Source organism: Micromonospora sp. NPDC005707 (assembly GCF_040631005.1).
In the GTDB taxonomy this organism is placed as follows: domain Bacteria; phylum Actinomycetota; class Actinomycetes; order Mycobacteriales; family Micromonosporaceae; genus Micromonospora.
Window position 1 is genome coordinate 112,860 of record NZ_JBEXYR010000013.1, and the last position, 54,173, is coordinate 167,032.

56 protein-coding genes (2 of these 56 cut by a window edge) are annotated in these 54,173 nt (G+C 73.9%); 24 read left to right on the plus strand and 32 right to left on the minus strand.

The window, feature by feature from the left end; all coding sequences use genetic code 11:
* Both ABZ452_RS24405 and ABZ452_RS24410 read left to right on the plus strand, forming a co-directional pair.
* Positions 1–335, plus strand: the 3' end of a protein-coding gene (locus ABZ452_RS24405) for an MFS transporter (RefSeq protein WP_357947071.1). Its footprint begins 1,036 nt before the window's first position; 335 of the gene's 1,371 nt are visible here — the last part of the coding sequence; its start codon lies off the left edge, out of view; it ends in the stop codon at positions 333–335.
* Between the two features lie 98 nt (positions 336–433).
* Complete coding sequence (locus ABZ452_RS24410; RefSeq protein ID WP_357947307.1) at positions 434–2,287, plus strand: transketolase; 1,854 nt, start codon at positions 434–436, stop codon at positions 2,285–2,287.
* 56 nt (positions 2,288–2,343) lie between these two features.
* Here ABZ452_RS24410 and ABZ452_RS24415 read toward each other — a convergent pair whose 3' ends face one another.
* Entirely contained in the window at positions 2,344–2,772 is a 429-nt protein-coding gene (locus tag ABZ452_RS24415; protein WP_357947074.1) for a helix-turn-helix domain-containing protein, read from the minus strand.
* 113 nt (positions 2,773–2,885) lie between these two features.
* Here ABZ452_RS24415 and ABZ452_RS24420 point away from each other — a divergent pair, with 113 nt between their 5' ends.
* The 4 genes from ABZ452_RS24420 to ABZ452_RS24435 all read left to right on the plus strand — a co-directional run bounded on the left by ABZ452_RS24420 (position 2,886) and on the right by ABZ452_RS24435 (position 5,211).
* The gene (locus ABZ452_RS24420; RefSeq protein WP_357947077.1) at positions 2,886–3,479 is read left to right on the plus strand and encodes a dihydrofolate reductase family protein; all 594 of its coding nucleotides are present in this window, start codon (positions 2,886–2,888) and stop codon (positions 3,477–3,479) included.
* A 36-nt stretch (positions 3,480–3,515) separates the two neighbouring features.
* On the plus strand, positions 3,516–3,899 hold the full coding sequence (locus ABZ452_RS24425; protein ID WP_357947080.1) for a PPOX class F420-dependent oxidoreductase: 384 nt from the start codon (positions 3,516–3,518) through the stop codon (positions 3,897–3,899).
* A 55-nt stretch (positions 3,900–3,954) separates the two neighbouring features.
* Positions 3,955–4,344, plus strand: coding sequence for a DUF2267 domain-containing protein (locus ABZ452_RS24430; protein ID WP_357947082.1), 390 nt, complete (start codon positions 3,955–3,957; stop codon positions 4,342–4,344).
* A gap of 72 nt (positions 4,345–4,416) precedes the next feature.
* Positions 4,417–5,211 carry a maleylpyruvate isomerase family mycothiol-dependent enzyme gene (locus ABZ452_RS24435; RefSeq protein ID WP_357947085.1) on the plus strand — a complete coding sequence of 265 codons (795 nt, stop codon included), beginning with the start codon at positions 4,417–4,419 and terminating at the stop codon, positions 5,209–5,211.
* Between the two features lie 43 nt (positions 5,212–5,254).
* Here the strand turns inward: ABZ452_RS24435 and ABZ452_RS24440 are convergent, their stop codons facing one another.
* The 3 genes from ABZ452_RS24440 to ABZ452_RS24450 form a co-directional block, all read right to left on the minus strand.
* Entirely contained in the window at positions 5,255–5,641 is a 387-nt protein-coding gene (locus tag ABZ452_RS24440; protein WP_357947087.1) for a VOC family protein, read from the minus strand.
* Positions 5,638–6,339, minus strand: a complete 702-nt coding sequence (locus ABZ452_RS24445) for a hypothetical protein (protein ID WP_357947090.1) — start codon at positions 6,337–6,339, stop codon at positions 5,638–5,640. Before ABZ452_RS24445 ends, ABZ452_RS24440 begins: the two co-directional genes overlap by 4 nt.
* Positions 6,340–6,566: 227 nt before the next feature.
* Entirely contained in the window at positions 6,567–7,301 is a 735-nt protein-coding gene (locus ABZ452_RS24450; RefSeq protein WP_357947093.1) for a FadR/GntR family transcriptional regulator, read from the minus strand.
* A gap of 173 nt (positions 7,302–7,474) precedes the next feature.
* Here ABZ452_RS24450 and ABZ452_RS24455 point away from each other — a divergent pair, with 173 nt between their 5' ends.
* From ABZ452_RS24455 to ABZ452_RS24490, 8 genes are all read left to right on the plus strand, one after another.
* On the plus strand, positions 7,475–8,728 hold the full coding sequence (locus ABZ452_RS24455; protein ID WP_357947096.1) for a sugar ABC transporter substrate-binding protein: 1,254 nt from the start codon (positions 7,475–7,477) through the stop codon (positions 8,726–8,728).
* A 74-nt stretch (positions 8,729–8,802) separates the two neighbouring features.
* Positions 8,803–9,750 (plus strand): sugar ABC transporter permease, encoded by a 948-nt coding sequence (locus tag ABZ452_RS24460; protein ID WP_239543525.1) that lies wholly within the window; start codon positions 8,803–8,805, stop codon positions 9,748–9,750.
* Positions 9,747–10,562 (plus strand): carbohydrate ABC transporter permease, encoded by an 816-nt coding sequence (locus tag ABZ452_RS24465; RefSeq protein WP_357947099.1) that lies wholly within the window; start codon positions 9,747–9,749, stop codon positions 10,560–10,562. The genes ABZ452_RS24460 and ABZ452_RS24465 overlap by 4 nt, the downstream gene beginning before the upstream one ends.
* A 5-nt stretch (positions 10,563–10,567) precedes the next feature.
* A complete protein-coding gene (gene dgoD / locus ABZ452_RS24470) occupies positions 10,568–11,716 on the plus strand; it encodes a galactonate dehydratase (protein ID WP_357947102.1) in 1,149 nt (382 codons plus the stop codon).
* 2 nt (positions 11,717–11,718) lie between these two features.
* Positions 11,719–12,342: a bifunctional 4-hydroxy-2-oxoglutarate aldolase/2-dehydro-3-deoxy-phosphogluconate aldolase gene (locus ABZ452_RS24475; protein ID WP_357947105.1), complete on the plus strand. Its 624-nt coding sequence runs from the start codon at positions 11,719–11,721 to the stop codon at positions 12,340–12,342.
* Positions 12,339–13,292: a sugar kinase gene (locus tag ABZ452_RS24480; protein ID WP_357947107.1), complete on the plus strand. Its 954-nt coding sequence runs from the start codon at positions 12,339–12,341 to the stop codon at positions 13,290–13,292. The genes ABZ452_RS24475 and ABZ452_RS24480 overlap by 4 nt, the downstream gene beginning before the upstream one ends.
* Before the next feature lie 38 nt (positions 13,293–13,330).
* Positions 13,331–14,560 (plus strand): D-mannonate dehydratase ManD, encoded by a 1,230-nt coding sequence (gene manD / locus ABZ452_RS24485; protein WP_357947110.1) that lies wholly within the window; start codon positions 13,331–13,333, stop codon positions 14,558–14,560.
* Positions 14,550–15,095 carry a gluconokinase gene (locus tag ABZ452_RS24490; protein ID WP_357947113.1) on the plus strand — a complete coding sequence of 182 codons (546 nt, stop codon included), beginning with the start codon at positions 14,550–14,552 and terminating at the stop codon, positions 15,093–15,095. Before manD ends, ABZ452_RS24490 begins: the two co-directional genes overlap by 11 nt.
* Before the next feature lie 35 nt (positions 15,096–15,130).
* Here the strand turns inward: ABZ452_RS24490 and ABZ452_RS24495 are convergent, their stop codons facing one another.
* Entirely contained in the window at positions 15,131–15,550 is a 420-nt protein-coding gene (locus tag ABZ452_RS24495; protein ID WP_357947116.1) for a YchJ family metal-binding protein, read from the minus strand.
* Positions 15,551–15,571: 21 nt separating this feature from the next.
* Positions 15,572–16,216: a histone gene (locus ABZ452_RS24500; RefSeq protein WP_357947118.1), complete on the minus strand. Its 645-nt coding sequence runs from the start codon at positions 16,214–16,216 to the stop codon at positions 15,572–15,574.
* A gap of 216 nt (positions 16,217–16,432) precedes the next feature.
* Here ABZ452_RS24500 and ABZ452_RS24505 point away from each other — a divergent pair, with 216 nt between their 5' ends.
* Both ABZ452_RS24505 and ABZ452_RS24510 read left to right on the plus strand, forming a co-directional pair.
* Positions 16,433–17,050 (plus strand): DsbA family protein, encoded by a 618-nt coding sequence (locus ABZ452_RS24505; protein WP_357947120.1) that lies wholly within the window; start codon positions 16,433–16,435, stop codon positions 17,048–17,050.
* Between the two features lie 2 nt (positions 17,051–17,052).
* Positions 17,053–18,276 carry an MFS transporter gene (locus ABZ452_RS24510; protein WP_357947123.1) on the plus strand — a complete coding sequence of 408 codons (1,224 nt, stop codon included), beginning with the start codon at positions 17,053–17,055 and terminating at the stop codon, positions 18,274–18,276.
* An 8-nt stretch (positions 18,277–18,284) separates the two neighbouring features.
* Here ABZ452_RS24510 and ABZ452_RS24515 read toward each other — a convergent pair whose 3' ends face one another.
* Positions 18,285–19,061 (minus strand): SGNH/GDSL hydrolase family protein, encoded by a 777-nt coding sequence (locus tag ABZ452_RS24515; protein WP_357947126.1) that lies wholly within the window; start codon positions 19,059–19,061, stop codon positions 18,285–18,287.
* An 80-nt stretch (positions 19,062–19,141) separates the two neighbouring features.
* On the opposite strand from ABZ452_RS24515, the gene ABZ452_RS24520 reads away from it, so the two are divergent.
* Positions 19,142–20,188 (plus strand): aminoglycoside phosphotransferase family protein, encoded by a 1,047-nt coding sequence (locus ABZ452_RS24520; RefSeq protein WP_357947128.1) that lies wholly within the window; start codon positions 19,142–19,144, stop codon positions 20,186–20,188.
* On the opposite strand, the gene ABZ452_RS24525 is transcribed toward ABZ452_RS24520, so the two are convergent.
* The 5 genes from ABZ452_RS24525 to ABZ452_RS24545 form a co-directional block, all read right to left on the minus strand.
* Positions 20,148–21,260, minus strand: a complete 1,113-nt coding sequence (locus ABZ452_RS24525; RefSeq protein WP_357947131.1) for a magnesium and cobalt transport protein CorA — start codon at positions 21,258–21,260, stop codon at positions 20,148–20,150. The genes ABZ452_RS24520 and ABZ452_RS24525 overlap by 41 nt on opposite strands.
* A 73-nt stretch (positions 21,261–21,333) precedes the next feature.
* The gene (locus ABZ452_RS24530) at positions 21,334–21,984 is read right to left on the minus strand and encodes a class F sortase (protein WP_357947310.1); all 651 of its coding nucleotides are present in this window, start codon (positions 21,982–21,984) and stop codon (positions 21,334–21,336) included.
* Between the two features lie 85 nt (positions 21,985–22,069).
* Complete coding sequence (locus ABZ452_RS24535; protein ID WP_357947134.1) at positions 22,070–22,558, minus strand: hypothetical protein; 489 nt, start codon at positions 22,556–22,558, stop codon at positions 22,070–22,072.
* Positions 22,559–22,862: 304 nt separating this feature from the next.
* Positions 22,863–23,534: a response regulator transcription factor gene (locus tag ABZ452_RS24540; RefSeq protein ID WP_357947137.1), complete on the minus strand. Its 672-nt coding sequence runs from the start codon at positions 23,532–23,534 to the stop codon at positions 22,863–22,865.
* The gene (locus ABZ452_RS24545; RefSeq protein WP_357947140.1) at positions 23,531–24,634 is read right to left on the minus strand and encodes a histidine kinase; all 1,104 of its coding nucleotides are present in this window, start codon (positions 24,632–24,634) and stop codon (positions 23,531–23,533) included. The genes ABZ452_RS24540 and ABZ452_RS24545 overlap by 4 nt, the downstream gene beginning before the upstream one ends.
* Positions 24,635–24,808: 174 nt before the next feature.
* Here ABZ452_RS24545 and ABZ452_RS24550 point away from each other — a divergent pair, with 174 nt between their 5' ends.
* Positions 24,809–25,231 (plus strand): DUF6069 family protein, encoded by a 423-nt coding sequence (locus ABZ452_RS24550; RefSeq protein WP_357947142.1) that lies wholly within the window; start codon positions 24,809–24,811, stop codon positions 25,229–25,231.
* Between the two features lie 113 nt (positions 25,232–25,344).
* On the opposite strand, the gene ABZ452_RS24555 is transcribed toward ABZ452_RS24550, so the two are convergent.
* The 4 genes from ABZ452_RS24555 to ABZ452_RS24570 all read right to left on the minus strand — a co-directional run bounded on the left by ABZ452_RS24555 (position 25,345) and on the right by ABZ452_RS24570 (position 28,486).
* Positions 25,345–26,169 (minus strand): metalloregulator ArsR/SmtB family transcription factor, encoded by an 825-nt coding sequence (locus ABZ452_RS24555; protein WP_357947145.1) that lies wholly within the window; start codon positions 26,167–26,169, stop codon positions 25,345–25,347.
* Positions 26,170–26,353: 184 nt separating this feature from the next.
* Positions 26,354–27,199 carry an ABC transporter permease gene (locus ABZ452_RS24560; protein ID WP_357947148.1) on the minus strand — a complete coding sequence of 282 codons (846 nt, stop codon included), beginning with the start codon at positions 27,197–27,199 and terminating at the stop codon, positions 26,354–26,356.
* Complete coding sequence (locus ABZ452_RS24565) at positions 27,196–28,206, minus strand: ATP-binding cassette domain-containing protein (RefSeq protein ID WP_357947151.1); 1,011 nt, start codon at positions 28,204–28,206, stop codon at positions 27,196–27,198. The genes ABZ452_RS24560 and ABZ452_RS24565 overlap by 4 nt, the downstream gene beginning before the upstream one ends.
* Positions 28,196–28,486, minus strand: coding sequence for an antibiotic biosynthesis monooxygenase (locus tag ABZ452_RS24570; RefSeq protein WP_357947154.1), 291 nt, complete (start codon positions 28,484–28,486; stop codon positions 28,196–28,198). The genes ABZ452_RS24565 and ABZ452_RS24570 overlap by 11 nt, the downstream gene beginning before the upstream one ends.
* Before the next feature lie 60 nt (positions 28,487–28,546).
* On the opposite strand from ABZ452_RS24570, the gene ABZ452_RS24575 reads away from it, so the two are divergent.
* Positions 28,547–29,179 (plus strand): helix-turn-helix domain-containing protein, encoded by a 633-nt coding sequence (locus ABZ452_RS24575; RefSeq protein ID WP_357947157.1) that lies wholly within the window; start codon positions 28,547–28,549, stop codon positions 29,177–29,179.
* 20 nt (positions 29,180–29,199) lie between these two features.
* Here ABZ452_RS24575 and ABZ452_RS24580 read toward each other — a convergent pair whose 3' ends face one another.
* Both ABZ452_RS24580 and ABZ452_RS24585 read right to left on the minus strand, forming a co-directional pair.
* Positions 29,200–30,537, minus strand: a complete 1,338-nt coding sequence (locus tag ABZ452_RS24580) for a nicotinate phosphoribosyltransferase (protein ID WP_357947159.1) — start codon at positions 30,535–30,537, stop codon at positions 29,200–29,202.
* 101 nt (positions 30,538–30,638) lie between these two features.
* A complete protein-coding gene (locus ABZ452_RS24585; RefSeq protein WP_357947161.1) occupies positions 30,639–31,160 on the minus strand; it encodes a pyridoxamine 5'-phosphate oxidase family protein in 522 nt (173 codons plus the stop codon).
* A gap of 78 nt (positions 31,161–31,238) precedes the next feature.
* Between ABZ452_RS24585 and ABZ452_RS24590 the strand changes: the two genes are divergently transcribed.
* On the plus strand, positions 31,239–32,504 hold the full coding sequence (locus ABZ452_RS24590) for an MFS transporter (RefSeq protein ID WP_357947164.1): 1,266 nt from the start codon (positions 31,239–31,241) through the stop codon (positions 32,502–32,504).
* A gap of 14 nt (positions 32,505–32,518) precedes the next feature.
* On the opposite strand, the gene ABZ452_RS24595 is transcribed toward ABZ452_RS24590, so the two are convergent.
* Positions 32,519–33,583 carry a Gfo/Idh/MocA family oxidoreductase gene (locus ABZ452_RS24595; protein WP_357947167.1) on the minus strand — a complete coding sequence of 355 codons (1,065 nt, stop codon included), beginning with the start codon at positions 33,581–33,583 and terminating at the stop codon, positions 32,519–32,521.
* Positions 33,584–33,671: 88 nt separating this feature from the next.
* Between ABZ452_RS24595 and ABZ452_RS24600 the strand changes: the two genes are divergently transcribed.
* Positions 33,672–34,931 carry a lycopene cyclase family protein gene (locus ABZ452_RS24600; RefSeq protein ID WP_357947313.1) on the plus strand — a complete coding sequence of 420 codons (1,260 nt, stop codon included), beginning with the start codon at positions 33,672–33,674 and terminating at the stop codon, positions 34,929–34,931.
* On the opposite strand, the gene ABZ452_RS24605 is transcribed toward ABZ452_RS24600, so the two are convergent.
* The 7 genes from ABZ452_RS24605 to ABZ452_RS24635 form a co-directional block, all read right to left on the minus strand.
* A complete protein-coding gene (locus ABZ452_RS24605) occupies positions 34,916–35,497 on the minus strand; it encodes a dihydrofolate reductase family protein (protein WP_357947170.1) in 582 nt (193 codons plus the stop codon). The genes ABZ452_RS24600 and ABZ452_RS24605 overlap by 16 nt on opposite strands.
* A gap of 79 nt (positions 35,498–35,576) precedes the next feature.
* Positions 35,577–36,689, minus strand: a complete 1,113-nt coding sequence (locus ABZ452_RS24610; RefSeq protein WP_357947173.1) for a serine hydrolase domain-containing protein — start codon at positions 36,687–36,689, stop codon at positions 35,577–35,579.
* A gap of 136 nt (positions 36,690–36,825) precedes the next feature.
* A complete protein-coding gene (locus ABZ452_RS24615; RefSeq protein WP_357947176.1) occupies positions 36,826–39,663 on the minus strand; it encodes a DNRLRE domain-containing protein in 2,838 nt (945 codons plus the stop codon).
* Positions 39,664–39,836: 173 nt separating this feature from the next.
* Entirely contained in the window at positions 39,837–42,104 is a 2,268-nt protein-coding gene (locus tag ABZ452_RS24620) for a hypothetical protein (protein ID WP_357947179.1), read from the minus strand.
* Complete coding sequence (locus ABZ452_RS24625) at positions 42,101–43,471, minus strand: alkaline phosphatase family protein (protein ID WP_357947181.1); 1,371 nt, start codon at positions 43,469–43,471, stop codon at positions 42,101–42,103. The genes ABZ452_RS24620 and ABZ452_RS24625 overlap by 4 nt, the downstream gene beginning before the upstream one ends.
* Positions 43,468–45,123, minus strand: a complete 1,656-nt coding sequence (locus ABZ452_RS24630) for a glycosyltransferase family 39 protein (RefSeq protein WP_357947182.1) — start codon at positions 45,121–45,123, stop codon at positions 43,468–43,470. Before ABZ452_RS24630 ends, ABZ452_RS24625 begins: the two co-directional genes overlap by 4 nt.
* Positions 45,120–47,630: a glycosyltransferase family 2 protein gene (locus tag ABZ452_RS24635; protein WP_357947185.1), complete on the minus strand. Its 2,511-nt coding sequence runs from the start codon at positions 47,628–47,630 to the stop codon at positions 45,120–45,122. The genes ABZ452_RS24630 and ABZ452_RS24635 overlap by 4 nt, the downstream gene beginning before the upstream one ends.
* A gap of 812 nt (positions 47,631–48,442) precedes the next feature.
* Here ABZ452_RS24635 and rnhA point away from each other — a divergent pair.
* Positions 48,443–48,919 (plus strand): ribonuclease HI, encoded by a 477-nt coding sequence (gene rnhA / locus ABZ452_RS24640; protein ID WP_357947188.1) that lies wholly within the window; start codon positions 48,443–48,445, stop codon positions 48,917–48,919.
* Between the two features lie 20 nt (positions 48,920–48,939).
* Here rnhA and ABZ452_RS24645 read toward each other — a convergent pair whose 3' ends face one another.
* The 5 genes from ABZ452_RS24645 to ABZ452_RS24665 all read right to left on the minus strand — a co-directional run bounded on the left by ABZ452_RS24645 (position 48,940) and on the right by ABZ452_RS24665 (position 52,041).
* Complete coding sequence (locus ABZ452_RS24645) at positions 48,940–49,200, minus strand: hypothetical protein (protein WP_357947191.1); 261 nt, start codon at positions 49,198–49,200, stop codon at positions 48,940–48,942.
* Between the two features lie 36 nt (positions 49,201–49,236).
* Positions 49,237–49,473: a preprotein translocase YidC gene (locus ABZ452_RS24650; RefSeq protein ID WP_357947194.1), complete on the minus strand. Its 237-nt coding sequence runs from the start codon at positions 49,471–49,473 to the stop codon at positions 49,237–49,239.
* Between the two features lie 109 nt (positions 49,474–49,582).
* Positions 49,583–50,491: a pentapeptide repeat-containing protein gene (locus tag ABZ452_RS24655; protein WP_357947316.1), complete on the minus strand. Its 909-nt coding sequence runs from the start codon at positions 50,489–50,491 to the stop codon at positions 49,583–49,585.
* Positions 50,492–50,664: 173 nt separating this feature from the next.
* Positions 50,665–51,075: an SSI family serine proteinase inhibitor gene (locus ABZ452_RS24660; protein WP_357947197.1), complete on the minus strand. Its 411-nt coding sequence runs from the start codon at positions 51,073–51,075 to the stop codon at positions 50,665–50,667.
* Positions 51,076–51,234: 159 nt separating this feature from the next.
* Complete coding sequence (locus ABZ452_RS24665; RefSeq protein ID WP_357947200.1) at positions 51,235–52,041, minus strand: SDR family oxidoreductase; 807 nt, start codon at positions 52,039–52,041, stop codon at positions 51,235–51,237.
* 75 nt (positions 52,042–52,116) lie between these two features.
* Between ABZ452_RS24665 and ABZ452_RS24670 the strand changes: the two genes are divergently transcribed.
* Positions 52,117–53,535 carry an RtcB family protein gene (locus ABZ452_RS24670; RefSeq protein ID WP_357947203.1) on the plus strand — a complete coding sequence of 473 codons (1,419 nt, stop codon included), beginning with the start codon at positions 52,117–52,119 and terminating at the stop codon, positions 53,533–53,535.
* 55 nt (positions 53,536–53,590) lie between these two features.
* Here ABZ452_RS24670 and ABZ452_RS24675 read toward each other — a convergent pair whose 3' ends face one another.
* A complete protein-coding gene (locus tag ABZ452_RS24675) occupies positions 53,591–54,016 on the minus strand; it encodes an archease (RefSeq protein WP_357947206.1) in 426 nt (141 codons plus the stop codon).
* A gap of 69 nt (positions 54,017–54,085) precedes the next feature.
* Here ABZ452_RS24675 and ABZ452_RS24680 point away from each other — a divergent pair, with 69 nt between their 5' ends.
* Positions 54,086–54,173, plus strand: the beginning of a protein-coding gene (locus ABZ452_RS24680; RefSeq protein ID WP_357947209.1) for a hypothetical protein. It continues 305 nt past the right edge of the window; only the first 88 of its 393 coding nucleotides appear in the window; it begins with the start codon at positions 54,086–54,088; its stop codon lies off the right edge, out of view.

The window sequence follows — 54,173 nt, forward strand, 5'->3', positions numbered from 1 at the left end:
GCGCCCTGGTCCGCCACCCGGCCGGGTTCGTCCTGGTGGGCGTCGCGTTCGCGGCGTTCCAGCTCGCCACTGTGCTGGCTGACGTCCGGCTCCAGGCCCGGATCAGCGGACCGGACCGGGCGACGGTCACCTCGCTGGCGGGGATGGCCACCGACCTGGCGATCGTCGGGGTCTACGCCGGGTACGGCGTCGTGGCGGGCGCCGCCGGCCACGCGGTCGCGTTCGCGGTGGCCGTGCTGCCGTACCTGCTGCTGGCCGGCCGGCTGGGCGCCCGCCGTCCCGCCCGCCGGGTTCGGTCGAATCGGTCGTTGCCCGAAAATACCGGTGTTTCCTGATTACGGTATGGGCGGAAGTGGCCGGCGCCGGTCGTTCCCGGGGCGGCTCGGGCGGACCGGCGGTGGCTGGCCGGGAACGGAGGCGACGCGGCGTGACGATGGAAGCAGAGCGCACCCTGCGCGACGAGGAGCTGGCCGGGCTGGCGGACCTCGCCGCGCAGCTCCGGGTCGACTCGATCCGGTGCAGCACCCGGGCCGGCTCCGGCCACCCCACGTCGAGCCTCTCCGCGGCCGACCTGCTCGCCGTGCTGGTCGCCCGCCACCTGCGCTACGACTGGTCCTACCCGGGCAACCGCGCCAACGACCACCTCATCTTCTCCAAGGGGCACGCCTCCCCGCTGCTGTACTCGGTCTTCCGGGCGACCGGCGCGATCAGCGAGCAGGAGCTGCTGGAGTGCTACCGGCAGTCGGGCTCCCGCCTCCAGGGCCACCCCACCCCGGTGCTGCCCTGGGTGGACGTCGCGACCGGCTCGCTCGGCCAGGGTCTGCCGGTCGGCGTCGGCATCGCCCTGGCCGGGCAGTACCTGGACAAGCTGCCGTTCCACGTCTGGGTGCTCTGCGGCGACAGTGAGACGGCCGAGGGCTCGATCTGGGAGGCCCTGGACAAGGCCGGCCACTTCGGGCTGCGCAACCTCACCGCCATCGTGGACGTGAACCGGTTCGGCCAGCGGGGGCCGACCGAGCTGGAGTGGGACCTGGACACCTACCGCCGGCGGGTCGAGGCGTTCGGCTGCCACCCGATCGTCGTCGACGGCCACGACCTGGCCGCGATCGACGAGGCGTTCGGGCAGGCCCGGCAGGCGACCGGCCCGACGGTGGTGCTCGCCCGGACGGTCAAGGGCAAGGGCGTGCCGGAGATCGAGAACCGGCCGGACTGGCACGGCAAGGCGCTCGAACCGGAGCAGGCCGAACGGGCCGTCCAGGCGCTCGGCGGCGCGCGGCAGATCCGGGTCGCCGGGCCGCGGCCGGCCGCCGCGCCGCCGGCACCGGCCCCCGCCGGGCCGCCACCGGAGCTGCCCCGCTACGACAAGGGGGCGAAGGTGGCCACCCGCAACGCGTACGGGGACGCGCTGCGCGCGCTGGGCGTCCGGCCGGACGTGGTGGCCCTCGACGGCGAGGTCAGCGACTCGACGCGGGCGGACAAGTTCGGCGAGGCGTACCCGGACCGGTTCTTCGAGATGTTCATCGCCGAGCAGCAACTGGTCGCCGCCGCGGTGGGCCTGCGGGTCCGTGGCTACCGGCCGTTCGCGGCCACGTTCGCCGCGTTCCTCTCCCGCGCGTACGACTTCATCCGGATGGCCGGCATCTCGCGGGCCGACATCGCCCTCGCCGGCTCGCACGCCGGCGTCGAGATCGGCCCGGACGGCCCCTCCCAGATGGGGCTGGAGGATCTCGCCGCCCTGCGCGCCGTGCACGGGTCGACCGTGCTCTACCCGAGCGACGCCGTCTCCTGCGCGGCCCTGGTCGCCGCCATGGCCGACCGGCAGGGCGTCAGCTACCTGCGCACCACCCGGGGCAAGTACCCGGTGCTCTACGACAACGGCGAGGACTTCCCGGTCGGCGGCAGCAAGGTGGTCCGCGACGGGACCGACGTGGCGCTCATCGGCGCCGGGGTGACCGTGCACAACTGCCTCGCGGCCGCCGACGAGCTGGCCCGCGAGGGGATCGACGCCCGGGTGATCGACCTCTACTCGGTCAAGCCGGTCGACCGGCAGCGGGTGCTCGACGCCGTGCGGGACACCGGCGGCCGGCTGGTGGTGGTCGAGGACCACTACCCGCAGGGCGGGCTGGGGTCCGCCGTGCTGGAGGAGCTGGCCGACCTGGCCGAGCCGGTGCGGGTCAGCCACCTGGCGGTACGTGGGCTGCCCGGCTCCGGGACCCCGGCCCAGCAGATGGACCGGGCCGGCATCGGCGCCCACGCGATCGTCAGCGCGGCGCGCGCCCTGGCCTGACGCTCGCCCGGCCGGGCCGGACCCGGCGGCGGGCGCGGGTCACCGGCGCGGCGGTGTCAGCTCGCCGCGCCCGGTCCGGGAAGCAGATCGACATCGCCGGCGTGCATCGGTTCGCCGCAGTGCGCGCAGCTCAGGTCGACCCGGCTCACCTCCCCGCACGCGTGATGGCGGTACAGCACCGGCGCGCCGGCCTGACCGGCGAGCCAGGTGTCGCCCCAGCGGACCATCACCATGAGCAGGTCGACGAGCTCGGTGCCCTTCTCGGTCAGGACGTACTCGTACCGGGGTCGCCGGTCGTAGGGCCGGCGCTCGAGGACCCCCTGTTCGACGAGGTGGTTCAGCCGCTCGGTCAGCACCTTGCGCGAGATGCCGAGGTCAGCCTGGATCTGCTCGAACCGGGTGAAGCCCGCATAGACGTCACGCAGGACCAGCGGCGACCAGGGCTCGCCGATCACGTCGAGCGTGCGCGCGATCGAGCAGGCCATGTCGCCGAAGTTTGTCCGCTGCATGACGCCAGTCTAGCAATCAGGGTTCCCTGAAGGAACTTTGACTGCTACGGTCGCGGAGTCTCTTGAAGGAACTCCGGAAGGTCACGGACATGAGCGTGGTGCTGGTCGCCCTGTCGGTCTCGGTGGACGGATACATCACCGGCCGGGATCCCGGCGCCGGGCGCGGGCTCGGCGACGCGACCATGCTCTTCGACTGGTACTTCGACGGCGACACCCCCAGCCAGGTCTTCGACGGGTTCCGGCTGAGTGAGCCCAGTGCCCGGGTGTTCGACGCCCTCGCCGGTCGCGTCGGCGCCAGCCTGGTCGGCCGCAACACCTACGACGACTCGGGGTGGGTCCACGGCGGGGCGCCGCACCCGACGGCGCCGCTGTTCGTGCTCAGCCATCGGCCGGTGCCGGGTATGAGCGACGGTCAGACGCTGGTCACCACCGGGATCGAGGACGCGGTCGCGGCGGCCCGGGAGGCCGCCGGCGACAAGGACGTCGCCCTCATGGGCGGCGGCGTCGCGACCGCGGCGCTGGCGGCGGGCCTCGTCGACGAGGTGATCCTGCACCAGGTCCCGATCCTGCTCGGCGGCGGCCGGCCCTTCTTCCAGTCGCTCCCCGGGCACGTGCGGCTCCGTGCCGTCGAGGTCGTCCCGGCACCCGGCGTGACCCACCTCCACTACGAGGTCCTCCGATGACGCTCGCTGCCAACCCCGCTGAGAAGGAGCACCCGCATGCTTGACCCCGACGTCCGCCGCGTACTCGACGGCACCTCCATCGCCCACCTCGCCACCGTCTTGCCGGACGGCTCGCCCCACGCCGTTCCCCTGTGGATCGGCACCCTCGGCGACCGGATCGTCGTCTTCACCGGTCCTGGCTCGCGCAAGGCCCGCAACCTGCGCCGTGACCCCCGGGTGGCGCTGTCCATCGCGCCCGTCGACAACCCGTTCGAACCCGTCGTGATCCGCGGGCACGTCGTCGAATGGATCGAGGGCGATGCGGCGTGGCCGATCATCGACGAGCTGGCCACGAAGTACACCGGCGGGCCCTACCCCCGTGGGCAGGCACGCGTCGTGGCCGTGATCGAGCCCCGGCGTCAGACCGTGGGGGTCGGATGAGTACCCGCAGCCTAAACGGGTAGCCACGCGGTCTCCGGGACGGAAGGACCGAGCGATGGCGGAGCTGGAGTTCGTGGCGAAGGTGGCCACGCGGGCCGGCGTACCGGCGGAGACCGCACGATCCCTGACCGAGGCCACCCTGCGCACCCTGGCCGAGCGGATCAGCGGCGGCGAGGCGGCGGACCTGGCCGACCACGTGGCGCACGAGCTGCGCCCGTTGCTGGCCCGGGCCCGTCCGGAGGAGCCGGAGGCGTTCGGGTACGACGAGTTCCTGCGCCGGGTGGCCGACCGCGCCGGGACGGCGCCGGATCTCGCGGAGCGGGGCGCGCGGGCCGTGCTGCAGACCCTGCACCGGGTGGTCGGGCACGTCGAGTTCGAGCAGGCCATGTCGGAGCTGCCGCGGGAGATCGGCGCGCTGGCCCAACCGGTGCCCCGGACCCCCTGACCGCACGGGGCGGGACGAAACGCCCACCGACGGCTCCCCCCGGTGCGGCCGGCCGGCCGTTACGGTGGGCTGATGGCCGCCCTCAGCTTCGAGCGTCACCGCGCGGAGATCGTCGCGCAGAGCGACCTGCTCCGCACCCATCTCGACGGCGCCGACCTCACCACGCCCGTCCCCTCCTGTCCGGGGTGGAACGTCGGCCAGCTGGCCCGGCACCTCGGCGGCGGTCAGCGCTGGGCGGCCGAGGTGGTGCGCACCCGGGCCGAGCGGCCGCCGTCGGACACCCACTTCCGCGACCTGTCCCCGTACGCCCGGGAGGAGCCTGCGGTGGTCGGGCCCTGGCTGGTGGAGAGCGCCGCCGCCCTGGCCGACGCGCTCGGGGCGGCCGGGCCCGACGTGGCCACCTGGACGCCGCTGGCGGTGCCGGCGGCCGGAGTGTTCTGGGCGCGCCGGTTCGCCAACGAGACGCTGCTGCACCGCGCGGACGCCGCGCTCGCCCTCGGGGTCGACTTCGCCGTCGACCCGGCCGTGGCGATCGACGCGCTGGACGAGTGGATGGAGCTGGGCTCGCTGCCGCAGATGCTGGACTTCCACCCGCACCAGCGCGAGCTGCTCGGCCCGGACCGCACGCTGCACCTCCACGCCACGGACGTGCCCGCCGAGCTGGGCGCGGAGTGGCTCGTGGACCTCACCGGCGACACCCTGGCCTGGCGGCGGGCGCACGAGAAGGCGACCGTGGCGGTGCGCGGCCCGGTGACCGAGCTGCTGCTGATGGTCTACCGGCGGCGCCCGGTCGACACCGCGGTCGTCGAGGTCCTCGGCGACGGCAAGCTGCTGGACTTCTGGCTGGAGCGGGTCGCGTTCGGTTGACGGTGGTGCCGACGGCCGGGCGGCCGCCGGCACCGTCACCCGTTCAGCCGGGCAGGTGCAGGAACGACCACTGGTGGCCGTCGAGGTCCCGGAACCCGCGCATGTACATGAACCCGAGGTCCTGACCGGGGCCGAGCGCGGCGCCGCCCGCGCGGACCGCCACGTCGACCAGCGCGTCGACCCGGTCCCGCCGGTCGACGGCGAGGCCGACGATCACCTCCCGGCTGGTGGCGGTGTCGCACACCTCGGCGCCGGCGAACGCGGCGAAGGCCGCCGGGTCGTGCAGGATCAGGTGGGTGTCGCCGAGGGTGAGCTGGGCGCTGCCCGCGTCGGCCTGCCGGGGCCGGGCCGTGAAGCCCAGGGCGGTGAAGAACTCGACCGCCCGGTCGAGATCGGCCACCGGCAGGTTGATGAACGTCGCGGCGCTCATCGGGTGGCCTCCGGCTGCTCCAGGAGCTGCTTCAGAGCGGCGAGGCGGTCCCGCCAGTACGCCTTGAGCCGGCCGGCTTCCTCGGCGCCGGTGAGCTTCTCGTGCTGCACGGCCACCCGGGCCTTGCTCTCGCTCACCGGGGTGAAGCCGGCGACGATCCGGCTGGGCCCGCCGGCCCAGTCCGCGCGGAAGCTCTTCGGTGCGGTGGCCGTGCGGACCCGGACGGCCACGTCGGGCAGCCACCGCCGGCGTACCGCCTCGTCGGCGAACGCCTCGTACAGCACCGTCACCGGCACCGCGACGGTGCGGCTTCCGGTGGCCTCGAAGCCGCCGCCGCGGCGCTGGCCGGGTGCCCGGAGGCCGCGCGCCTGCTCGTAGCCGACGGTCACGGTCTGCGCCCACCAGCCCGGCACCTCGTGCTCGGTGACCAGCCAGCGGGCGATCTCGGTGTGGGTCCGGCCGGCGGCGCCCCACGCGTCGAGCCGGACGAACCATTCGTCCCAGTCGCGGCCGGTCCGTTCGCGCAGCAGCGCAGCGGAGATCCGGTCCTGCTGGCCGCGGCCCGCGTCCACGGTGGGCGCCGGGGCGGGGGCGGCTGTGGCCCGGGTGAGCAACTGCCGGCGGGCCGTCGTGTAGCTCTCGCCGGTGCGGGCCATCCGGGCGCGTACCCGGGACTTGAACGACCTCTGACTCGTCATCTCATGCTCCCTGTCGACGGCGCGGTCGCAGGGACTCACGCTCCCGGTCGACCTCGCCGTGGGCAGGTGGCGCATGTCGGGTGGGCCGGACGGCACCGCGCCCCGAGGGCTCGGGGCCCCCTTTGCCTCCGCGGAGCCGGTGGCGTGAGCACCGGGCTGGAGGTGAGGCGCGGGACTGCGCCGAGCCCAGCGTACGCCGCCGAGAGCGGGAGGGGGAGCGGGTCAGCTCACCGGACGGGCTCGGTGGTCTGCTCCCACATCGACTTCATCTCGTCGAACGCCTGCTCCATGATCTGCACCATGGCGCGGCGGGCGGCGTCGCCGTCGCGGCGCTGCAGCGCGGAGGCCACGTCGGCGTGCAGCTGCAACGCCTGCTGATCCGGGTGGTGCGGCATCAGGTGGTAGTGGTGCCGGCCGGTGAGCACCTCGGCGACCAGTTCCCGGAGCTTGCCGAACATCTCGTTGCCGGAGGCGGCGAGGACCCGCCGGTGGAACTCGATGTCCAGGCGCAGGAAGCGGTCCTCGTCCCCGGCCTGCCCGGCGGCCCACATCTTCGCCGCGATCCCGACCAGGTCGCTCGCGTCGTCGGGGGTGATGCGGCGGGCGGCCAGCCAGGCGGCGTGCGGCTCGACCGCGGTCCGCAGCTCGGTGATCGAGCGGAGCTGCGCCATCCGGCCGGCGGAGGCGAGCCGCCAGCGGATCACCTGCGGGTCGAAGACGTTCCACGCCTCGGCGGGGCGGATCAGGACGCCGACCCGGCGGCGCGTCTCGATCAGGCCCATGGACGCGAGCACCCGGAGGACCTCGCGGATCACCGACCGGGAGACCGCGTGCCGCTCGACCAGCTCGTCGATGTTGAGCACCGAGCCGGCGGCCAGTTCGCCGCCGCAGACGGCCGTGCCGAGTTCGTCGAGCACGCGGGCGTGCAGCCCGGTCTCGCCCCCGGAGGAGGAATGATCCACGCGTCGGAGCATATCAGTTAGGGGGCACCCCTTGAATAAGTCAGCTTTTTCGGCCTAGCATCCCGTGGTTAAGCGGACGTTACAGCGTTGTGGCGCTCTTCCCCCGGGGCGGCGACCACGAGAAAAGGAGAGATGACGTGCGACGTCGATCGATATTCGGTACGTCTCTGGCCGTGGTCGCAGCCATGGGCCTGGCCGCCTGCGGCGGCGGTGGCGACGACAGCGGCGGGTCCAAGACGGTGCGCGTGACCCTGGCGAACCACGTCTGGACCGAGAACATCAAGGCGGCCCTGCCCGAGTTCGAGAAGCAGACCGGGCTCAAGGTCGAGATCACCCAGCTCGGCGAGGACCAGCTCTCCGACCAGTACAACGTCAAGCTCAACGCCGGCTCGTCCGACCTCGACGTGATGATGTACCGGCCGCTGCAGGAGGGGAAGCTCTTCGCCAAGAACAAGTACCTGGCCGACCTCTCCGACCAGGTCAAGTCCAGCAAGGACTGGGACTACTCCGACTTCCAGTCCGGCCCGGTCGAGGCCACCACGTACGAGGGCAAGTCGGTGGGCGTCCCGATCATCACCGAGCAGGAGGTCCTGTACTACCGCAAGGACCTGCTGGCCAAGGCCGGCCTGAGCGCCGCGCCGAAGACCCTCGACGAGCTCAAGGCCGCCGCCGCGAAGATCAAGGCCAGCGTCCCGGGCACGGCGGGCTTCGTCGCCCGGACCGGCAAGTCGCCGGCGGTCACCCAGTTCTCCAGCTTCCTGTACAGCTTCGGCGGTGACTTCGTCGACGGCAGCGGCAAGGCGACCGTCAACAGCGACGCCGCCAAGCAGGCGTACGCCTTCTACGGCGGGCTGATCAAGGACTCCGGCCCGGCCAACGTCAGCACCGACATGAGCTGGCCCGAGGCGATGGCAATCTTCACCCAGGGCAAGGCGGCCTTCTACACCGAGGCCAACTCGCTCTACAAGAACGCCACCGACCCGGCCAAGTCCAAGGTGTCCGACACCGTCGGCTTCGCGCCGTTCCCGGCCGGCCCGGCCGGTTCCAAGCCGTACAACATCCCGTCGTGGGCGCTGGGCGTCAACGACGCCTCGAAGAACAAGAGCAACGCCTGGAAGTTCGTCGAGTGGGCCACCGGCAAGGAGCAGACCCTCGCTCAGCAGAAGGCCGGCGTGCCGGGCGCGCGTACCTCGGTGTGGGCCAACCCGGAGGGCACCGCGAACTACCCGAAGGACCTGGTCGAGGCCATCAACGCCAGCACCCAGGGCGGCGTCGCCCATGACCGGCCCGTGGTCGTGAAGGTGGGCCAGGCCCGCGAGCTCGTCGGCCAGCCGATCGTCGACGCGATCACCGGCAAGGACCCGGCGGCCGCGGCCGACACCGCCAACGAGGCCTTCCAGAAGTTCCTGGACGACGAGGCCAAGTAACACAGGCGCGGGTGGTGGGGCGGCTCGCCCCACCACCCGCGTACCCCTGTCGGTCCGCCCACCCCGGAGATCCCATGGCAACCGTCACCACCCCCCGCCGCGCGCCCGGCGGCGCCGGCGTCATGCCCGACACGCCCGGCTGGGCGCGCTGGGCCAACGACCACCGCAAGTGGCTCTTCGCCGCGCCCGCGATGGTCTTCGTCGCCGCCCTGATCGTGATCCCGCTGGGCTGGACCGCCTGGCTCAGCCTCACCGACGCCGAGGGGTCCGTCCGCGCCGAGAGCGAGTTCGTGGGGTTCCAGAACTACCTCGACGTGCTGTCGGACACCGACCGGTTCTGGCCGGCCGTCGGCCGGACCGCCGCCTTCACCGTCGTCGCGCTGCTGTTCGAGGTGGTCCTCGGGATGGCCGTCGCGCTGCTGCTGTGGCGGCCGTTCAAGGGCCAGAAATGGGTACGGGTGGCCATCCTCATGCCACTGGTCGCCACCCCGGTCGCGGTCGGCATGATGTGGCGGCTCATCTTCGACCCGAACATCGGCCTGGCCAACCAGGTGCTCGGCTGGGTCGGCATCGGCCCGCAGCCGTGGCTCGCCGGCCAGCACTCCGCGCTGCCCACCACGATCTTCATCGACGTGTGGCAGTGGACGCCCATGGTGGTGCTGATCCTGCTCGCCGGTCTGACCTCGCTGTCCGAGGAGCCGCAGGAGGCGGCCCGGATCGACGGCGCCAGCAGCTGGCAGCGGTTCCGGCACGTCACCCTGCCGCTGCTCATGCCCACGGTGATCGTCGCGATCCTGCTGCGTGGCATCGACGCGCTGAAGACCTTCGACATCCTCTACGCCACCAAGGGTCGCGGCGGCGGCTCCTTCCACGAGGTGGAGACCCTCAACGTGTACGCCTACGGGCTGAGCTTCGACTACAACGAGTACGGCGTCTCCTCCACCGTCCTCATCCTCTTCTTCCTGATCATCATCGGGTCGATGTGGGCCCTGACCGCACGGCGCAAGGAGGCCAAGCGATGAAGGCCAGTCCGTCGTACCGGGTGTTCCGGGTGGTGGCCCTCGTCGTCGTGGTGCTGTCGCTGGTCACGCCGCTGCTCTGGATGATCGCCGCGTCGTTCAAGACCAACGTCGACATCTACGACACGGGCAAGGCGCTGGTCTTCTCGCCCACCCTGGACAACTACGCGACCGTGCTCCAGCAGTCGCACTACGTCTCGTTCATCGGCAACAGCCTGTGGGTGGCGTTCGCCGCCACCGTGCTGTCGCTGATCCTCGGCGTGCCGGCCGCGTACTCGATGAGCCGGTTCAACATGAAGAAGTCGGCCCTCGTCGTGCTGATGGCCCGGGTCATCCCCGGCGTCTCGCTGCTGGTGCCCTGGTACTACGTCTTCTCGAACCTGCAGCTGGTCGGCGGCTTCACCGTGCTGATCCTCAGCCACATGTTCGTCTCGCTGCCGTTGATCGTCTACATCATGATGGGCTTCTTCGACGGCCTGCCGGACGAGCTGGAGGAGGCGGCGCTGGTCGACGGGCTCACCCACATCGGCGCGTTCCGGCGGATCACCCTGCCGCTGTCCGTGCCGGGCATCGCCACGGCCGGCATCCTGTCGTTCATCTTCTCCTGGAACAACTTCATGTTCGCCCTGGTCCTGTCCGGCGCGGACACCAAGACCCTGCCCGTGGCGATCTTCGACTTCGTCGGCTACGCCAGCATCGACTGGGGCGGCCTCATGGCGGCGGCCACCGTGGTCACCCTGCCGATCATGGTGATCGCCCTGTTCGTGCAGAAGTACGTGGTCTCCGGCCTGACCGCCGGCGCGACGAAGGGCTGAGCACCGTGACCACCATCGCGCGCATCGAGACCTTCCTGGTCGCGCCCCGCTGGCTCTTCGTCCGGGTGGAGACCGAATCCGGGATCGTCGGCTGGGGCGAGGCCACCTGCGAGGGGCGCTCCGAGACCGTCCGCGCCGCCGTCGACCAGCTCGCCGAACTGCTGATCGGCCGGGACGCGCTGCGCATCGAGGACCACTGGCAGGTGCTCACCAAGGGGTCGTTCTACCGGGGCGGGCCGATCCTGGCCAGCGCCGTGGCCGGCCTCGACCAGGCGCTCTGGGACATCGCCGGCAAGCACTGGGGCGCGCCCGTGCACCAGTTGCTCGGCGGCCCGGTCCGGGACCGGATCCGGGTGTACGGCTGGGTCGGCGGCGACGAGCCCGGCGAGGTCCGCGACCAGATCAGTGCCGCCCTCGACACGGGCCTGACCGCGGTCAAGATGAACGCCTCCGGCCGGATGAGCGCGGTGGCCTCGGTGGCCGAACTCGACGGGGTGGTCCAGCGGGTGGCCGCCGCCCGCGAGGTGCTCGGCGACCACCGGGACGTCGCGGTCGACTTCCACGGCCGGTTCAGCCTGGCCAGCGCCCGCCGGGTCGCCCCGCTGCTGGAGCCCTACCGGCCGTTCTTCCTGGAGGAGCCGGTGGTGCCGGAGAACTCGCACCTCATCGGCGAGTTCGTCCGCTCCACCACCACGCCGGTGTCCACGGGGGAGCGGCTCTACAGCCGGCAGGAGTTCCTGCCCGTCCTCCAGGCCGGCATCGCGGTCGCCCAGCCGGACCTCTCGCACGCCGGCGGCATCACCGAGGTTCGCAAGATCGCCGCGCTGGCCGAGGTGTACGACGTCCAGCTCGCCCCGCACTGCCCGCTCGGCCCGATCGCCCTGGCGGCCTGCCTCCAGGTCGGCTTCGCCACGCCGAACTACCTGATCCAGGAGCAGAGCATCGGCATCCACTACAACCTCGGCGCCGAGGTGCTCGACTACTGCCTCGACAAGACGCCACTGACCTTCGTGGACGGGTACGTCGAGCGGCTCACCGCCCCCGGCCTGGGCATCGAGATCGACGAGGCGGCGGTGCGCGCCGCCGACAGGCGCGGCCACGCCTGGCGCAGCCCCATGTGGCGGCACCGGGACGGCTCCTACGCGGAATGGTGACCATGACCCTCGACCTCACCGCCGAACTCGCCGCCACCCGCCTGCTGGCGGTCATCCGCGGCACCGACCCGGCCGCCGCGATCGCCACCGGCACCGCCCTGCTCGCCGAGGGCGTCCGCGTGGTCGAGGTGGCCCTGACCACGCCCGGCGCGCTGGACGCCATCGCCGCGATCCGGGCCGCCGCCCCGCCCGGCTCCCTGGTCGGCGCGGGCACCGTGCTCACACCGGCCGCCGTCGCCGACGTGGCCGCGGCCGGCGCGCAGTTCGTCGTCACCCCGGCCGTCGTCGACTCGATCGGCGCGGCGGCCCGCCGCGGGCTGCCGGTGGCCGCCGGCGCGCTGACCCCGACCGAGGCGTACGCGGCGGTCCGGGCGGGAGCCGCCGCGGTCAAGCTCTTCCCGGCCTCGGTGGGCGGGCCGGCGTACCTCAAGGCGCTGCGCGACCCGTTCCCGGACATCCCGTTCGTCGCGGTGGGCGGGGTGGGGCTGGCCGAGCTGCCCGGCTATCTCGCCGCCGGGGCGATCGCCGTCGGCGTCGGCGGTCCGCTGGTCGGCGACGCCGCCTCCGGCGGCGACCTCGACGCCCTGCGCGAGCGGGCGCGGGCCTACCTCGCCGCGGTGTCATGACCAGCGTCGATCTGCTCACCTTCGGCGAGGCGCTGGTCTCGCTGCGGTCGACCGGCCCGCTCACGGCCGGCGGCGCGCTCACCCCGCACCTGGCCGGGGCGGAGGCCAACGTGGCGATCGGGCTGGCCCGGCTCGGCCACCGGGCGGCCTTCGCGGGCCGGATCAGCGACGACGAGCTGGGCACCTTCCTGCTGCGCCAGCTCCGCGCCGAGGGCGTCGACGTGACCCACGTGGTCCGCGACCCCGGGCGCGCGGCCGGGCTCATGTTCCTGGAGCGGCGCACCGCCGACCTGACCCGGGTGCTCTACCAGCGGGCCGGCTCGGCCGGGTCGGCGCTGGGCGTCGACGACCTGCGGCCCGCCCTGGCGGCCGGCGCCCGGGTGCTGCACCTGACCGGGATCACCCCGGCGCTCTCCGCGGGCGCCCGGGAGGCCGCCGGCTTTGCGGCCGAGGCCGCGGCCCGCGCCGGGACGCTGGTCTGCCTGGACGTCAACCACCGGGCGAAGCTGTGGTCCCGGGACGCCGCGCGGGCCGTGCTCACCCCGCTCGCCGGGCACGCCTCGGTCGTGGTCGCCTCGGCCGACGAGCTGGACCTGGTCGGCGCGCCCGGCGCGGACGAGGAGACCGTGGTGGCCGGGCTGCTGGCGCGGGGCGTGTCGACCGTGCTCGTGAAGCTCGGCGGCGACGGCGCCCGGGCGTACACCGCCGAGGGCCGCCGGGACGCGGCGGCGCTGCCCGTGACGGCGGTCGACACCGTCGGCGCGGGGGACGCCTTCACGGCCGGCTACCTCTCCGGCCACCTCGACGGGCTCGACCTGGCCGGGCGGCTGCGCCGCGCGGTCACCCTCGGCGCCTTCGCCGTCGCCGGATCCGGCGACTGGGAGGGCCTGCCGCGCCGGGACGAGCTGTCCCTCCTGGACTCCCGGCAACCCGGCGACACCCTTCGCTGACCCACCCCGAGCCGACCCACCCCGAGAAAGGCACCCGCGTGAAGATCGTCGCAGCGGACGTGATCGTCTCCAGCCCCGACCGCAACTTCGTCACCCTCCGGATCACCACGGACGAAGGACTCACCGGGCTGGGTGACGGCACCCTCAACGGCCGGGAGCTGGCCGTCGCGTCCTACCTGGCCGACCACGTCGTCCCGTTGCTGATCGGGCGCGACCCGCACCGCATCGAGGACACCTGGCAGTTCCTGTACCGGTCGGCGTACTGGCGGCGCGGGCCGGTGACCATGGCCGCCATCGCCGCCGTCGACGTGGCGCTCTGGGACATCAAGGCCAAGGCCGCGGGCATGCCGCTCTACCAGCTCCTCGGCGGCGCCTCCCGGACGGGCGTCATGGCGTACGGGCACGCCTCCGGCCGGGACCTGCCCGAGCTGTTCGACTCCATCCGCGCACACCTGGAGCTGGGCTTCCGGTCCATCCGGGTGCAGACCGCGGTGCCCGGCATCAACGCCGTGTACGGCGTCGCCGCCCAGCCCAGCGTCGACGGCAAGCGGTACGACTACGAGCCCGCCCAGCGCATCCCGCTGCCCGCCGAGGAGGACTGGGACACCCGCGCCTACCTGCGCCACCTGCCCGCCGTGTTCGAGGCGGTGCGCAACGAGTTCGGCCCCGAGCTGCCGCTGCTGCACGACGGTCACCACCGGATGACCCCCATCCAGGCCGCGAAGCTGGGCAAGGCGCTGGAACCGTACGACCTGTTCTGGCTGGAGGACTGCACCCCGGCGGAGAACCAGGAGGCACTGCGGCTGGTCCGGCAGCACACCACCACCCCGCTGGCCATCGGCGAGGTCTTCAACACCGTGTGGGACTACCAGACCCTGATCCGCGAACAGCTCATCGACTACGTCCGGTCCGCGGTCACCCACACCGGCGGCATCACCGCCATGCGCAAGCTGCTCGACTACGCCGCCCAGTACCAGATCAAGTCCGGCATCCACGGCCCGACCGACATCTCGCCGGTCGGCATGGCCGCCGCGCTCCACCTGGACCTGGCCATCCACAACTTCGGCATCCAGGAGTACATGCAGCACGGCCCGCTCACCAACGAGGTGTTCCGGCAGTCGTTCACCTTCGCCGACGGGTACCTGCACCCGGGCGACCAGCCCGGCCTCGGCGTGGAGCTGGACGACGAGGCGGCCGCCCGGTTCCCGTACCAGCCGGCGTACCTGCCGTTCAACCGGCTCAAGGACGGCACCGTCCATGACTGGTGACCGGCCGCCGACCCGGCACGTCGTGGTGATGGGCGTGTCCGGTGCGGGCAAGACGACGGTGGCCCGGGGGATCAGCGAGCTGACCGGCCTGCGGTTCGCCGAGGCCGACGAGTTCCACACCGAGGCCCACGTGGCCCAGATGCGGGCCGGCATCCCGCTGACCGACACGGACCGGTGGCCCTGGCTGCGCGCCCTGGCCGCCTGGATGGCCGAACGGCACGCCGAGGGCGTCTCCACCATCCTGACCTGCTCGGCGCTCAAACGCGCGTACCGGGACGTGCTGCGGCAGGGGCCGGCGGACGTGGAGTTCCTGCACCTGGACGGGTCCGCCGCGCTGATCCGGGACCGCCTCGACCGGCGGGTGGGCCACTACATGCCGGCCAGCCTGCTCGATTCGCAGCGGGCCATCCTGGAGCACCTGGGGCCGGACGAGTCCGGCGTGGTCCTCGAGGTGGCGGCGACGCCGGACGAGCTGGTGCGGGAGGCGGTCACCCGACTCCGGCTGCCGGTGCGCTCCACGGTCGCCGGCCCCTGACGGGCGCTCGCGGGGCGGGCCCGACGGGCCGGGGATCAGTCGGGTAGGGCGTCCAGGTAGACCCAGCGGCCGTCCTCGCGGACGAACCGGCTGTGCTCGGCCACCGTGCCGGGCCGGCCGGCCTCCCGGTAGTGCGCGCGGAACCGGACCGTGCCCTCGGCGTCGAGCAGCCCGCCCCGGTCGGTGTCGAGCACCTCCAGCCGGGTCCACCGGGTGCCCGGGTCCAGCCGCAGCCGGGGCGGCCGGGTGGTGGAGTGCCAGCTGCGCAGCAGGTGCTCGGCGTCGCCCATGGCGAAGGCGCTGTACCGGGAGCGCATCAGCGCCTCGGCGGTCGCCGCCGCCGCGGTGCCCCGGTGGAGGGGGCCGCAGCAGTCCGCGTACGGCAGGCCGGAGCCGCAGGGACAGGGCCCGCCGGTCGGGTCGGCCGCGCTCCGGCGGGCACCGCGTTTCGCCATCCGGTCATTCTCGCCGACGGCTCACCGGCCGCTCGTCCGGGCCGTCCGCCGGTTGCCGAACGACTCCATGGTGGTCGCCTTCCGTGCCGGCGTGCGGGTCGCGGCGACCCGTTGGGCCTTGGCGGCGCGGTCGGCGGCCTTCTTGACGGTGGCGGCGTGGGCCGTGCCCTTGGCGGCCGGCGCCTTCTTCGCCGTGGTCCGCGTGGCCGGCGCCTTCTTCGCCGTGGTCCGCGTGGCCGGCGCCTTCTTCGCCGTGGTCCGCGTGGCCGGCGCCTTCTTCACCGTGCTCCTGGTGCCGGGCGCCTTCTTGGCAACGGCCTTCTTGGCGGGCGCCTTCTTCGCCACGGCCTTCCTGGCGGGCGCCTTCTTGACCGCGGCCTTGGTGGCGGGGGCCTTCTTCGCCGCCGTGGTGGCCTTCTTCGCGGCGACCGCCTTGGCGGTGGGCCTGCGGGTCGGCGTGGCGGTGCTGGCGGAGGTGGCCTTCTTGCGCGCCACCCGCGCGGTGGTCGGCGTCGGCTTCCCGCCGGGGGTCTTCGCGGCGGTGGCGCCGGTCGCCCGCTTGCTGGCGGTCGCGACCTTCTTCGCCGCCGCCTTGTTCGGCATCGGGGCCTTGCGGGCCCCGGTGGCCTTCCTGGCGCTGCTCGGTCTGGTGGCCGCCTGGGCCATCGGTCCTCCTCGCGGTCCGCCGCGGCCCGGACGCGTACTGCCGTCCGGCGACGCCGGGCCGAGCGGCCCGCGCGGCGCGCGTGTCTTCCCGCCGCGCCGGTGGTCAAACCCGCGACGGATTGGCCCACTGAAACGTGTGTGGATCGGCACTGCCGGTGGGCCGATCGGGCGCCTAGCGTCGGAACGGCAACGGAGAACGAGAGGACCTGGACGACCATGACGACCGTCGACATGTGGTTCGACCCGCGCTGCCCGTGGGCCTGGAACGCCTCCCGCTGGCTCCTGGAGGTGGAGCGGGTCCGCGAGGTCCGCCTCCGCTTCCACGTGATGAGCCTGTCCCTGCTCAACGAGGGACGCGAGGGGCTGGAGGAGTGGTACCGGGAGTGGCTGAAGCCGGGAATGGGCCCGGTCCGGGTCTGTGTGGCCGCCGCCCAGAAGTGCGGCCCCGAGGTGCTGCGCGACCTCTACACGGCGCTGGGCGAGCGGATCCACCACGAGCGGATCCCCGTCGGCCGGGAGCTGTACGTGGCGGCGCTGACCGAGGTCGGCCTGCCCGTCGACCTGGCCGACGCCGCCGACACGACCGAGCACGACGCGGCCCTGCTGGCCAGCCACCAGGCCGGGCTCACCCCGGTGGGCGAGGACCTCGGCACGCCGACCATCCACGTCACCGGCAACGACGGGCGGGTCAACGCGTTCTTCGGACCGGTGGTGGCGCCGATCCCGCGCGGCGAGGACGCCGGCCGGCTCTGGGACGGGGTGCTGCTGGTCTCCGGCACCGACGGGTTCTTCGAGCTGAAGCGGGCGCGCACCCGCCGGCCGATCGAGCGTTGACCGTGTCCGGCCGCCTGCTGCCCGCCCCCGGCCCGGCCCGGACGCTCGCCCTGGCGCAGCTGGCCAACTCGGTCGGGGACGGCGCGTTCCTCGTCACCTCGGCCCTCTACTTCACGCAGGTGGTGGGCCTGTCGCCCGGCCAGGTCGGGTTCGGGCTCTCCGCCGGCTGGGCGGTGGGCCTGCTGGCCGGCGTGCCGGCCGGTCACGCCGCCGACCGGCGCGACGCCCGCCGGGTCGCCGTCGGGCTGGCCGCCGCCACCGCGCTCGCCGTCGCCGCCTTCCTGCTGGTCCACCGGCCCGTCGGGTTCGTCCTCGTGGCCTGCCTCTACGCCGGCTGCCAGACCGCGCTGGCGGCGGTCCGGCAGGCGCTGCTGGCCCGGCTGGTCGAGCCCGACCGGCGGACCGGGGTACGGGCCCGGTTGCAGTCGGTGACCAACGCCGGGCTCGGCCTGGGTGCGGCGCTCGGCGGCCTGGCGCTCTGGGCCCACACCGCCGGGGCGTACCGGTCGGTGCTCCTGCTGGACGCGGCGGCCTTCCTCGTCACGGCGGTGCTGCTGCGGCGACTTCCCGCCCGCCGCGGCCCGGCGGTCCCGGCCGCGGCCGGCGGCGGGCGCCTCGCGGTGCTCCGGGACCGGCGGTACGCGCTGCTCACCGCGCTGAACGCGGTGCTCATGCTGTACCTGCCGCTGCTCAGCCTGGTGCTGCCGCTCTGGGTGGCCCGGCGCACCGCGGCACCGGCCTGGCTGGCGGCGGCGCTGCTGATGGTCAACACGGCGGCGGTGATGCTCGCCCAGGTGCGGGTGGCCCGGCGGGTGACCGACCCGGCCGGCGCGGTGCGGGCGCTGCGCCGGGCCGGCGCGGCCATGGTCGTGGCCTGCGCGCTCTTCGCCCTGTCGGCCACCGCCGCCGGGCCGTGGCCGGCGGCCGCGCTGCTGCTGCTCGGCGCCGGCGCCCAGGTGTACGCCGAGATGGCCCACGGCGCCGGCGCCTGGCAGCTCAGCTTCGACCTGGCCCCGGCCGACCGGCACGGTCTCTACCAGGGCTTCTTCGGCGTCGGGGTGCCGTTCGCCCGGATGCTCGGCCCGGTGCTGCTGACCTGGCTGATCGTCGACGGCGGCGGACCGGGCTGGCTGGCCTTCGCCGCCCTCTACGCCGCCGCGGCGGCCGGTGTCGGCCCCGCGGTGCGGGGCGCGGGCCGGCCCGCGCCGGTGACGGCGGCCGGCTGATCGGGCGCTCAGGACGCGGGCAGCTCCACCGGCAGCGGCACCGGCCGCTTCGCCACCCGGTCGTCGCCGGAGGAGCGCCCGCGCAGGTGTCGGCCCAGCCAGGGCAGCAGGTGCCGCCGGGTCCAGGCCAGCTCGGCGCGGACCGCCCGGTGCCGGGGCAGGCGGTCGGCCGCCGGCAGCGGGTGCGACCACGAGTCGTCGTACCCGGGCAGGCCGGCGGTGTGCGCGAGCGCCGCGGCGATCCGCTCGTGGCCGGCCGTGTTGGCGTGCAGCCGGTCGTCGCTCCACAGTCGCGGGTCCGAGGCCACCGGGTGCGCGCCCAGGTCGAGCAGGGTGGCCCCGGTCTCGGCGGTGGCCGCCCGGACGGCGTCGTTGAGCGCCAGCACCCGGCCGCGCAGCGGGCGGGCCAGCGGCATCACCGGTGCCGGGTCGGGCAGGGTGAACGTGAGCACCGTGGCGCCCTGACCCACCAGCGCCCGCTGCATGGCGCGCACGTCCTCGGCCACCCGGTCGGCGTCGAACGACGGCCGCAGCACGTCGTTCATGCCGGCCACCACGGTCGCCAGGTCGGGGGCCAGCTCCAGCGCCACCGGCAGCTGCTCGCTCCGGATCAGCGCGGTGGTGCGGCCGCGGATGGCGAGGTTGGCGTATTCCAGGCCGCCCTGGGCCCTGGCCACCGCGAGGGCGAACCGGTCGGCCCAGCCCCGGTAGCCGCCCGCCCCGTCCGGGTCGTCCAGGCCCTCGGTGGTGCTGTCGCCGATCGCCACGTACCGCCGCCACATCATGCGCGCCAGCCTACGAAATTCGCCGCCGTCGGTTTCGGGGACAGCGCCGGCCCGCCGCGGCCGCTAGCGTGGTGCGGGACATGAGCCCGACCCAACGCCGCCTCGACCCGGATCAGGTCCGGCGTTACGTGGCCGCGTCGCTCGGCGCCACGCCCGGCGTGACCGACTGCGGGCCGCTGGACGGCGGCGGGTTCGCCGCCGTCTGGTGGGTGCACCTCGACGACGGCCGGGCCGTGGTGCTCAAGGTGGGGCCACCGCCACACGTGCCGCTGCTGCGCTACGAGCGCGACATGATCGGGGCGGAGGCCCGCTACCTGCGGCTGGTCGCCGCGCGGGCGCCCGCCGTGCCGGTGCCGCCGCTGCTGCACCACGGCCGCGACGCGGTGCTCGGCGACTGGCTGCTCACCGGCCTGCTGCCCGGCCGCACCCTGTGGGACCTGACGCGGGCCGGCGCCGAGGTGGACGCGGTCCGGGCCGAATTCGGCCGCGCGCTGGCCGCGCTGCACGGCGTCACCGGCGACCGCTACGGCTATGACGGGGGCCGGGCCGCCGCGCCGACCTGGCGCGGCGCGTACACGGCCATGCTGGACGACCTGCTCGCCGACGCGGCGGACTGGGCGGTGCCGCTGCCCGTCCCGGCGGCCCGCATCCGCGAGCTGGTCGACCGGCACGCCCACGTCCTCGACGCGGTACGCCGGCCGGCGCTGCTGCACTTCGACGGCTGGGCCGGCAACGTCCTCGCCGTCGACGACCCCGGCGGCACACCCCGGCTCAGCGGGCTGGTCGACGGCGAGCGCCACCTCTGGGGCGACCCGCTCCTGGACCTGGTGTCGCCGCTGCTGTTCCGGCGCGCCGAGGACGAGCCCGACGACCCCCTCGTGCGGGCCTACCGGGCGGCCGCGCCGTTCCCGCTGGACGCCGGGGCACGCCGCCGGCTCGGGCTCTACCGGCTGCACCTCTACCTGCTGATGACCGTGGAGATGCCCAGCCGGGGCATCACCGCCGAGTCCGACCCGGGGCGGGTGGCCCGCCTCGCCGAGCTGCTCGACGCCGAACTGTCCGACCTGGACCGGCCGGGACCCCGCCTCAGAGCCAGCCGGAGCGCCGGAACAGCCGGTGCAGGGTGACCGCGGCCGTCGCCATCAGCAGCAGCGCCCCCGCGTAGCCGTAGCGCCAGCCCAGCTCCGGCATGTGCGCGAAGTTCATCCCGTAGACGCCGGCCACCGCGGTCTGCGTCGCGGCGATCGCCGCCCAGGCCGCGATCTTGCGCATGTCGTTGTTCTGCTCGACGGCGAGCTGCGCCAGCCGCGACTGGAGGATCGAGTTGAGCAGGTCGTCGTACGAGCCGATCCGGTCCACCGCCCGGGTCAGCCGGCTCTCCACGTCGGCGAACCAGCGCTGCAGCCCCGGCGGCGGGCCCTCGCCCCGCTGCTCCAGCAGCACGCGCAGCGGCGCCTGCAACGGCAGCACCGCCCGCTTGAACTCCACCACCTCCCGCTTGAGCTGGTAGATGTGCTGGATGTCGGCGTCCCGGTCGCGGGCGAAGACGCTCTCCTCGACGCGTTCCAGGTCCCGCTCCAGGTGCCCGGCGACCTCCAGGTAGAGGTCGACCATCCGGGCGCAGACCGCGTACGCCACCGCCCACGGCCCCTCGGCCAGCAGGCCCGGCCGGCGCTGCACGTCCTCCCGCACCGGGGTCAGCGCGCCCGTGGCGCCGTGCCGGACGGTAAGCGCGAACCGGTCGCCGAGGAACACCATCACGTCGCCGGTGTCGATCACCTCGGAGGTGGCGGTCAGCTCGGTGTGCTCCACATAGCCCGCCGTGCGCAGCACCAACAGCGTCACGTCGCCGTGCCGCTGGACGGTGGGGCGGTGCCCGTCGGCCAGGGCCTGCGCCACGGCCAGCTCGTCCAGCCCGAAGGTCCGCCCGACCGCGGCCATCACGGCCGCGCCCGGCTCGTGCAGCCCGAGCCAGACGTACGCCCGACGGGTGCGGCGGGCCCGGTCGTACGCGTCGGCGTAGTGCGGCCGGCCCGGCTCCCGCCGGCCGGCCACGTAGACCGCGCAGTCCACCACGGCGTCCGGATTGGCCCGGCGCGGCGCGGGCCCGGTCACCTCGTCGGCGCGCCCGAGCAGGCGGGTCAGGAGGCCGGGCAGCAGCCGCCCGCCCCACCGGGTCCGTGTCGCCGACCGGCCCACCGCGCACCTCCGCCGCCGAGGAACTGACGGCCTACCGTACGGCGTGCCCCGGCGCGGTGGTGTCCGGCCCGCGTCAGCGGGCGGCGGTCGCGAAGACGACGATGTTGTCCGGGTAGCTGCCGGTGCGCGGGTCGAACCGGCCCCCGCAGGTGATGAGCCGGAGCCGGGCCTCGGCGCCGCCGCCGTACACCCGCTCGGTGGGGAAGTGCTCCTTCGGGTACGCCCCCACGCCGTCCACGGTGAACGCCGCGACGCGGCCGTCGGCCCGGGTGACCTCGACGGTGTCGCCGGGGCGCAGCCGGCCGAGGTCGAAGAAGACCGCGGGGCCGCGCAGCGAGTCGACGTGCCCGACAAGCACCGCGTTGCCGGCCTCGCCCGGGGTGGGGCCGCGGCGGTACCAGCCGGCGATCTCCGGGTGGTCCAGGGGCGGCACCTCCAGCGCGCCGTTGGCGTCGGTGGCGACCGGGACGATGTCGGCGTCGACGCCGATCCGGGGAATGGTGACGCGGACCGGCTTCGCGCGGGGAAGCACCGGGCCGGCCGCGCCGGAGGGCTCGGCGGTCGGCGCGGCCGAGGCGCCCGGCTGGGGCGGCGGGTTCGCGGTGGTGCCGAGGCCGGCGGCGACCAGTCCGGCGCCGGTGGCGCCCGCGAGGGTGACCGCGGCGACGATGACGGCGGTGCGGGCTCTCGACCGTCCGTCCGCGGGGTGGCGCTGCGACGACAGGGTCCCACCTCCGTCCGTCGTGGACGCGGCGCCCGCGCCGGTCGGACCGGCGCGGGCACCCGCTCAGGGATGGTGTGGCGGGCCGTCAGGACACGGCGGTCGCGCGCCGGCGGCGGCGCACCATCACGTACGTCCCGCCCGCGACCGCCGCGGCGGCCAGCGCGCCGCCCGCGACCAGCACGCCGGTGTCGCCGTCCCGGCCACCGGCGCCGGCCTGCGCGCCGCCGATCGGGGTGACCGTGAAGCTGGCCGTGCCGCCGTTGCTGCCGTCGCCGCAGGTGGCCGTGACCGTGTACGTGCCGAGCGTGAACCCGGCGGTGAACAGTTCGGCGCTCAGCCCGCCGCCCGCCGCGGCGGTCGTGGATCTGACGTTCTGGTCCCGGTTCGGACCGGTGACGCGGAAGAGCGCGTCGCCCGCCTTCGGGTTGCACGACGTCGTGGTGAGCACGACGGTCCCGCCGACCGGGGTGGTGGCCGGTGAGACGGTGGTGTCCGCGAGGGCGGCGGCCGGGAGCAGGAGTGTGCCGAGGCCCACGCCGACCGCCGCCGATCCGAGAACTGTCTTTGCCTTCATCCGCGTCTTCCCTCACTTTTCGTCCGCTGTCTGCGTGGGACGCCGTTCGGGTGGCCAACTCCGTGACTAGCACCGGTGTGGCCAACACTAGGAGGGTTGCGGCGGTCACTAGGCGTAATTGAGAAATCTTCGTTGCCGTCACGTGTTCCCGGTCGGTCCCGGCTGCGACGGACATGCCCGCACAGGGCGGGCAACCGGGCGACGCGACCCGTCCCGGACCACGTGGAACGTCCCGTCCCGACGGTGCCGGCGCGTCTGTCCGGTTCGACCCCGACTGCGCCGCTCCGCCCGGCCCGGGACGGCGTCAGCGGTGGCTCGGCGGCTCCGGGCGGACCAGGCCCACGTCGTAGGCGAAGACCACCGCCTGGATCCGGTCGCGCAGACCGAGTTTGGTGAGGATGGCGGAGACGTGCGTCTTCACCGTGGCGGTGCTCAGGAACAACCGTTCGGCGATCTCCGCATTGGACAGTGCGCGCGCGGCGAGCGTCAGCACCTCCACCTCGCGGGCGGTGAGCGCGGCGAGCCGCCCCCGGTCGGCGGGCGCGCCGGGCAGCCGGTCGGCGAACCGGTCGAGCAGCCGGCGGGTCACCGTCGGCGCCAGCAGCGCCTCACCCCGGGCCACCACCCGCACCGCCTCGGCCAGGTCGGCCGGGCGGGTGTCCTTGAGCAGGAACGCGCTGGCGCCGGCGCGCAGCGCCGCGTACACGTGCTCGTCGAGGTCGAAGGTGGTCAGCATGACCACCCGCGCCGGGTTGCCGCCGGACACCAGCTCCCGGGTGGCGGCGATGCCGTCCTGCCGCGGCATTCGCACGTCCATGAGCACCACGTCGGGGCGGGTCCGGTTCGCCACCGCCACCGCCTCGACCCCGTCGGCCGCCTCGCCGACCACGGTCAGGTCGGGCCGGGCGTCGATGACCATGGCGAGCCCGGCGCGGATCAGCTCCTGGTCATCGGCGATCACCACACGAACGCTCATTGGCCAACCCCCACCGGCAGTTGGGCCGCGACGCGGAACCCGCCGGCGGGCAGCGGGCCGGCCTCCAGCGTGCCGCCCAGCAGCCGGGCCCGCTCGCGCATGCCCACGATGCCCCGCCCCCCACCCGCGCCGGGTCGGCGCGGCGGCGCCGTGCCGTCGTCGACGACCGCCAGGCTCAGCACACCGTCGCCGTAGCGGACGCTGACGTCCGCGCGGGTGGCGTGGCTGTGCCGGAGGGCGTTGGTCAGCGACTCCTGCACGATCCGGTACGCCGACAGCTGCACCCCGCCGGGCAGGTCCTCGGCGCCGGCGTCCCGGTCCATCGTCACCTCCAGGCCCACCGCCCGGACGGCGTCGGCGAGGGCGTCGAGTTGCGCCAGCCCCGGCTGCGGCCCGTCCGGATCCGCGCCGTCGTCGGCGGCCAGCGCGTGCAGCATCGCCCGCAGCTCGGTGAGCGCGGACCGGGCCGCCGTGTTGATGGCGCCGAGCGCGGCGCGGGCCCGCTCCGGGTGCGCGTCGAAGACGTCCTCGGCGGCGGCGGCCTGCACGGCGATGACCGCCACGTGGTGGGCCACCACGTCGTGCAGCTCGCGCGAGATCCGCTCCCGCTCCCGGGCGAGCACCTCCCGCTGCCGGTCGCGCCGGCGGTGGAAGTGCCCCCGCTGCAGCTCGCCGAGGGTCCAGCCGAGACCCAGCGCGGTCACCGCGAACAGCAGGTCGCGCCAGCCCCCGGTGACCAGCTCCCACGGTGTCGGCAGCAGCAGCAGCCCCAGCGCGACCAGCGAGAAGCGGGGCGGGCGGAGCCGGGCCACGTACGCCAGCGGCACGTTGACGAGGCCGAGCCAGCCGAGCGGGGGGCAGAGCACCTCCAGCCCGACGCCGGCCAGGGCGGCCACCGCGAGCGCGTACCCCGGCCGCCGGCGGATCCACAGCAGACAGCTGGCCTGCACGGCGGCGAGGCCGACCGCAGCGGCGGTCCGGGACGCCGAGTCCGGCGGGGTGCCGGGGGCGAGCACGACGGTCAGGGCGACGGCGAGCATCAGGGCGGCGATGCCGCTGTCGAGCAGCAGCAGGAAACGGGAGTGGGGCCGGCAGTTCACGTCCCGGATGCTAGGCCGCGTACCCGCTCGGAATCATCGGTCGCCAGACGGAGATCCAGCCCGGACCTGGTCCCCGAGAGGGAGGGGCGAACCGGTCCGCGGCGCGATCCGCCGGCCCCCGGTGCGGGCCTAGCGTCCCTGGTGACCGATCCCCGCTCATGGAGGTACGCACCGATGGACACCACGACCACCCCCGCCGTCGTCGCCGCCCGCCCGACCCGCCGCCGCGACCGCGCCCTCGCGGTGCTCGCCACCACGGCGGCCACCCTCGCGGTGTGGGTCGCCGCCGTCCCCGTGGCGGGGGTGGACCTGGCCGTGCGCAACGGCGGGACGGAGCAGGACGTGACCGCCGTCGCGGTCGGGGCCAGCACCCTGCTCGCCGGCCTGGCGGGGTGGGCGCTGCTGGCCCTGCTGGAGCGGTTCACCGCCCGGGCGCGGGCCGTCTGGACGGGCGCGGCCGCGCTGGTGCTGCTGCTGTCGCTGCTCGGCCCGCTGGGCGGGGGAGTCGGCGCGGCGGCGACCCTGACCCTTGTCGCCCTGCACCTGGTGGCCGCCGCCGTGCTCGTGCCGCTGCTGCGGCGCACCACCCGCCGCTGAGGCTGCCACGCCGGGGCCGCCCCCACGGGGGTGGGCGGCTCCGGCCCGGCGGGCCCGGTCGGCGCCCGCCGCCACGGGGGCGGGCTACTCCGGCCCGGCGGTCCGGCCGGCGCTCAGTCGGCCGCGACCGGCTCCGGCAGCGGCGCGCCGGTCTCCAGCAGGCTCTTGAGGCTGGCCAGCAGCTCGGGCCAGCCTCCGCTGCCGTCCAGTTGGCCGCTGATCGCCCGGTGCATCTCGCTGTCCGGGGAGAAGTCGTCGTGGGTCACGGTCAGCCGGACCGTCTCGCCCTGCGGGGCGAGGTCGAAGGCGACCTTGGAGCGGCGCTCGCCGAGCCGGGCCCCCAACTCCTCGTCGGACCAGCCGAAGTGCGCGGCGTGCTCGGCCTGGAAGCCGTGCCAGGTGTACGCCAGCCGCCGGTAGGGTTCGGCCTCCAGCACCCGCTGCCCGAGGTCGCGGGGCTCGGCGTCGGGGGAGTCCTGCCAGAGCAGCGGCGAGCCGGGCCGCCAGTCGGAGACCAGGGTGACGCCGCCCCAGTAGCGGCGGGTGAACTCGGGCGCGGTGAGCGCCGTCCAGAGCCGCTCCGGGGTGGTGCGGATGTAGGTGGTGTAGACGAACGTCGGGCTCCCCATGGGCTGCCCCTCCAATGCTGTCTGCAGGTCGGCGAGGGCCTGCGCCCGGGCCCGGTCGTACCGGCCGATCCACCGGTCGGCGACGGCGTTGATCGGGGCGGCGTTGAGGTGGTGCAGCTTCTCCCGCCCGCGTCGCGTGGTGGTGACGAGGCCGGCCGCCTCCAGCACCGCCAGGTGCTTGCTCACCGACTGTCGGGTCATGTCGAGGCCGGTGCACAGCTCGCGCAGGCTCTGGCCGTTGCGGAGGTTGAGGCGGTCGAGCAGCCGCCGGCGGCTCGCGTCGGCCAGCGCCCGGAACACGTCGTCCACCCGTCCTCCTGATCGCCACAGGCAACCGTTGGGCTGCCTGTGGCGATCATAGGCAGCCTCCGAGCTGCCTGTCCAGCGACCGCCGCCGCGATCGGGAGGGCAACCTCCTAGGATGCCTTACAGGGTGTGTGGCCTCGCATCGATCGAGGTCGCCGGCGCCGGCCGCCTCGAATGTCGAGTGACATCAGGTCCGGGTGCGGTACAGGCGCATGGTCAGCGGCCCGAAGACCGCCACGAGCAGGCCGGAGGCGATGAGGACCCCGCTGACCTGACCCGCCTGTGCCGTGCCGTGCATGAGGCCGCGTACCGCGTCCACGAGCAGGCTGACCGGATTGACCTCGACGAACGCCTGCAGCCAGCCGGGCATGGTCCGCGGGTCGACGAAGACGTTGCTGGCGAAGGTGAGGGGGAACTGGACGAGGAAGCTCACCGCGCTGATGGCGCTCGGTGTGCGCAGGATGAGCCCGAGCGTCGCCCAGACCCAGGACAGGCCGAAGGCGAACGCGAGGACGAGGGCGATCGCCAGCAGCACCCCGGTGACGCCGCCGTCGGGTCGGAAACCCATGGCCAGTCCCAGGCCGACGACCAGTCCCGCGGCGAGCAGGTTGCGGGCGGCGTCGCTGATCAGGCCGCCCACGATCAGAGCCGGGCGCCAGACCGGCATCGACCGGAAACGGTCGATGACGCCACTGATGATGTCGGTCTTCAGGTTCACGCCCGCGTACACGGTGATGAGCAGCACGGCGAAGACCATGGTGCCGGGAAGGAGGAACTGGAGGTACGCGCGGGCCGAGCCGACCATGGCCCCGCCGAACAGATAGGTGAACATGACCGTGAACAGGACCGGGATCATGATCGCGTCCGCGAGCTGTTCCGGAACGTGCTTGATCTTCAGTACGGCCCGGTGGGCGAACGTCACCGACGCGGACAGGGCGCTCGCCCGAGGCGGCCGTGGGCGGGTCGACAGGGCGTCGCGCAGGGCCGGGTCGATCCAGCCCGGCGCATGATGGGTGGTCGATTCCGTCGTCATGGTGCCTGCTCCCGGTGAGCGTCGGTGGCGGCCCGTGCGGGTCGCCCGGTGAGGGCGAGGAAGACCTCGTCGAGGCTGGGGTGGCCGAGTGCGAACGTGGTGACGTCGATGCCGGCGCGGGCCAGGCCGGCGAGGGCGAGCGAGGCGCGGCCGGGGTCGTCGACCCGCGCGGAGAGCGCGTCGCCGTCGGATCCGGTCTGGACGGTGGTGCCGAGGGCTTCGGCGAGAAGCCGTCCGGCATCGGGCCGGCGTGCCGGGTCGGAGACGCGGACCTGGACGGTTCCCGCCCCCACCGAGGCCTTGAGCTGGGCGGGTGTGCCCTCGGCGATGATCCGGCCGTGGTCGATGACGGCCAGCCGGTCGGCGAGCTGGTCGGCCTCGTCGAGGTACTGCGTGGTGAGCAGCACCGTGGTGCCCTCGCCGGTGAGGGCCCGAATGGTGTCCCACACCTGGTTACGGCTGCGCGGATCCAGGCCCGTGGTCGGTTCGTCGAGGAACAGCAGGTCCGGGGTGACGATGACGCTCGCGGCGATGTCGAGCCGCCGTCGCATGCCTCCCGAGTACGTCTTGACGGTTCGGCCGCCCGCCTCGGCGAGGCCGAAGGCGTCCAGCAGTTCGTCGGCGCGGCCCGCGGCCCGGGTCCGGTCGAAGCCGAGCAGCCGGGCGAGGATCACGAGAGTCTCGGATCCCGTCAGCTCCTCGTCGATCGAGGCGAACTGACCGGTCAGGCTGATCCGTTCGCGTACGCGGTCGGCCTCCCGGACGACGTCGTGGCCGAGCACCCGTGCGGCACCGCCGTCCGGTGGCAGCAGGGTGGCCAGTATCCGGATGGTCGTGGTCTTGCCGGCACCGTTCGGGCCGAGGAAGCCGAACACGCCGCCGGTGGGCACGACGAGGTCGACGCCGTCGACGGCGCGGGCGGCGCCGAAGGTCTTGACCAGGCCGGTGACCTCGATCGCGGGTTCGGTCCCTACGCCGACCGCCGGCGGGGACAGGTCACCCCTCATCGATGATCTCCATCTGCTCGACGGTGACGTCCCGGGCCAGCGAGAACGCGGCGGTCGACTCGGGCCGGGCCGGCGCGATCTCGCGGGCCGCTCGGAGCCCTTCCGTGGACTCCCACCGCCAGATCCCGATCCAGGTCTCGTCGTCGAGCTTTCCGAGCCGTGCCTCGGCGAGTCCGGGCGCCGCCGACCTGATGGCGGAGACCAGGGCGGCGTGCCTGAGGCGCAACTCCGCCGCGTCGGCGGGATCGATTCTGAACCGGGTCAACGTGACAACGGACATCGCTGGAACCTTTCGCTAGAAGCGTTCACTAGTAACGACTTCTAGAGGTACGCTATAGCGGTGACCGAAGTCAAGCGAGTGAACAAGCGGACCCAGAAGGCCGCGGAGACCCGTCGAGGCATCCTCGACGCCGCCCGTGACCTGTTCGTCGACCAGGGCTACGGCGCGACGAACATGCAGGAGGTCGCCGCGCGTGCGGGTGTGGCCGTGCAGACGCTCTACTTCGTCTTCGGCAACAAGCGGTCGCTGCTGAAGGAACTCGTCGACGTGACCATCGCGGGCGACGACGAGCCGGTCGCCACCATGAGCCGACCCTGGTTTCGTGAGGCCCTGGCGGCGGCAACCGCCGACGACCAGCTGAGGGCGCACGTCCGGGGCACCCGACAGGTCCTCGAGCGGGTCGCGGAGATCACGAAGATGGTCGCCACCGCCGCCGCGACCGATGCGGAGGTCGCGCAGCTCTGGCCACACGGCGAGGACCCCAGGTTCCAGGTGCACACCGTGGCCGCGGAAGCCCTGGTCGCCAAGCCGGGAGCGCGTGCGGGAGTCTCGGCCGGGACCGTCGCCGATCTCCTGTACGCCCTCCTGAGCACCGAGCTGTTCCTGCTGTTCGTGCGCGACCGCGGCTGGTCACCCGAGCGGTGGGAACAGTGGACCTACGACACCCTGCGTCCCCAGGTCTGCTCCACCTAGACGGTCAACGCGAATGGCCGTCAGCCCTGGCCGCGCCCGAGCCGCGCGGCCACCCGCTCGTGCAGCGCTGCCAGCGCCGGGCTGACCGTCGCGGTCGGCGGCGCCGGATCGGTCAGCCGGCGGGCCGGCTCCGGTAGCCAGGCCAGATCGGCGTCGAAGCGGGCGCGGGCGGCGCGAACCGCCTCGGCGGGGTCGGCGGGGTCAAGTCGGCGTCCACCGCGCATGACCGGCACCAGGAGCGGCTCCCGGCCCCCCGCTGGTGGCTCGTCGCGCAACCCCACCACGTCCCCCGCCGCGCCGGTCGGATCACGGAAGACCTGCTTGGCGGCGGGCAGCGTCGCTTTGCCCGGGGACAGCTTCAGCACCGGCCGGTCGCCGTAGGCGACCAGCTTGTAGGCGCTGTCCAGCGACGGCGCGTCGTACGAGACGCCCATCTTCGTGCCCACGCCGTATCCGTCGATCGGTGCGCCCTGCGCCACGAGCCCCGCGATGACGTCCTCGTCGAGGCTGCCGCTCGCGATGATTTTGGCCTGCCGCAGCCCGGCGTCGTCCAGGATCGCCCGGGCCTGCCGGGCCAGCGCCCCGAGGTCGCCGGAGTCGAGCCGTACGCCGAGCGGGCCGCTCAACCCGAGCTCGGTGACGATGTCGACGGCGGCCCGGACTCCCGCCGGCGTGTCGTAGGTGTCGACCAGGAAGATCGGGTTCGTGGGGAAGTCGGCGGCGAACGCACGGAACGCCGCCCGCTCGTCGGGAAACGCCTCGACGTACGCGTGGGCCATGGTCCCGGACGGGGCGATCCCGTACCGCATGGCGGCCTCGACGTCGCTGGTCGCGGCGAAGCCGGCGATGGCCGACGCCCGTGCCACCCCCGCGCCGGCCTCGATGCCGTGGGTACGGCGGAACGCGAAGTCGATCAGCTGCGCGCCGCCGGCGGCGAGCCGGCAGCGGGCCGCCTTGGTGGCCACCGTGGTGTGGAACGTGATCAGGTTCAGCACGCCCGTCTCCACCAGCTGCGCCTCCGCGATCGGCGCGGTGACCTCCAGCAGCGGCTCGTCGGCGAAGACCACGCGACCCTCCGGCACGGCCCACACGTCCCCGGTGAACCGCAGCCCGGCCAGCGCCGTCAGGGCCGGCTCGTCGAACCCGACGACGTCGCGCAGGTAGCCCAGCTCGGCGTCGTCGAAGGCGAAGCCCTCCAGGAACGCCAGGGCCTCGGCCAGCCCGGCGGCGACCAGGAAGCCGCGCCGGGGCGGCAGCCGGCGGACGAAGAGGCTGAACGTGGCGTGCTCCGTCATGTCCCGGCGCAGGTAGCTGGCCGCCATCCGCAGCTCGTACAGGTCGGTACGCAGTCCCGTCATGCCACCTCCTCCACCACGCCACCACTGTGATCCATCCGGTTGCGAGGCGTACGGGGAATGGCAGATCCGCCACGGGCGGTGCCCGGCCGGCGTCCAGCGGCTCAGCGGGGATCGGCGGCCCGCCAGAACTGGCGGGGCGCGTACCCCTCGCGGCGCAGCCAGTGTTCGGTGTAGACGATCCGCTCGGCCGGCACCACGACCAGCGGCCCGGCCGGCGGCTCGTCCAGCGACCGGGACCGCTCCACGTGGTCGGACTGCCACCGGTACGCCGGCCAGTGCCGGTCGAAGTCCGGCTCGCCGGGGTGCAGCACCCGGGCCCGCCCGAAGACCTGCGCGCCGCGGCTGCTGGCCTGGCCGACCAGGGGCGCGAAGACGCCGATCGAGACGCGGGGGTCGGCGGCGAGGTTGCGCATCTTCGGTGAGTCGGCGACCGCCGTGAACATCAGGGTGAAGTCCAGGTGGAAGTAGCGCACCGGGGTGGCGAGCGGGCCGTTCGGGCCGGTGGTGGCGAGCACGCACATGTTCTGCGTGGAGAGCAGCTGGAGGATGCGCTCCTCCAGGCGGTCGCGGTCGAGGCGGGCGGTGGGGGAGGGGCCGGCGAGCCAGGGGTTCGTGACGGGCATGGTTGATCTTCTCATCCGCGGTGCGACGTGGGAAAACCGCTCGGGGCGACGCCCCGGGGGCTGGTAGGTTTCCTCGCCGTGACGGGGATCGCGGGGGATCGGCTGGACGGGCGGTTCGCCCGGCTCTGGACGGCCAGCACCATGTCGGCGCTGGGCAGCGGGATGGCCACGGTGGCCGCACCGCTCTACGTGGCCTCACAGACCGACGATCCGCTGACCGTGTCGGCCGGCGCGGCGGTGGCCTGGCTGCCGTGGCTGCTGTTCGCGCTGCCCGGCGGGGTGCTGGTGGACCGGGTGGACCGGCGCCGGCTCATGGTGGTCATCGACTGGGTGCGCGTCGCCGTGCTGGCCGTGCTGGCCGCCGCGCTGGTCACCGACCGGGCCGGGGTGCCGCTGCTCTACGCGGTGCTGTTCGTGGTCAACACCGGTGAGGTGGTGTTCCGCACCGCCGCCCAGGCGGTCGTGCCGGCCGTGGTGCCCCGGTCCCGCCTGGAACGGGCGAACGGCTGGCTGGGTGGGGGCACCCAGATCATGCAGAACATGGTGGCCGGGCCGCTCGGCGGTTTCCTCTTCGTGGTGGCCGCGGCCATCCCGTTCGCCGTGAACGCCGGCACGTACGCGCTCAGTGCCGTCCTCGTCGGCCTGCTCGCGGGGTCGTACCGGAGCTCGCCGGGGGCGGGCGGGCGCCGCTCGGTGCGCGCGGAGGTGGCCGAGGGGTTCCGCTGGCTGCTGTCCCAGCGGCTGCTGCGCACCATGACGCTGCTCATCGGGCTGCTCAACGTGACCCTGACCGCCGCCCTCGCGGTGCTGGTGCTGCTCGCCACCGACCGGCTCGGCCTCGGCTCGGTCGGCTACGGCGCGCTGTTCACCTGCATGGCCGTGGGCGGGCTGCTCGGGTCGGCGGTCGGCGACCGGCTGATCACCGCGATCACCGCGACCTGGACGGTCCGGGTGGGCCTGCTGATCGAGGCGGGCCTGCACCTGGCGCTGGCCGCCTCGCGCAGCGCCGCGGTGGTCGGGCTGGCGCTGTTCGCCTTCGGGGTGCACAGCGCGTTGTGGAACATCGTCGCCAACTCGCTGCGCCAGCGGCTCACCCCGCCCGCGCTGATGGGCCGGGTGGGCAGCACCACCCTGTTCATCGCGGCGGGCGGCAACTGCGTCGGCGCGCTGCTCGGCGGGGTGGTCGCCGACCGGTTCGGGATCACCGCGCCCTACTGGGTGGGGCTCGCCGTGGCCGTCGCGGTGATCGGCATGACCTGGCGGGTGTTCGACCGGGCCACGGTGGCCGCCGCGTACGCCGACCCGGCCCCGGAGGGCCGGGACACCCCGGCCGCCGTCGCCTGAGCGGGCAGGCCGGCTCAGGGCAGCGGCGGCACCGGGAGGGTGACGCCCTGCGCCGCGGCCTGGTGCGCCAGTTCGATCAGCTCGACGACCCCGACCGAGTCCGCCGGGTCCACCGGCAGCGGCGCGCCGTCCCGCAGCGCCGCCGCCAACTGCGCGTAGAAGTCCTGGTAGCGCCCCGCCTCGGTGGGCACCGCCCGCAGGTCGCCGTCGGCGCCGAGCCGGCCGTACGCCTCGGGGTCGACCTCGCCCCAGCCCGGCATGCCGGGACGGCCGCCGTCGCGCAGCGCCGCCTCCTGCGGGTCCAGCCCGTAGGTGGTGTAGGCGGCGCGGTCGCCGAGCACCCGGAAGCGCGGGCCGAGCTGGGCGGTCAGCGCGCTCATCCACAGGTGGGAGTGGACGCCGTTGGTGTGGGTGAGCGCGACGAACGCGTCGTCGTCCACCTCGGCGCCCGGCCGGCGCCGGTCCACCTCGGCGTAGACCCGCTGCACCGGGCCGAACAGTTGCACCGCCTGGTCGACCAGGTGGGCGCCGAGGTCGAACAGGGCGCCGCCGGCCTCGCCGGGCGCGGCGCTCTCCCGCCAGCCGGGCTTGATCGCCGGTCGCCACCGCTCGAACCGGGACTCGAAGCGGGTCACCCGGCCCAGCTCGCCGGCCTCGACCAGCCGGCGCACGGTCAGGAAGTCGCCGTCCCAGCGGCGGTTCTGGAACACGGTCAGCGGCACCCCGGCGGCGGCCGCCTCCGCGACCAGCGCCCGCCCCTCGGTGGCGGTCGGCGCGAGCGGCTTGTCCACCACCACCGGCAGCCCGGCCGCCACGGCGGCCCGGGCCATCGACACGTGCTGCCGGTTCGGCGTCGCCACCACGACGAGGTCGACCGTGTCGCCCTGCCAGAGCTGGTCGGCGCCGTCGAGCACCCGGGCGTCCGGGTGTTCGGCCTGGACCTGCGCGCGGCGCTCCGGGTCCCGGGTCACCACCGCGTCCAGCCGTAGGCCGGGCGTGGCGGCGACCAGCGGGGCGTGGAACACCCGCCCGGCGATCCCGTACCCCAGCAATCCCACCCGCAGCGGCGCCTGCGCCATGCCGTCCCCCGTCCTCGATGATCCCCTGCGAATCTACGCGCCGCGCGCGGCCGGGGACGGCGGGTCCCGGGCGGCGGCCCACCGGGGCGTGTGGCAGCGTGGGCGGGTGCACCCAACCCCGGTCGAGGTCGACGTCGCGCTGGTGGGCGGCGGTGGCGCCGCCTCCCTGGTGCTGGCCGCGCTGGACCGGCACGACCTGACCGGCCTGCGGGTCGCCGTGGTCGATCCGGTGCGCAAGCGCGGCCAGGACCGCACCTGGGCGTTCTGGGGCGCTCCGGGCGGCGACCTCGACCCGCTGCTGAGCGCGAGCTGGTCCCGGGTCGACGTGGTCACGCCGGCGGGCCGCCGCGTCCTGCCGCTCACCCCGCTGAGGTACGCCATGCTGCGCTCCGCCCCGGTCTACGACCGGGCTGCCGCGGCCGAGCGGCGGCTGGGCGCCGTGCGGATCGGCGCGCCGGCCGGGGTGCTGGCCGACGACGGTCACCGGGTGACGGTCCACGATCCGGAGGGGCGGCCGCTGGTCCGGGCCGGCTGGGTGCTCGACTCCCGGCCCCGCCCGCCGGCCCGGCCCGGGCGGACGAGCTGGTTGCAGCACTTCCGCGGCTGGTGGCTGGCGGCCGACCGGCCCACCTTCGACCCGGACCGGGCCGTGCTCATGGACTTCCGCACGCCGCAGCCGGCCCGGGGCGTCTCCTTCGGCTACGTGCTGCCGGTCGACGACCGGTACGCCCTGGTCGAGTACACCGAGTTCGGCCCCGCCGTGCTCACCGACGCCGGCTACGACGCGGCGCTGCGCGGGTACGCCGGCCTGCTCGGCCTGGACCTGTCCGGGCTGCGGGTGCGGGAGGTGGAGAACGGCGTGATCCCGATGACCGACGGCCCGTTCGTGCCCCGCCCCTCGCCGCGGGTGGTCCGGCTCGGCACGGCGGGTGGGGCCACCCGCCCGTCCACCGGGTTCACGTTCTCGGCGATGCTCCGGCAGGCCGAGCAGGTGGCCGGGGCCCTGGCGGCGGGCCGGCCGCCGGTGCCGGTGCCCGCCTATCCGGGGCGGCACCGGTGGATGGACGCGGTGGCGCTGCGCGCCCTGGACCGGGGGCACGTCGGCGGGGTGGCGTTCTTCGAGCGGCTCTTCGACCGCAACCCACCGGAGCGGGTGCTGCGTTTCCTCGACGGGGCCACCTCACCGGCGGAGGACCTGGCGGTGATGCGGTCCAGCCCGCTGCTGCCGATGACCGGCGCGGTGCTCGGCGACGCGGCCGGCCGGCTGCGCGCCCGGCTGCGCCGCGGGCCGGCCCCCGCCCCCGTGCCGGAGGCCGGCTCCCGCGCCGCCGGTCAGGCCGGTTCGTAGCGGGCGATCACCACCCCCGTGGTGGTGGTGACGCTGTCGGTCAGCCGCAGCGCGCCCGGCTCGTCGCCGGGGTCGAACAGCCGCCGCCCACCGCCCAGCACCACCGGGTGGACCAGCAGCACGTACGCGTCGACCAGCCCGTGCCGGCGCAGCGACCGGACCAGCGCGCCGCTGCCGAGCACCGCGATGTCCGGCCCGGGCTGCGCCTTCAGCTCCCGTACCGCCTCGATCACGTCGCCCTTCAGCAGGTGCGAGTTCACCCAGGGCAGCGGCTCGTCGAGGGTGGTGGCGGCGACGTACTTGGGCAGCGCGTCGAGCACGGGGGTGAACGGGTTGCCGGTCTGCCGGGGCCAGTAGCCGGCGAAGTCGACCCAGGTGCGGCGGCCCAGCAGCAGCGCACCGGTCGAGGCCATGCCCTCGCCCATCTTCCGCCCCAGGACCGGGTCGTTGTGGGGAACCGCCCAGCCGCCCCGGGTGAAGCCGTCCCGGGTGTCCTCGTCGGGACGTCCGGGGGCCTGCATCACCCCGTCCAGGCTGACGTTCTCGGTGACGATGATCTTCCGCATGCCGCTCCCTCGGGCGGGGCCGGCCCGGTGCCGGCCCGTCACCCCTCACACGAACGGCGACCGCCGATGTCGACAGCGGTCAGCGGCCGAGTTCCGCGGCGACCCGGTCGCGGACCAGGACCCGCAGCCGCTCCATCGGGTCGCCGTCGCCGGCGCCGAGCCGGTTGCGCACCGCCGCCACGGTCAAGCCCAGCTCCGGGTACGCGAACGCCAGGCTCCCGCCGCTGCCGGCCGTGCCGAACGACCCGTCGGCGTCGACCGCGTAGCCGAGGCCGAACGTCGCCTCCTGCCCGAACACCCACTCCTCGGCGCGGACCGCCACGGCGGAGACCTCCCGGAGCCGGTCCGGCGAGATGAGCCGCACCCCGTCGACCTGGCCGAGCAGCGCCGCGTACATCCGGGCGACCGCGCGGGCGGACATGGTCCCGACCGCCGGCACGTCGGCGCGCAGCACGTCGGGGTGGCTGCCGGTCGTGGCGTCCGGGCGGACGTGCGGCGGGGCCACCGCGTCGAAGTTGGGCAGGTTCGCGCCCGCCCAGGTCATGAGGGCGGCCAGGCCGGCGTCCTCCAGCCGGGCCAGCCGGGGCAGGTCGGTCTCCGGCACGCCGAGGAACAGCTCGCCGGTCACGCCGAGCGGCCCGGCAACGTCCTCGGCCAGCACCTGCGACACCGGCTTGCCGGTGACCCGCCGGACCACCTCGCCGACGAGCCAGCCCCACGTCCAGGCGTGGTACGCCAGCCGCTCGCCGGGCGCCCACCGGGGCTCGGTGTCGGCGAGCAGCCCGCACATCCGGTCCCAGTCGGTGAAGTCCGCCGGGGTGATGTCGGCGGGCAGGGCCGGCAGGCCGGCGGTGTGGGTGAGGGCGTGCCGCAGCGTGATGTCGTCCTTGCCGTGGCGGGCGAACTCCGGCCACACCTCGGCGATGCGCAGGTCGTAGTCGAGGCGGCCCCGCTCGGCGAGCACGTGCACGACGGTGGCGGTGAGCCCCTTGCCGGTGGAGACGGCGTGCACCGGGGTGTCGGCGGTCAGTGGCCGGCCCGTGGTGCTGTCGGCGAGCCCGGCCTGCTCCTCGACGATCGGCGCGCCGGCCACGTACGCGGCCACCTGCACCCCGGTCTCCCGCCCGGAGGTGACCAGCTCGTCGACTGCCTCGCGCACCTCGGCCCGCAGGCCGTCCCAGCGTCCGTCCATGATCAGCGACCCTGCCAGACCGTCGCGCGGGTGTCGTGCGGTTTTCCGCCGCTGGTCAGCAGCGGGTGGCCGCGCCTTAGCCCGCCCCGCGCGTTCGGCGACCGCCGGGGCGGGTCCATCCGGGTGGGCGCCTACCTCATGACGTCACGTCCAACAGCAACACCGGTGGAGTGTCGGACTCCCGGCTGCCGTAGCTGCTCGACGAGGCGCCGCTCGAGGTCAGGCCGACGGTGAACGTGCCGTTGCCGCTCACCACCGGGGTGATGTCGAGGGTGACCCAGGAGCCGCTGGTCGTCCGGCCGCTGGCCGCGACCGCGGTGCTGCCGATCGGGGGTGCGTTGTTCCAGGTGGTCTGGGTCTCCGACCAGGTGGAGTCGGCGACCGGGCGGACCACGAAGCCGCTGGACGAGCCGGCGGCGATCCAAATCTTCAGCCGTGCGCGGCGCACCACCCCGGTCTGCCCGGACACCGCGAACTTCAGGTAGCCGTTGGTGACCGGATCGCCGTCGACCCGTACGAGTGTGGCGGTCCCGTACTTGCTGGTGGGACTGGACGCCTTGACGTAGGTGTCCGCCACCGCCGCGATCGGCGTGACCGCCGGCGTGGTGACCACGGCCGGCGTGCCTGGGCCCGACGAGTTTCCGGCGGCGTCGAAGGCGGAGACCGCGTACGAGTAGGACGTCTCGGAGAGGGCGGTGGTGTCGGTGAAGGTCTGGCCCGTCGTGGTCGCGATGGCTGTGCCGTCGCGGTAGACCTGGTAACCGGCCACGCCGGAGTCGTCGGTCGCGGGCTCCCAGGACAGCTCGGCCCGGTTCGGGCCGGCGGCCGAGGCCTGCAGGTTGGTGGGGAGCGTGGGTGGGTTGCCGTCCGGGGTGGTGACCGACACCGGCCCGCTCGGCCCGGACACGTTCCCCGCGGCGTCGACCGCCGCGACCACGTACGTGTACGAGGTGCGGGCGGTCCCGACCGTCTCGTCGACGAACGTCTCGCCGGACGAGGTCTCCGCCAGCAGGCTGCCGTCGCGGAAGATCCGGTACCGTGCGGCGCCGACGTTGTCGGTGGCCGCGTCCCAGGCGAGACCGACCGCGCCGGGCGCCACGCCGGTGACCCGCAGGTTCGACGGCGACGACGGTGCCAGCGTGTCGCGTACGGCGGTCACCGGGTTCGACGCGGCGCTGGTGTTCCCGGCGGCGTCCCGCGCGCGGACGCTCCAGGTGTGCGCTTCGTTCGCCGGCACGTCGTTGTCGGCGTACGTGGTGGCCGGCACGGTCGCCACCGGCGCGCCGTCCCGGAGCACCTCGTATCCGCTGACGCCGACGTTGTCGGCCGCAGCCGACCAGGTGAGGCTCACCGTCTCCGGCGAGGTTACGGCAGCGAGCCCGGCCGGAGCGGTAGGCGGCGTGGTGTCCGGGCCGGGGGTCGTCACGGCCACCGGTACGCGGTCGGAGCGGTTCCCGGCCGCGTCGACCGCGTCGACCGCGTACTCGTACCGGGTCGCCCCGGCGACGGCGGTGTCCGTCCAGGCGGTCGCGGTGGCGGGCAGATCGGCCACGGCGGCGCCGTCGCGGTAGACGCGGTAGGCGGTCACGCCGTAGTTGTCGGTCGCCCCGGTCCAGCTGAGATTCACCGACGGGATCGGGGTCGGGTTCGCGGTCAGCCCGGTGGGCGCGGTCGGTGTGATGCCGTCCGCGCCCTTGCAGGAGACGGTCGACGAGTCGACCAGGGTCGTTGCCCCGGCACCGGCCGCGTGGTAGCGCAGGTCAGCGCGGTTGCCGAAGAGTTCCATCCGCATCGCGCCGTAGCTCTTGTTCGTCTTGACCACCCGGGCGTCCGAGCTCAGGAAGCCTTGACTCGAGTGCCCGCCGCCGCCCACCACCAGTTCGACGATGCCGTCGGCGGCGGGCACGCCACCCGCGCCCATCGGAGTCCAGCGCTGGTAGTTGTGGTCGTGTGCGCTGAGCAGCAGCGTGACGCGATGCGCGGCCATGAGGTCCCACATGGCCTGCATCCGCGGCGCAGGGTCCTCCGAGCCGATGCTGAATAGCGGGTGGTGCCAGAACACCATGGTGCACGGGCTGCGGTTTGCGGCGAGGTCCGCCGCCAACCACTCGTACTGCGGCGTGCCCGGGGCGACCCGGTTGTAGTTGCTGGTCGAGTCGATGGCGACGAAGTGCCATCCGTTGGCGTCGTAGCTGTAGTAGTGCGGAATGTTGTCCCAGAAGTGGAAGTAGCCGTCCGCCCTGTTGCCGGTGTACTCGTGGTTGCCGACGACCGGGGTGGTGACGCCGCGCAGCCGCCCGAAGAAGGCGTCGGCGCCGCCGTACCAGTTCTTGAACTCGGTGAGCGTGCCATCCTCGTAGACGTCGCCCAGGTACAGGAACAGGTCCGGGTTCCAAGCGACGAGCGAGTTGGTGACGTTCACCGCGTTGGTCTCGCCGCCGGCGCCGTCGCCGACAGCGGTCACGACGAAGGGTTCCTGGGGACCGCGCGCGCGAATCGGTGGGACCGACCACTGCCGGGTGTTCTCCGGGGCGGTGACGTTGCCGTTGGCGAAGGTGACCGTGATGAGGCTTTCCGGGCCGGCATATCCGTCGCGCATCTTCGCGGAGACGCCGAGCACGTGTTCGCCGTCGGCGAAGTCGGCGGAGGAGAGGGCGAACTGGTGCGGCGACTGGAAGTCCGTGAGCAGGTACTGCCCGTCGAGAGACCATTCGGTCTTGGCTACGCCGGGGCTGGTGCCGACCGTCACGTTGACGGTCGCGGTGACGACGGCATCGCCCTCGATGGTGCTGCCGTTGGGTGGATGGGTGACGCAGACCAGCACGGTGTAGGCGCCGCTCGGCGGGCTCGACGTACGGCAGGTGGGGGAGGCGCTTTCGGCGCGGCCGCCGAGGGTCAGGGCCAGCCCGGCGGCGACGAGTACGGCGACGACAGTCACTGCGGCCCGCGGCCGGGTCGCGCGGCGAAGCTTCATCGCACGTCGGTCCTCTCCGGGTGGTGCGAGATCCTGTTGCCGGTGAGGACGCTGCGGTTGGGCTTCGCTCGGTGGTGTGATCGTGACAAGGCAATCCCTCCTGGTGAAGACGTTGCGGGTGTGGAATGTGCCGCCCGCGCGACAGTGCGCGCCTCCCCAGGAGCGAATCGTTGTCACTGATCGGCGGTACCGGCCTCCGTTCCGGAGGTCCGGCCCGGCGGGGACGGTGATGAGCGGCGGCGCTGGAGGAGCACCCCGAGCGGTAACAGCACCGCCGCCGCCCCGGCGACCAGGAGCGCCGCCCAGGCGCTCAGCCCCCAGTGGTCGCCGTCGCCCGGCTCGCTGCTGTCCGCCGGTACCGCGATGTCGACGCGGACGCCGAGCAGGTCGGCGAGCACGTTGATGTCGGCGGCGCTGAAGCGTTCGCTCGGCTCGATGTGGGTGTTCTCGCTGAACTCGTTCCAGCTGATCACCCCGATCGCGTCCGGTTCGGAGAGGCGCGCCGCGGCGAACGAGGCCCGCAGTGTGTCACCCGAGCGGCGCGGCACCTCCCGCTTGCCGCCGACCAGGCGCGCGTCGAAGCCGGGCGTCACCGGGGCGATCCACAGCCCGCCCCGCTGGTGCACCGCCCGGGACATCTCCGCCAGCTTCTTCCCGCTGGTGCCGGCCGTCGGGTCCACCGAGGACCAGTAGTAGGCCTGGCCGTCCAGCGCGCCCTGACTCGACTCGATGTCCTCAAGGCTCTTCGCGTTCCCGAGGACCAGGAGCTTCCCCCGTACGCCGCCGACCGTGGCCCCGATCTGCGCCGCCGTGAAGCGGTCGCTGCCGGTCCAGATGACCACCGGCCGGCCGAAGATGTCGAAGACCGGGTCGGTGGCGTACCGGGTCGCGAAGTACGTGAGGTCCGTGCGGACGGTGTCGAAGGCCAGCGGGGTACGGGCGAAGTCGAGCCCCTGGTACACGATGCCCAGGCGGAAATGCTCCTCCCGGGCCACCTCGACGAGCTTGGCCAGCCGCTCGTCGAGCTGCGGGCTGTGCTTCCACGACACCAGGAACCCGTTGATGCCAGCGGACTTGGCCATCCGCACGTGCCGCCGCATGATCTCGATGTCATCGCTGGAGTAGCGACCGAGCAGCGGGTAGTCGATCTTCGCGCGGTTCCAGGACGTCGGGTTGAACCAGATGTAGTAGTAGGCGAGGACCGGGACGGGAGCCGCCGCCGGCTGCGGGGTGATGTCGCCTCGATGGCCGACGTCGGCCCGGGCGGGCGCGGGTGGCAGCAGCGGGACGGCCAACGCGGCGAGCAGCGCCAGGGTGACCCCGGCCCGCAGTGGCGCGGACCGGTCGTCCTCGGCCGGGAGCCTCGGGGGTGCGCCGGCCCGCGGCCTCCGCCACCGCCGGCGGTGCCTCGACCGGGGGCGTCGTTCCCCGTCGGCCGTCACGGCCGGGCCGGCGCGGCGCAGCCGGGCCAGCAGGTGCGGCCGTCCGAGCAGGATCAGGCCCACCGCGACGACGAGGACCGCGAGGGTGACCAGGGTCATGTCGGCCAGGCTGATCACGGTGAGGGTCACCTCCTGGTCCTTGCTGATGCTGACCGGACGCCCGAACGACACGCCGCCGCCGAACACGGTGATCGTGTACGTGCCGCGCGGCAGGTCGGGCACCACGGCCGTGCCGTCCCGGCTGAACGGCAGCCGCTCGACGCCGCCGTCGGCGCGGGTCAGTTCGATGCCGTCGCCGACCTGACGGGTGAAGAACATGTCGGTGGCCGTGAACGCGACGCGGAAGAAGAGCAGTTGCACCACCCACGCCGGCTGCTCCCACGGCACGAACTTCTGTCCCGCCCGGTTGACCACCGAGGTGCCGTCGACCATTGCGCTGTCGACCACGTAGTAGAGCTGCTTGGACACCAGCCCCTGCGGGCCCTGCTGGGTCCGGCTCTCGGAGACCCAGCGTGGCTGGGCCACCCCGGCGCCGGTCAGATCGTGGATCTCACCGGTGTTGCTGCGCAACCGCATGGCGGAGACGCGGTCCGCCGGCACGACGTTGCCGAACCGGTCGAGGAAGCTCCACGACACCAGACGCGCGGTGCGCAGACCGAGCTCCACGGCCCTGCCGCGCGCCCCGGCATCGGGGTTTCCTCGGAACCGGTCGAAGATGACCTTGCGATCGGGGCTGATCCGGGTCTCCGGGACGACGAGGCGTTTCTCCAGGCCGACGAAGTCGCGGACGCGGATCCGGAGCCGGCCTCTGGCGTCGGATCTGGCCACCTGCCCGTCCACCTTGACCACCACGCCGGGCAGCGGGGGCACCGTCTGCAGGTGCAGCGTTCCCGGCCGCGCCGACGGAGGCCGGGCGCTCGCGGCGGCGGGCAGCACGACCACCGTAAACGCGGCCGCGACCAGCGACAGCAGGGCGGCCCGCACGACCCGCCGGGTCACGACCATCGCCGCCGCCGAAGCGCCGCGACGCCGACCAGCGTCGCCACCAGGCTGCCCGTGACGGCGTACGAGGCGAAGACCGGAACCGGGTTCGGTCTGGTCACGACCGGGGGCGTGCGTTCGGTGCCGAGGAAGGCGGCCGGCCGTGGTGGTCGGTCGAAGTCGAAGGCGTCGAGGAATGTCTTCGACTTGCGGTCGCGTTCGGCCAGCGGCTTCAGCCGCCAGTTGACCTCGATGAACTTCAGGGCCGAGGTGAAGTCGAGGGTGGTCGAGTCCACGTACCCGCGCCTGGCGTACGGACTGACCAGCAGGGCGGGCACGCGGAAGCCGTATCCGTAGGCGTCGACCTGCGGCGGCGGCACGTGGTCGTACCAGCCGCCCCAGTCGTCGTACGACCACAGGAAGGCCGACGAATCCCAGTCCGGCGAGCGCATCAGCTGGGTCACCAACGTTCGGACGAGGTTCTGGCCGGCCCGGATGCTGCCGGGTGGGTGTTCGCTGTCCCCGGCCGGAGCGATGAAGGAGACGGCGGGCAACTGGCCCTTGGCGGCGTCGTCGTAGTACTGGTCCAGGTCGACGATCTTTCTGAACAGTCGGGGGTCGTCGACATAGCGCGCGTAGCCGAGCAGCGGCACCCAGATGACCTGCGCGCCCCGGTCGACGTCCTCGGCGCTGGTGCGCGAGCGGAAGGTGATCGTCGGGTCGTAGTTCTCCACATAGAACTTCCAGCTGATCCCCGCGGCCTCCAGCCGGTCGAAGATGGTCGGGATGTCGCCCCAGCCGTCCGCGGGGATCGACTCCGACGGCCCGGTGGCGCCCGGGCCCCCGGTCACGCGGAACATGTGGTTGCGGATGCTGCCCGAGTTGGACGAGCTGAAGAAGCGGTCAAAGAGCACGTACTCGTCGGCGATGTTCCAGTAGTACGGCAGGTCCCGGTCGTCGTAGTAGGCCATCGCGAGCTTGCCGTCCTTGCCCTGCGTGCTCACCCCCTCGACGAAGCCGTCCATGCGGCCGTTGTTGTACTGCACCCGGAAGGCCTCGGCCGTGTGGTCGAGGTCGAGGCTGCCCAACTCGCCCAGGTGGAAGGGCTTGACGCAGGGCTCGGCTCGGCCCCGGCTGACTGGCATGCAGGTGCCCGGGGGGATCCCGTCGACGCCGGGCCGCGTGCCGAAGTAGTTGTCGAAGGTGTGGTTCTCCTGCATGAGGAAGACGAAGTGGTCGATCGGCGTGGTGGGGCTCGGTGCGGCCGCCCCGGCGGCGTGCGCGGCCGCGGGCGGGTTCGCGAGCACCAGCAGGCCGGTGATCAGCAGCGCGCGACGGAGCAGGCGCCCGACGTGCCGGTGACGCGCGGGGTGGGGATCGGTCATGGACGCACCTCGTAGATGATGATCACGGGAACCGGGACGCGAGCCCCCGTGGAGTCGGTCCCGTTGACGAACTCGGTGTGCACAACGCGGCCGTGGTAACGGCGGATCAGGACCATCAACCGCTCGGAGAAGAACGCCGAGCGTCCGGCGGAGAACGAGTCCCAGACGACGTAGTGCAGGTCGTTGTGGCGAAGCCACCAGTCGGGGTTGGGCAGCGGCTCGTACGACGGGTTGCGCCGCAGCGGGTTCGGGCTCACCGAGAGGCCGTAGCTGCGACGGTGGCCGTAATACTGGATGATGTTGGCCATTGAGGGGCCCAGGGTCAGCACCACGGACCCCTGCGGCGTGTTCCTGGCCAACCACCGCCCGGCCTCCCGACCGCCGGGCACCCCGCCGGACCCGGCGAGGAAAGTGGCGTTGTCCGCCCGGTTGACCGCGTGCCAGCTGGGCACGAGCAGGCTCAGGACCACCACCGCGAGCACCGCGGTTCGCACGGTCCGGACCGCGCGGGACGGCCCGACGCCCACCCGGTCGACCGGGCGGAGCAGGCGGCGGATCCGTGCGGGCACCGGCATCCCGGTCAACGCCCGCGCGGCGAGCACCGCAACGGGTGCCACGGCGGGCAGCAGATACTGGAAACCCTTGACCGGCCACAGTTGGAAGAACAGCACCGGCGCGGCGATCCACGACAGCAGCAGTGTCTCCCGCCAGGACCGGCGCCGCCGCAGCCACCACAGGCCGCCGGCGGCCGCGGCCACCACGAGCAGCCCCATCGCGGGCGGCACCATCTCCAGGTAGAACCCCATGGAGTGGTTGGGCCGCCGGAACAACTGCCACACCAGGTAGCTCTTGCCGGTCTGGGTGCGCCCGGCCATCGCCTGCGAAACCGGATGGGTCGCGAAGACCGCCGCCATCGCGGCGACGGCCAGCAGCGACAGCCGCACCGGACGACGCACCGTCGGGGTCAGCGCCAGGAACGCGTAGACCCCACCGGCCAGGACGACGCTCGTCTCCTTCGTCAGCATCGTCAGGCCGAGCATGCCACCGGCCGCGACGTACCAGAGCGCCTGCTGGCTCTGCACGAAGCGCACCAGGCAGTACAGCGTGAGCGTTGCGAACAGCACCATCGGACCGTCGAGGAGGACCTGCCGGGTGACGATCACGTGGTACGGCATGACGGCCACGAGCAGTGCCGCGACCAGCCCGACCCGCCGGCCGTAGAGCCGGGCGCCGAGCAGGTGGACGGCGAGTACCGTCGCCATGCCCAGCACCGCCACGACCACCCGCCCGGCCACGTCCGCCTCGCCGAACCGGAAGAACGGCGACAGGAGGGTCTGGAAGAGCATGGGGTGGGCGCGGAACACCGGGAAGAACGGCGTGTAGTTCGGGTTGCCGGCGAGCGAGGCGGCCTGTCCGGCGTAGACCGCCTCGTCGCTGTTGAAGCCGAGGGCGTCCAGCTGCCACACCCGCAGGTACAGCGCCAGAGCCGCGATGGCGACGAGGGCGGACGGCGTGGCCCAGCGGCGCCGCCCGCGGCCCTGCCCGGTGTCCGCGGGGCGCGACACCGACGAAGGCGCGACGGGAGGGAGCACGACCGTTGCGGCGCAACGGTCGTGCTCCATCTCCTCGACGGAGGATCGGGTGACGCTCACGCACGAGCTCCGCTCGGGGCCAGCGCCCCAGGCCAACTCGGCCAGGTCGGCAGGAGCACCTGCTGCTCGGCCGGCAGGTCGCGACGTTCCGTCCGCAGCAGGTCCGGGATCTCGTCCGCCCAGCCGAACCGGTCCGAGGCCAGTACCCGGCTGCGCACGTGGGACAGGAACGCGGCGAGGATCTCCCGCTCCCGCTGGCGCAGCTGCGCGTATCCCTGCCCGTCGATGGTGATCGCCGGCGCCAGGTAGCGGAACGGCGGGAAACCGTACGCGTCGTCGGTGTTCTGGATCATCCGCTCCAACGTCTCGTCGGCGCCGAGCTCACTGAGCCGCGGCGTGCCGCGTTCGATGATGAACAGCTCCTCCACCCGGGTGCTGGTGCCGATGCGGCAGGGGACCAGCCGGTCGACGCTGTACTTCGGTGGCGGGATGAGCCGTTGGGTGATGGCGTTGATGCCCATGATCGGCACGTTGAACCGGCTCAGGGTTAGGGCCAGCGACCGGCCGCCCTTCGAGTGCAGCCGGCTCTGGAACTGCAGCCGGCGCCACTCGGCGGGGGTCAGGTCCTGGGCCTGCACAGCCCGCAGGGTGTGGGCGCTGATGGTCAACGGCTTGGGGAAGCACGTCGCGACGCCGTCCGGACCGATCAGGGTCATGTCGTCGGAGAGGAAGTGCCCGCCGTGGTCGCGCAGCAGGCGCAGCACGGTGGCGGTCTTGCCCGTGTCGGTGAGGGCGGAGAGCATCACCCCGACGCCGTTGAGGTTGACGCACGCGGAGTGCAGGAGCATGTACCCCCGGGAGACCAACACGAACCGCAGCAGCGCCTCGATGATGTTGGTGTAGACCACGTGCGGCGACCGGGCGAGCAGCGGTCCGACCTGGATGTCGATCGGCGAACCGAGCTGGATCCGGAAGTTCGCGCCCAACCGGCCCAGATGCTCTTCGTACCGCAGGACCGACTCGTTCGCGTACTCGGTCATGGCGGCTCGGCGCTGCGGCCCCCGGCCTCCCACGTCACTGACCCGCACCGCGATGTCGACGTCCGAGTCCGCCACCCACTGCGCGCGGAAGAACTCCAGCTCCGGCAGCATGATCTGGGAGCCGATGGTGACCACCCCGGCCACGTCGTACCGGTACGCCAGGTACTGGTACCGCTTGCGGGAGGGGGTCGCGGCGGCCTCGGGAGCCCGGAGGTTGACCAGCATGCGGACCGGATCGCGCCGGCCGGTGCTGCCCGGGGAGTAGATGACCCGATCGTTGATCAGGAACCGGACGAGGAAGAGCGCGGCCAGCGTGAGTGCGTTCGCCGTCAGGATCCCGACGCCGGCCCAGACCAGGGCCTGCAGCACCGGCAGGCGTACCAGCAGCAGCACGTTGTTCAGCAGGAAGAAACGGCTGGCCCGGCCGGCCCGCGAGCCCTGCCGGGTACGCCGGTAGATGAGCAGGTCAACGAGGACGAAGTTCCACGCCGTTGACAGCTGGGTCGCCAGCGCGGCGCCCAGCAGGTGGTGCAGGTTGGCCGGCTCGTAGAAGAACCAGAGCGCGGCCGTGTTCACCACCATGCCGCTCAACCCGACCAGCCCGAAGGCGACCATCCTGATCAGCTCCGTCAGGCGGTCACGGGCGCCGGAGGGGCGCTCCCTCATCTGGCCAACCAGCCGCTGGCTGCGCAGCCGCCCCAGGTGCCGCAGGAAGGTCAGCCCCTCCCGCACCGACGCCTTGGACCGGCCGGCGTGCCGGTGCGCCATCTCGTAGGCGACCTCGGCGACGCGGGCACCAGGGTGGCGGACGACCAGTTCCAGCAGCACCTTGAAGCCGATGGGGTTCATCCGGTCCAGGTCGACGGCCGCCCGGCGGAAGGCGAACAGGCCGCTCATCGGATCGCTGATGGTGGTCAGGCGACGCGGGAAGAGGCTCTTTGCCAGGCGGGTGGCCCACGACGAGGTCGCCTCACGAGCCGCGCCGCCCAACCCTTCGGTGGAGCCCTCGCCGGCGTAGCGGGTGCCGATAACCACGTCGACGTCGTGCCGCATCGCGATGTCCGCCAGCCTGCCGGCCGACTCCGGCGGGTGCTGCAGGTCCGCGTCCATCACCATGACCCACTCGCCGCGGGCGTGCCGCGCGCCGAGCAGCACCGCGCCGCTCAGTCCGCCGGCCCGTGCACCCGGCGGTCGATGCAGCAGGCGTACGGTGACGGGGGCGTCGGCAGCGTGTCGGGCCATGACGTTCACCGTGTCGTCGTCACTGTCGTCGACGAAGATGATCTCCGCGCCCAGCGCCGCGACCGCCCCGCCCAGGCGGGACAGCAGCGTAGGAATGTTCTCCGCCTCGTTGCGGGTTGGTACGACGACACTCAGGCGTACCTGCTGGTCGGACGCCGGCCGGTGCAGGTCGTGCGGCGCCGGCTCGGAGGCGCGGGAGTTTCGGCGCCGCCGGATCTCGCCGTCGGATTCTCCGGCCTCCTCGTCGTCCTTTGCGAGCGGGGACGCGTGCGCAACTTCGGTCATTCCACCCTCCATCAGATGCGCTTCCAGGCAGCGCCGAGCCGTCGCAATTGCCGCTCGGACACAGCGCAGAAGCCGGTCGAAAATATGCGCGGAACCGGCTCTGTTCCGGTCCCGATGCGATAGGCGTTCAAGGGGATGGCCGCGGTGTCGTCAGAGATTACGAAGAGCGAACACGAGGTGTCTAACAGCAGAACAGTCGTGAAAGTGACAGTTGCTCGCCCGGGCGCAGTTTCCCCGAATCACGGCTCCCACCTGCACCGAATATGGTTAGGCAATCCTCTCGTCGCGCTGAGTGATCGCTCAACGGAGACGGTGGTGCGCGGCGTGACCGGCGCACGGCGGGCCGGGAACCGTCTGCCGTAGCGGCGATCGGCGGCGTCGCAAATAAACGGCCGATGCGGCGGGAGCGCGATTGGGCTTCACCTACAGCTACCAACCTGAATTGTTTAGGATGACGCCGCGGTGACCATTCGGCTGATTGTTTGCCTCGTAAAGTATCGGCCGGTGTCCACCTGGCCACCGGGGAATTCTCCGAACGGAGTCGCGGGTTTACCGGTTCGCCGTCGGCCGTGATGGCCGAGCAGACCAGCGCCGGCCGGACCAATCGGAGGGCTCGTGGCACCTGATTGGTGGGACAGGCCGCCTTGTCCGGCGTGCCGACCCGTCCGTGTCGACGACGGAAGCCTGCATCCGGGCCCGTGTGCCGGTGCGGGACGGGGGTTGGGCCGGGCGGCGGTTCCCTGATCGGGATGTTGGCGCCGCGGTCCGGGTCGGGTGGTCGCCAGCGGGGGCGTACCGGGTAGGTTGCCGGCATGGTGGAGGCGGCGACCGGTGGGGTCGTGGAGATCTGGACCGACGGGGCGTGCAGCGGCAACCCGGGCCCCGGCGGTTGGGGCGTGCTGCTGCGGTGGGGCGGGCACGAGCGCGAGCTGTGCGGCGGCGAGGCCACCCCGACCACCAACAACCGGATGGAGCTGACCGCCGCGATCCAGGCGCTGGAGAGCCTCACCCGCCCGGTCACCGTGCGGCTGCACACCGACAGCACGTACGTGCGTAACGGCATCACCGGCTGGCTGGCGTCCTGGAAGCGCAACGGCTGGCTGACCGCGGCGAAGCAGCCGGTGAAGAACGCCGACCTGTGGCAGCGGCTGGAGGCGGCCTGCGCCCGGCACGACGTGACCTGGCTCTGGGTGAAGGGCCACAACGGGCATCCGGAGAACGAGCGGGCCGACGCGCTGGCCAACCGTGGGATGGCCGAGGCGCGCGCCGCGGTGTCCAGCCGAGCCTGACACCGCGCCGCGGCGTCCGCTCACCGCTCGGGGCGGCCCTCCTCGATCTCCTCCGGCTCGTTCGCCGGGTCGGTGGTGCCGGAGACCTCGGCCACGTCGTAGCCGGCCCGGCTGACCTCCCGGGCCGACCGGCGGTCCTCGGCCGGCAGGTCGGCGAAGTCGTCACCGGTGTCGTCGGTGGTGTGCAGGGACTCGCCCGGCGGTCGCAGCGACGCCTCGTACGCGGTCGCGCCGTCGGGCTCGTCGGTGCTGGCGCGTCCGAAGGACTCTTCACTCGTCATGTGGCACTCCTGCCCGCCCCGGCCGGGGGCAAACGCTCAGCGGGCCGCGTCCGGGTGGGTCGGCATCGAGGAGCCGCCGGAGCTGCTGCCCGACGCCCCGCCGGCCACGCCGGAACCGTCGTCCTCGGTCACTTCGTCCGGTTTCGGCGCGCCCGGCTCGGGCGCGGGCACGTCGGTGTCCGCCTCCACCTGGACCAGCCGGGCCTGGCCGGCCTCGTCCTCGGCGTGCGCCGGGTCGACCGGCTGCTTGCTCTGCCGTGTCTCGTATTTCACTGGCCGTGTCTCGGGCTTCACCGGTCCGCCTCCCGTCCGTCGCGCGGTGACGCCGCCTACCCGGCGCGCTCGCGGCGAAACCCCGGCCGTCCGAGGGTGGGTGGTGTGGTCAGCGGCGGCGTCGGCCCGCGGACCGTCCGCCCGTCGGACGCCCGCCCGCCGGCCGCCCGGCCGACGACCGGGTGCCGCCGGGCGAGCCGACCGGCGTGACCGTCAGCGACCAGTGCGCCGGGCGGCGCAGGCCGCGCGGCAGGACCGTGCGGTGGTCGCCGCGGGCCGCGTCGAGCTGGGACTGGTGCACGAACAGGCAGTCGCCGAGGTCGGCGCCGCGCAGGTCCGCGCCGCGCAGGTCCGCCCCGGTCAGGTCGGCGGCGCCGAGGTCCGCGCCGCGCAGGTCCGCGCCGATGAGGCAGGCCCCGCGCAGGTTCGCGCCGGCCAGCCCCGCCCGCCGCAGGTCCACCCCGATCAGCGCGGCGCCCCGCCGGTCCACCCCGGCCCGGCCGGCCCGGGCCTGCTCGCCGGCCCGGGACAGCAGCCGGTTGACCCGCTCCCGCTGGGCGTCCACGTCGACGGCGAGCACCTCCTCCGGGGCGCCGTCGGTGAGCCGTCCCGTCTCGGCGAGGGCGGCGGCCAGCTCGTCGCGCAGCGGCCCGGCCGGGGTCAGCGCCAGGGCCTCGGTCAGATACCAGAGCAGCTCGTGCAACGGCCGCATCACCGCGAAGGTGTCGAACATCCGCCGCGCGGTCGCCGGGTCCTCCCGCCAGTCCCGGCCGCCGAAGGTGCCCTGGGTGACGTGCTGCCCGGCGCCGAAGCAGTCGAAGACGGTGCAGCCGGGGAAGCCGCGCTGCCGCAGGTCCCGGTGGATGCCGCAGCGGGAGTCGGCGCCCAGGTTCGGGCAGGGCCGCCCGGCGGGCTTGTCGATCGCGAAGTCGGCGGAGGCGGCGAAGGCGGGCGCGACGCAGCAGATCCCGACGCAGCGCGCGCAGTCGGCGCGCAGCTCGCGGGCACCGCCCGCCACCTGCCGGTCCACCGCCTCGGACACGCCGCCCGGCCTCCCGCCCGTCACCGTCGGGCACGCCCCTCGCACCCGCCGCCATTCTCCGCCCGGGTCCGCCGGGGCCGGCCGGCGGGGCACGGCGGTGTGACGGACCGGGGCGCGGCGCCCGCGCGCGGCGGGCGCCGGCCTCCGGCTCAGAAGTCGAACAGCACGTCGGTGCCGCGGAGCAGGTGGCACCGGTTGTCGAAGGTCCGGGTGTACGCGACGGGCCGGTCCTGCCAGAAGCCCACGGCGCGGGCGGTGACCGGGGCGTACTCGCGGGTGCAGGGGCCGGGCTGGACCTCGAGCGCGTCGAGGTGGCCGTCGACCCGGGCGACGAGCCGGCACGCGGTCGCCGGGTCGGGGTGCAGCCCGCCTGCGGGGCCGCAGACCAGCACGGTGGCGCGGACGTCGTCGCCGCCGGCGTCGACGGTGAGCAGCAGCGCCGACGGGGTCTCGGGGCCGGGGCGGGGCGCCGCGCCGGCCGCCGTGGGGGCGGCGGTCGCGGCGAGGCTGCCGAGCGCGGCGGCCAGGGCCAGCGCGGCGGTACGTCGGGCGAAGGGCATGTGTGGTCCTTCCGTCGGGGCCCCGGGGTGGGGGCCGGGCGTCGGCCCGGCCGTCGTGCGACCGGACCGACGAGAACCCTAAGTGGACGGTGTGAACGCACAGCGTCACGAAGTGTTACACCGTTTCGCCCCGGCCGCCGACGGCTGTGACACGTACCCTCACACCGACCGCCATCCGTCGTCCGGCAGCGACGACGCCTGGGGACCCATCATCAGCATCCCGCCGTCCACCGGCCAGGACGCCCCCGTCACGTACGCGGCCGCCGGCGAGGCGAGCAACGCCACCACGGCCGCCACCTCCCGGGCGTCCCCGGGCCGCCCCACCGGCACGCCCGGTCGCTCCTGGGTGAACGGGTCGACGTCCTCCTGCCCGGTCATCGGGGTGGCGATCTCGCCGGGGGCGACCGCGTTGACGGTGATCCCGTCCGCCGCCAGTTCCTGCGCCATCACCTTGGTGAGCAGCCCCAGCCCGCCCTTCGCCGCGCAGTACGCCGACGAGCCGACCCGCGGGGCGTGCTCGTGCACGCTCGTGATGCTGATGATCCGGCCGCCCCGCCCGGCCGACCGCATCCGCCGGGCGGCGCGTTGGGAGCAGAGGAAGGGCCCGTCCAGGTCCACGGCGAGCACCTCCCGCCACTGCTCCCACGCCACGTCGACGAACGGCGTGGCCAGACCGGTGCCGGCGTTGTTGACCAGCACGCCGAGGCCGCCCAGCCGGTCGGCCAGCTCGTCGACGACCGCGGCCCCCTCGGGCAGCCGGGTCAGGTCCATCTCGGCCACCTCGCAGCGGCGGCCGGTGGCGCGCACCTCGGCGGCGGTGCGTTCGGCGCCGTCCGGGTCGCCGTACCAGGTGATGCCGATGTCGAAGCCGGCCTCGGCGAGCGCCACGGCGCAGGCCTTGCCGATGCCGGAGTCCGCGCCGGTGACGACGGCGATCCTGTCGTATTCCTCGTATCGCTGGGGCATGCTGGCGCACTACCCGGATCCGGCGGGCCGAACCGGGCGGGGTGTAACGGGTCCCGGCCGGGGTAGCCGGGCCGGATGGACCTGGTCGAGGAGTCGCCGTACCGGTTCCGGATCGACCGGCACGAGCCGATGCGGGTGCCGGGCGTGGTCTTCGCCTCCCGCGCCCTGCTCCCGGACGCCGGGGCCGACAAGTCGCTGGAGCAGGTGGCGAACGTGGCCACCCTGCCGGGCATCGTCGGCGCCTCCTACGCCATGCCGGACGTGCACTGGGGCTACGGCTTCCCGATCGGCGGGGTCGCCGCCACCGCCGTCGAGGACGGGGGAGTGGTGTCGCCCGGCGGGGTCGGCTTCGACATCTCCTGCGGGGTGCGGCTGCTCACCGCCGACCTGGACCGGGCCGCGCTGCGCCCACGGCTGGACGCCGTCATGGACGGCCTGAGCGAGTCCACCCCGCGCGGCATGGGCAAGGGCGCCGTGTGGCACCTGACCGACCGGGCCGAGCTCGACGCGGTGCTCCGCGGCGGCTCCCGGTACGCCGTGGAGCGGGGCTTCGGCGTCCAGCGGGATCTGGACCGCTGCGAGGACCACGGCGCGGTGGACGACGCGAACCCCGCCCAGGTGAGCGAGCGGGCGGTGGAGCGCGGCGCCCGCCAGGTGGGCAGCCTCGGCTCCGGCAACCACTTCCTCGAGGTGCAGGCGGTCGAGGAGGTCTACGACGAGGCCGTGGCGGGGGCCTTCGGGCTGCGCGCCGGCCAGGTCTGCGTCATGATCCACTGCGGTTCGCGGGGGCTGGGCCACCAGATCTGCACGGACTACGTCCGGGAGATGGAGAAGGTGATGCCCCGGCACGGCATCCAGGTCCCCGACCGGCAGCTGGCCTGCGCGCCGGTCGCGTCCCACGAGGGCCGGGCCTACCTGGGGGCGATGGCCGCCGCGGCCAACTACGCCCGGGCCAACCGGCAGCTGCTCGCCCACGCTGCCCGGCAGGTCTTCGCCCGGATCACCGGCTGCGACCTCGACCTGGTGTACGACATCTCGCACAACCTCGCCAAGATCGAGACGCACGACGTGGACGGGTCGGCGCGCCCGCTCTGCGTGCACCGCAAGGGCGCCACCCGGGCCCTCCCGCCGGGGCACCCCGAGCTGCCCGACGACCTGCGCCCGGTCGGGCAGCCCGTCCTCATCCCCGGCTCCATGGGCACCGGCTCGTACGTGCTCACGGGCGTGGCCGGCTCCCCGGCGTGGGCGTCCACCTGCCACGGCGCGGGCCGGGTGCAGAGCCGCAAGCAGGCCACCAGGGCGGTCGCCGGGCACGACCCGCGCCGGGAGCTGGAGGCGCAGGACATCGCGGTGCGGGGCGCCAGCCGGCGCGGGCTGGCCGAGGAGATGCCGGCCGCGTACAAGGACGTGACCGCCGTGGTGGCGGCGGCCGAGGGGGCCGGCCTGTGCCGGAAGGTGGCCCGGCTCGTGCCGCTCGGCGTGGTGAAGGGCTGAGCCCGCCCGGTGGTGAAGGGCTGCGCCCGCCCGGGTCGTGAAGGGCCGACCCGGCTCACACGTCCAGCGTCACGGCGCAGCGCCAGCCGGCGGGCTCCGCGGCGAAGCGCAGCTCGTGCAGGGAGACCGCCTTGGGGACCGCGCCGATCAGCTCGACCGCGTCGGTGCCGGTGGTCCGCCAGCGCACCGCCAGGCCACCGTCGGCCGCCCGCACCTCGGTCTCCAGCGGCAGCGCACCTTCGGTCTCCAGCCGGAAGATCACTTCGTCCAGGACGCCGACCAGCAGGTCCGCGTCGGCGCCCGGCGGCACCCGGAACCCGGTCTCCCCGTCGGCGACCGCCGCCGTGGTGTCCACGAAGGTGTCCACCAGCGCGGTGACCGCTTCGGCCACGCACCCCTCGCGGTCCGGCGCCCACGCCTCGATGCGGACGTCGGCGGTGTGCGGGACGTTCCGGTGCCCGCGGGCCGGTCGTCGCTCCATGCCCCGATCATGCCGCCGCCGGTCGGGTGTCCCACCGGATTTGTCGCAGCCGGTCGCTAGTGTGCCGGCATGATCGCCGATGACTCCGACGCCGTCACCGTCACCTTCCTCCGCATGATGCGGGCCGAGCTGCGGGCCGAGCGCGTCGGCGAGGACA

Coding starts and splice junctions, on each gene's coding strand:
- ABZ452_RS24410 (WP_357947307.1), top strand. CDS start 434: ATGGAAGCAGAGCGCACCCTGCGCGACGAGGAGCTGGCCGGGCTGGCG.
- ABZ452_RS24415 (WP_357947074.1), bottom strand. CDS start 2,772: ATGGCCTGCTCGATCGCGCGCACGCTCGACGTGATCGGCGAGCCCTGG.
- ABZ452_RS24420 (WP_357947077.1), top strand. CDS start 2,886: ATGAGCGTGGTGCTGGTCGCCCTGTCGGTCTCGGTGGACGGATACATC.
- ABZ452_RS24425 (WP_357947080.1), top strand. CDS start 3,516: ATGCTTGACCCCGACGTCCGCCGCGTACTCGACGGCACCTCCATCGCC.
- ABZ452_RS24430 (WP_357947082.1), top strand. CDS start 3,955: ATGGCGGAGCTGGAGTTCGTGGCGAAGGTGGCCACGCGGGCCGGCGTA.
- ABZ452_RS24435 (WP_357947085.1), top strand. CDS start 4,417: ATGGCCGCCCTCAGCTTCGAGCGTCACCGCGCGGAGATCGTCGCGCAG.
- ABZ452_RS24440 (WP_357947087.1), bottom strand. CDS start 5,641: ATGAGCGCCGCGACGTTCATCAACCTGCCGGTGGCCGATCTCGACCGG.
- ABZ452_RS24445 (WP_357947090.1), bottom strand. CDS start 6,339: ATGACGAGTCAGAGGTCGTTCAAGTCCCGGGTACGCGCCCGGATGGCC.
- ABZ452_RS24460 (WP_239543525.1), top strand. CDS start 8,803: ATGGCAACCGTCACCACCCCCCGCCGCGCGCCCGGCGGCGCCGGCGTC.
- ABZ452_RS24465 (WP_357947099.1), top strand. CDS start 9,747: ATGAAGGCCAGTCCGTCGTACCGGGTGTTCCGGGTGGTGGCCCTCGTC.
- ABZ452_RS24475 (WP_357947105.1), top strand. CDS start 11,719: ATGACCCTCGACCTCACCGCCGAACTCGCCGCCACCCGCCTGCTGGCG.
- ABZ452_RS24480 (WP_357947107.1), top strand. CDS start 12,339: ATGACCAGCGTCGATCTGCTCACCTTCGGCGAGGCGCTGGTCTCGCTG.
- ABZ452_RS24490 (WP_357947113.1), top strand. CDS start 14,550: ATGACTGGTGACCGGCCGCCGACCCGGCACGTCGTGGTGATGGGCGTG.
- ABZ452_RS24495 (WP_357947116.1), bottom strand. CDS start 15,550: ATGGCGAAACGCGGTGCCCGCCGGAGCGCGGCCGACCCGACCGGCGGG.
- ABZ452_RS24500 (WP_357947118.1), bottom strand. CDS start 16,216: ATGGCCCAGGCGGCCACCAGACCGAGCAGCGCCAGGAAGGCCACCGGG.
- ABZ452_RS24505 (WP_357947120.1), top strand. CDS start 16,433: ATGACGACCGTCGACATGTGGTTCGACCCGCGCTGCCCGTGGGCCTGG.
- ABZ452_RS24515 (WP_357947126.1), bottom strand. CDS start 19,061: ATGATGTGGCGGCGGTACGTGGCGATCGGCGACAGCACCACCGAGGGC.
- ABZ452_RS24520 (WP_357947128.1), top strand. CDS start 19,142: ATGAGCCCGACCCAACGCCGCCTCGACCCGGATCAGGTCCGGCGTTAC.
- ABZ452_RS24535 (WP_357947134.1), bottom strand. CDS start 22,558: ATGAAGGCAAAGACAGTTCTCGGATCGGCGGCGGTCGGCGTGGGCCTC.
- ABZ452_RS24540 (WP_357947137.1), bottom strand. CDS start 23,534: ATGAGCGTTCGTGTGGTGATCGCCGATGACCAGGAGCTGATCCGCGCC.
- ABZ452_RS24550 (WP_357947142.1), top strand. CDS start 24,809: ATGGACACCACGACCACCCCCGCCGTCGTCGCCGCCCGCCCGACCCGC.
- ABZ452_RS24560 (WP_357947148.1), bottom strand. CDS start 27,199: ATGACGACGGAATCGACCACCCATCATGCGCCGGGCTGGATCGACCCG.
- ABZ452_RS24565 (WP_357947151.1), bottom strand. CDS start 28,206: ATGAGGGGTGACCTGTCCCCGCCGGCGGTCGGCGTAGGGACCGAACCC.
- ABZ452_RS24570 (WP_357947154.1), bottom strand. CDS start 28,486: ATGTCCGTTGTCACGTTGACCCGGTTCAGAATCGATCCCGCCGACGCG.
- ABZ452_RS24580 (WP_357947159.1), bottom strand. CDS start 30,537: ATGACGGGACTGCGTACCGACCTGTACGAGCTGCGGATGGCGGCCAGC.
- ABZ452_RS24585 (WP_357947161.1), bottom strand. CDS start 31,160: ATGCCCGTCACGAACCCCTGGCTCGCCGGCCCCTCCCCCACCGCCCGC.
- ABZ452_RS24595 (WP_357947167.1), bottom strand. CDS start 33,583: ATGGCGCAGGCGCCGCTGCGGGTGGGATTGCTGGGGTACGGGATCGCC.
- ABZ452_RS24605 (WP_357947170.1), bottom strand. CDS start 35,497: ATGCGGAAGATCATCGTCACCGAGAACGTCAGCCTGGACGGGGTGATG.
- ABZ452_RS24610 (WP_357947173.1), bottom strand. CDS start 36,689: ATGGACGGACGCTGGGACGGCCTGCGGGCCGAGGTGCGCGAGGCAGTC.
- ABZ452_RS24615 (WP_357947176.1), bottom strand. CDS start 39,663: ATGAAGCTTCGCCGCGCGACCCGGCCGCGGGCCGCAGTGACTGTCGTC.
- ABZ452_RS24625 (WP_357947181.1), bottom strand. CDS start 43,471: ATGACCGATCCCCACCCCGCGCGTCACCGGCACGTCGGGCGCCTGCTC.
- ABZ452_RS24635 (WP_357947185.1), bottom strand. CDS start 47,630: ATGACCGAAGTTGCGCACGCGTCCCCGCTCGCAAAGGACGACGAGGAG.
- rnhA (WP_357947188.1), top strand. CDS start 48,443: ATGGTGGAGGCGGCGACCGGTGGGGTCGTGGAGATCTGGACCGACGGG.
- ABZ452_RS24645 (WP_357947191.1), bottom strand. CDS start 49,200: ATGACGAGTGAAGAGTCCTTCGGACGCGCCAGCACCGACGAGCCCGAC.
- ABZ452_RS24660 (WP_357947197.1), bottom strand. CDS start 51,075: ATGCCCTTCGCCCGACGTACCGCCGCGCTGGCCCTGGCCGCCGCGCTC.
- ABZ452_RS24665 (WP_357947200.1), bottom strand. CDS start 52,041: ATGCCCCAGCGATACGAGGAATACGACAGGATCGCCGTCGTCACCGGC.
- ABZ452_RS24670 (WP_357947203.1), top strand. CDS start 52,117: ATGGACCTGGTCGAGGAGTCGCCGTACCGGTTCCGGATCGACCGGCAC.
- ABZ452_RS24675 (WP_357947206.1), bottom strand. CDS start 54,016: ATGGAGCGACGACCGGCCCGCGGGCACCGGAACGTCCCGCACACCGCC.